Source organism: Salinicola endophyticus (genome assembly GCF_003206575.1).
In the GTDB taxonomy this organism is placed as follows: Bacteria; Pseudomonadota; Gammaproteobacteria; order Pseudomonadales; family Halomonadaceae; genus Salinicola; species Salinicola endophyticus.
The window spans coordinates 226972-284642 of record NZ_PZJO01000005.1 but is presented as its reverse complement, the minus strand read 5'-3'; the positions used below and the strand labels follow the sequence as shown (position 1 = coordinate 284642).

Below are 57671 nucleotides of genomic sequence, written 5' to 3'. Positions count from 1 at the left end.
ACGCAATCAAGACTAATTTATTAATCATTTGCCATGTTTTCCTCAATCTTAGCCTAGCATTTGTAAAACTTAGGAAAACCAATTTGTTATGAATCATTAGCGGGCGAACGCCGGCGGCGATTGGTTAGCCAGCTCGCGACTTCCTCGATATGATCGAGCCAGCAGACCCCACAAGGCGACCACCCCCATGCCCGACGTGATCCCCGCTGCCCTGCAGCCGTTCAGCTCTTCCCGGGTACGCGAGATGCCCGACAATCAGATCGTGACCGTGGCGGACCTGGCGCGGCATGACGACAGCGTGGTCCGCCTCTGGATCGGCGAGGGGGATCTGCCCACGCCGGCTCCCATCCGCGATGCCGCCATCGCAGCGCTCGAGGCGGGCGATACCCGCTATGGCTACTCCCAGGGCACGCCAGACCTGCGCCAGGCGCTGTCGGACTATCACCGGCGCCACTGGGATGTGGAGGTGGCCCCCGAACGCTTCTGCGCCTCGATCGGCGGCATGAACGCGGTGGTCATGGCCATGCAGGCCATACTCGACGAAGGTGATGAGGTGATCATGCCCTCGCCTGCCTGGCCCAACGCCAAGCAGGTGGTCGCGATCTGTGGTGGCGTCAATGTCGCGGTCGCCTTCGACTTCCATGACGATGGCGCCATCACGCTCGACCTCGACGCCCTCTTCGCCGCAGTGACCGAGCGCACCCGGGCGATTTTCATCAACTCGCCCTCCAACCCCACCGGCTGGCGCATGCCGCTGGCAGATATGCGCCGGCTGCGCGACTTCTGCCGCGAGCGCGGGCTCTGGATCATCGCCGACGAGGTCTACAACCACTTCGTCTACGACGGCCAGGGGCCGGCCCCCTCTTTTCTGCAACTATGTGAGGCGACCGACCGCCTGCTGGTGACCAACACCTTCTCGAAGAACTGGTGCATGACCGGCTGGCGTGCCGGCTGGGTCGTCTGCCCCCTGGGCATGGAGACCCTCTTCGCCAGGCTATGTCAGTACAACACCACCGGGGTAGCCCCCTTCGTGCAGCGCGCCTGCCAGGTGGCGCTCGAGACCGGCGATGAGTTCATCGCCCATCAGATCGCCCGCTGCCAGGTATCGCGGGATATCCTGGTGCAAGGGCTGGAGGCCCTGGACAACGTCACCGTGTTCACGCCCCAGGGCACCTTCTATCTCTTCTTCAAGGTGCACGGGCTGCCAGGCACCAGCCTCGAGCGCGCGGTGCAGCTGCTGCGAGAGACCAAGGTCGGCGTAGCCCCCGGCAGCGCCTTCGGCCCCGAAGGAGAGGATTACCTGCGCATCTGCTTCGCCATCGCCCCCACACTGGCCGAGGAGGCGCTGGCGCGTCTGGTGCCTTATCTGCGCACGCTGTCCGCTGTCGCGCCGTCCGCCCCGCGCTGATTTCCCTTCATTCCACCTCAAGGAGCCCGCCCATGCCGGCACTTCGCCCAGACGTCGACCCCGACGGCCTGCTGGAATACTCGGTCGTCTATACCGATCGCTCGCTCAACCACATGTCGCAGAACTTTCAGCAGGTCATGCGCGAACTCTCGCGCCTGCTGAAGCGGACCTACCATGCCCATAGCAGCATCATCGTGCCCGGCAGCGGGACGTTCGGCATGGAGGCCGTGGCCCGTCAGTTCGCCACCGATGCCCGCTGCTTGATCGTGCGCAACGGCTGGTTCAGCTACCGCTGGACCCAGATTCTCGACCAGGGCCGCATCGCCGCCGCCACCCAGGCGCTCAAGGCCCGGCGTCAGGGCAGCGACGCCCACTCGCCGTTCGCCCCGGCACCGATCGACGAAGTGGTCGCCGCCATCCAGGCGGAACGCCCGGCGGTGGTCTTCGCCCCGCACGTCGAGACCTCCGCTGGGGTGCTGCTGCCGGATGACTATCTGCGCCAGCTGGCCGAAGCGGTGCATGCCGTCGACGGCCTGCTGGTGCTCGACTGCATCGCCTCGGGCACCGCTTGGGTCGACATGCAGGCGACCGGCGTGGACGTGCTGATCAGCGCCCCGCAGAAGGGCTGGAGCGCCTCGCCCTGCTGCGCCATGGTGATGCTCAGCGAACGCGCGCGGGCGCATATCGAGCACACCAGCAGCAGCAGCTTTGCAGCGGATCTCAAGCGCTGGCTAGGGATCATGGAAGCCTACGAGAATGGCGGGCACGCCTATCACGCCACGCTGCCGACCGACGGCCTGACACGGCTCTATCACACCATCCAGGAGATGGAGCAGGACGGCTTCGACAAGCTCGAGAAGGCGCAGTGGGAGCTGGGTCAGCGTATTCGCTCGCTGCTGGCCGAACGCGGCTACCCCAGCGTCGCCGCGGCGGGGTTCGAAGCGCCAGGCGTGGTGGTCAGCTATACCCAGGAGCGCGATCTGGTCCAGCGCTTCGCCGCCCAAGGCGTGCAGATCGCCGCCGGCGTGCCGCTGATGTGCGACGAGGGCGATGACTTCCAGACCTTCCGTATCGGCCTTTTCGGGCTGGACAAGCTGGAAGATATCGAGGGCGCGGTGACCCGCTTCGCGCAGGCGCTGGATGCGCTCTGAGTCTACCGGATCGAGTCCAGCGCCATAACGCCAAGGGCGCGGTATCGATGATTCGATGCCGCGCCCTTGTCAGCCTTGCCAGCCTTATAAGGCCATCACGCCCTCAGCAGGCGTCGAGCCGAGTCAGCAGTGCCGCCCGCCGTGCGTCTGGCATGAAGGCGACATCGATGGCGTTGCCCGCCAGTTGCTTGAAGGTCTCGCGGTCCCAGGCGAAAGCCTGTGCGCAGGCGAGATAGTTCTCCAGCACGCCGCCACCGAAATAGGCCGGGTCGTCGGAGTTGAGCGTCACCTTCAGGCCCTGTTCGAGCATCTGCGGCAGCGGATGGTCGGTCATCTCCGCCACTACCTTGAGCCGCACATTGGAGAGCGGGCAGACGGTCAACGGCATCTGCATCTGGCGCAGACGCTCGACCAGTGCCGCGTCCTGCAGACAGGCCACGCCGTGGTCGATGCGGCAGACATCGAGTTCGTCCAGCGCTTCGCTGATATAGGCCGCCGGCCCCTCTTCACCGGCATGCGCCACCCGCGGGATGCCCAGCGCCTTGGCGCGCTCGAACACCGCGCTGAACTTGGTCGGCGGATTGCCCACCTCAGCGCTGTCCAATCCCACCGCATCGATCGTCTCGTAATAGGGAGCTGCCTTCTCCAGTACCGCCATCGCCTCGGCAGCATCGCGATCACGCAGGAAGCTCATGATCAGCGCACTGGTCATGCCCCACTCGCGCTCCGCCTGACGCCGGGCGCGATTGAGCCCCTCGAACGGCACCGCCAGCTCGACGCCGCGGTTCAGGTGCGCCTGTGGATCGAAGGAGAGCTCGACGTGTACTACGCCTTCCGCGTGGGCTTGTTCGAGGTAGGCCATCGCCAGGTCATAGAAGTCCTGTTCGGTGCACAGAACCCGCATGCCCTGATAATAGAGATCGAGAAACGACTGCAGATCGCTGAAGTCGTACGCCTCGCGGACTTCGTCCACCGTGGCGTAGGGCAGGCTCACCCCGTTGCGCGCCGCCAGCGAGAACATCAACTCCGGCTCCAGCGATCCCTCGATATGTAGATGCAGCTCGACCTTGGGTAGATCACGTAGCCAGGTTTTCACGCTTGCTCCTCGCCGTTTCGAAATGAGTGCCCACAGGATGCCGAAAAGCACCGACACTGGGAAGCGCATGCCGCACGGAGCTCGGTGAAAAGCCTCAGACACGGATCAAGCGGGAACGGCAGCGCCCGGCGCCAGCCCAGTCAGGTTCAGCTCGATACCCGCGTCATCAGCACCTTGATGCCCAGCGCGATCATCGCCGCGCCGAGCACACGGTCGATCCAGTGGCTGCCCCGCTGGAAGGCGCGCTGGATGCGCGGGGTCGACAGCAGCAGCGCCACTGCCGAGAACCAGCCCAGCTGCAGCAGCATGATCCAGACGCCGTAGATGGCGATCTGGTACAGCGGCATCGCCGGCGAGAGCACAATGGTGAACAGCGCGACGAAGTAGATCGGCGCCTTGGGATTGAGCGCATTGCACAGGAAACCGGCACCGACGGTGCGCCAGGCCGAACGTGGGAGGGCGGATACCGAGCCGGCAGCCACGCCGGCCTCGCTCAGCGCCGGGCGCGAGCGCAGCCCCTTGATGCCCAGATAGAGCAGATAGGCGCCGCCGAGGAGCTTGATCGCCCACAGCGTCTGGGCCGAATTGGCGATCACCGCGGCCAGCCCGAAGGCGGAATAGACGATATGAATGGAGAGGCCGAGCGCGATACCCAGGCTGCACAGCAGCCCTACCCGCCTGCCATGGCTCAACGTCTGCTGGGTGACGAGCACGAAATCCGGCCCCGGCGAAGCCGCCGCCAGCAGATGGACGAAGGTGATCACGATCAGACCGTGTAGCATTTCCATATCGACTCCAGCGCTACCGCAGCGACAAGCGTAAAGGTTTTCCGCCATGATCGAACACTTTCGTCACCAAGCCTACTGCAACCTTTGGTCCAATCACCGCCTCCTCACTGCCTGTGCCGGTCTGTCGCAGGAGGCGCTGTACGCCGAGCGCAGCGGTTTCTTCCCCTCGATCCATGCCACGCTCAACCATATCCTGATCGTCGACGCCTACTACATCGATGCCCTGGAAGGCGGCACGCTGGGGCTAGGCGCCTTCGACGACGAGCTACCCCACGCCGCGATCGACACCCTGCAACCGGCCCAGGAGAGGCTCGACCGGCATCTGGTCGCCCTGTGCGAGAGCGCCACGCCCGCGTGGCTGACGCGCGAGACCGTCCTGCCACGCGGCACCCACCAGCAGCACGAGCCCACCCATCGCGTGCTGGCGCATCTTTTCGTGCACCAGACCCACCATCGTGGTCAGGTCCACGCCATGCTCTCGTCCACGAAGGTCGCACCGCCCCAGCTCGACGAGTTCTTCCTGCGCGACGAAGCCCCGCTGCGCCAGGCCGAATTCAGTGACCTCGGTATCGACGAAGATCAGGTGTGGCGCTCGAACGACTCAGCCCACTAGGCGCTGTCTGAAAAGTCGACGAGCGAAGGCAAAGCCGGGGCGCGCAGCTAAGGCAAAAATCGACGAAGACGGACCGGGCTGGCGCTCCAGTTTACGCGTTGTAAATGAGCATGTGACTCGCTCCGCTCGCCCTTCGGGCCGTCCTACGGACGTTCTGAACGTTGTTCAGTGAGTCGATTTTTAACGCCGCGTGGGCTAGCGCAGTACTTTTCAGACGGTGACTAGTTTGCGGTGCGCGTCCGCCAGGGCCGCCATGCTGTCGAAGCGGAAGTCGATCCGCGGCATCCCGCCCGGGTCCATGGTCGCGCCGAAACCCTGCTGATCGTGGCGGCGATAGATCCAGCAGTTGGCCAGCCCATGCTGGTTGGCCGGCTGATGATCGTGGAACAGGCTCTCCGCGGTATGCAGGATGCGTGTCTTGTCGATGCCGCGCTCGCCGAGCTTCTCCAGCAGATAGTCGAAATTGCGCGGCGAGGGCTTGTAGGAGCCGATGTCCTCGGCGGTATAGACCGCATCGAACTCGACCTCCAGCTTGCGCTGGCTATAGGCGAAGCTCTCGTTGTCGACGTTGGAGAGTACCACCAGCTTGTAGTGCTGCTTGAGATAGCCGAGTGCCGCCGCGCTATCGGCGAACGCCGGCCACTGCTTGACGAAGTCGCCGTAGGCCAGGCACTCGTCGTGGGTCACCGTCACTCCCCACTCCTCGGCCAGCCGCTTGTAGACCACCGCCAGCAGCCAGCGATACTGCAGGTGCGGGGTATAGCGCTGCTGGCTCGACTCGTGACGCGCATGCGCCTCGAGCACCTGGTCGCGGCTCAGGCTCAGTTCAGTGCGCTTGAGCAGCGGCTGCAGCCCCGCCACCATGCCACTCTCCCAGTCGATCAGGGTGCCGTAGACATCGAAGGTCAGGGTATCGAAATCGGTCAATTGCATCGGTCCGCCTCTTGTCGGTAGCCGTCATGGGGCTCGCCGGGGATGGCGAGCACTCAGTCGTCCTTCAGTGCCCATAGGCGCATCGCCACCTGCAGCTGCAGGCGCACGTCGGTATCGTCCAGATCCATGCCCAGCGCCTCGCGCAGGCGCTCCAGGCGATAGCGCAGGGTGCTGATATGAATCTCCAGCGCACGCGCCGTCTGCGCCAGATGAAAACCGTGGTCGGTCAACGCCGCGAGGGTGAGACGCAGGCTGGTACCCCGTTCGGCCGGATCGAGCGCCTCGATGATGCGCGTCAGAAACAGCCGGCGGGCGTCGTCGTCGCCCTCCAGCACCCGGTTGAACAGCATCGATTCGAAGTCGCGCAGCTCCCCCGGCCGCAGCGCGGCAGCCAGCCGCGCCACGTCGTCGGCGCCCTTGGCGGTCTCCACGGCGCCACGCACCTGCCGGCTGACCGCCATGGCCGACTCACCATCGCCCAGCCGCCGCCACAGTGCCGTGGGGGACACGTCGCTACGCAGCAGAAACAATAGTTGGTTGAGCGAGACCGAGATCAGCGGCGGCTGCTCGATCCCTTGAAGGTAGCGGCTCAGGCGGCGCTCCCAGCGCTCGCGCCGTAAAAGCCCCTCGCGACTGAGCGGCACCGGCTCGTTGAGCAGGATGGCGCAGACCTGATACGCCGCCTGGGGCTCCCAGCCCTGCAGCGTGGCGCGCTCCAGCGCCGCCGGCGTGGCCTCGAAACGCCCCTCCAGCAGCGAGTCGACGAAGGCGTAACCGAGCCGCGACTCCTGGGCCTGGAGCGCACGCTGGTGCGACAGGTGCAGCGCCGAGATCAGCGCCGCCTGCTCCGCCGCCCGGCGCTCCAGTTCGCTCACCCGGGCGCCGGATTCATCGATCCACAGAAGTGCCGCCCGCACCTCCTGGATGTGCACCGGGCAGGCCAACCAGCGCTGGCCGTCGCCTGCCGGATCATCCAGCGAGCACGCCTGGCTACCCGCCACCGCCTCCGCCGCCTGCTGCGCCGCCGGCGTCGGCAGGGGCCGAGCATGACGCTCCCGGCTGCCACCCAGCCACTCGCCATCGAGACCCGTGAATAGCACGGCCCGCCCGAGCAGCTCGCTCAGGGCAGCGGCGATATCCCCCAGGCTGCCGGCGGTCAGCGCCGAGCGGGTGAGATCGCGATGAATGCGCTCGGCGCGAGCGATCAACTGCCCCTGACGAGCGATCAGCCAGGCGTGCACCTCCTCGGTGATCTGGCTGAAGGGCACGTCCCAGGGGATCTCCAGCAGCGGAAAGTCGAGCGACTCGGCGACCTCGCGACTGGTCGCCGGAAAGGCCGACAGAAAACGCGGCACGGCCAGCGCCACGCCGGCCAGCCCCTTCTCCGCCAGCGCCTCGACAAGCGCGCGCTCCGCCGCCGGTTCATCCGGCCAGTGGTAGCCGGTGGTCAGCAGCAGCTGGCCCGGCTGGACCCAGTTGATGATATCGGGGTGGTCGACCATATGGACCCAGCGCAGCGGCCGCGAGAGCGAACGCTCCCCGGCCACCACGCAGGCGTGGCACAACTTGGTCTCGCGCAGCGCCGTGGCCAGATCCAGCTCGGCGGCCGGCGGCGCCTGGGGCGCTTCGTGCATCAACGATCCAGGCGAGTGGAAACGAACTTGCAGTCGAGGTACTCGTCGATGCCGTAGTGACCACCCTCGCGCCCGAGGCCGCTGTCCTTGACCCCGCCGAAGGGCGCATTCGGCACCGAAGGGGCGCCGTCGTTGACACCGACGATGCCGTAGTCGAGCGCCTCGGAAACACGTGCCGCGCGGCCCAGGCTGCGCGTCCACAGATAGGCCGCAAGGCCGAACGGGGTATCGTTGGCAGCGGCGATCGCCTCCGCCTCGTCGTCGAAGACGATCAGCGGCGCCACCGGGCCGAAGGTCTCCTCCTGCATGATGCGCATCTCCGGCGTCACCCCGGTCAGCACCGTCGGCGCGACATAGAGTCCGTCGACGCTCAAGGCAGGCGTCAGCCGCTGCGCGCCCTTGGCCAGGGCATCGTCGATGTGCGCCTGGGCCTTGTCACGACCCGCCTGGCTGACCAGCGGCCCGACCTGGGTCGCCTCGTCTTCGGGATCGCCGATCGCCAGCGCAGCGGCCGCTGCGGCCAGACGCTCGGCAAAGGCGTCGAAGATACCGCGCTGGACATAGATACGGTTGGTGCAGACACAGGTCTGGCCACCGTTGCGGAACTTGCTTGCCATCACCTCGGTCACCGCGGCGTCGATATCCGCATCATCGAAGACCAGGAAGGGCGCGTGTCCGCCCAGCTCCAGCGACATGCGCTTCATGGTGGCGGCGGACTGGGCGTAGAGCCGCTTGCCCACCGGGGTGCTGCCGGTGAAGGTGAGCTTGCGAATGCGCGCATCGGCCATCAGCACCTCGCTGATCGCGGCCGGACGCTCGGCGGTGATCACCTGGAACACCTCGGCCGGGCCACCCACCTGACGCCACAGCTCAGCCAGCATCAGCGCCGTGATCGGGGTCTGCTCTGCGGGCTTGACGATCACCGAGCAGCCGGCCGCCAACCCTGGCGCCACCTTGCGCGTGATCATCGCCGCCGGGAAGTTCCACGGCGTGATCGCGAACACCGGCCCCACCGGCTGGCGCAGCACCGACAGACGCTTCTCCGGATGCGGGCTGGGCAGGATATCGCCATCGATACGCTTGGCCTGCTCGGCGAACCACTCGATGAAGCCGGCCGCGTAGTCGACCTCGCCGCGGGCTTCGCGAATCGGCTTGCCCATCTCCCGGGCCATGGTCAACGCCAGCGTCTCCTTGGCTTCGAGCATGGCGCCGTGCCACGCCTTCAACAGCGCCGCACGCTCGAATGGTGTGGTCTGGCGCCACTGCTCGAAGCCGCGCTGGGCACTGTCCGCTGCCACCTGCGCGACCTCGGCACCACAGTCGGCGACTTCGGCGATGGGCTCGCCGGTGGCCGGCGAGCGCACCGTATAGCGTGCGCCGGCCTCGCTGTCATGGCCGGCAATGGCGGCGGGATAGAAAGGTGCACTGGCGGAGGGAACGGGCAGTGACATGATGCAACTCCTGCAGCAGACAACGGACGGATATCCCGGCGGCACCCCGCGGAACACCGGCCCGAAGACAGTAAAGGGAAACGGTTACCCGGATGGTAAGTGCCCGGCCGGCCGAAATCTTCCTATGAAAAACAGGAATATCTCAAAACCTTGCCATACAAGAGAAAGGAATTCGAGGGTAGGCAAAAGCGTGGCATGCGCACAGCGGACAACGTTCATACCCTGCGTTCACACCCTGCGTTCAGGCGCTTCAGACCACGCTCACCGGTGGCCCATCTGACGCAGCGACCCGCGTCTGCCAGGCATGCCCCGGCGCGCCGCTGGTGATCACCGCATCGAAATCGGACAACTCGGCGAAGAACGCCGGGCGCATCACCTCGAGCTTGCTCTCGTCGGCGACCAGAATGCTGCGTTCGGCATGCTCGATCGCCGCCTGCTTCGGCGCCACCTCATGGAAGTGGAAGCAGCTGGCCCCCTTGTCGATCTGCACGCCGGCCGCCGAGATGAACGCCTTGTTGATGCCCAGGCGCCGGATCGCCGTGGTGACATCCTGCCCCCCGAAGGATTGCGACGCCGGATAGTAGAGCCCGCCCAGCACCACCAGGCGCATGTTGGGCATATCGCGCTGGCAGAAGGCATTGGCTACGTTGAGCGCATAGGTGACCACGGTCACGGTCAACTGACGCGGCAGCTCTGCGCACAGCGCCACCAGCGTGGTGCCGCAGTCGATGAACAGCGTATCGCCCTCCTCGACACGTGCTGCGGCCTCCCGGCACAGCCGCTGCTTGGCCGCCGCGAAGTGATCCTTCTGGGTATCGAGATGGTAGGCGGCGGCGAACTGCGGATTGTCGGCCATCACCAGATGACCGCCGAACGAGGCGATGGTCCCGCTGCTGGCAGCGATATCACGCCGGATGGTCATCTCCGAGACCCCGCACAGCGCCGCCGCCTCGGCGAGCGGCAGGGTACCGGCGCGCTTGAGCGCCTCGCTCAGCCGCTCGAGACGCTGCGCACTACGTCCATTCATAGGTTCGTGCTCCGCCACCCCATCGCCATCATCGCTGATCCCCGCTCGAAGCCAAGCCGCTGCCGCCATTGTTGTGTCATGCCAACCTCCGTGTCATGCCAATCGCCGTGTCATGCCAAAAGCGTCGCGCCAGGCGCCCATTTGGGCGGATGGCGTGTACTGCCTCCGCCCAGACACATCGGGGAGCCTGCTGGCTCCCCGATGACATGACGGATCGACGACTCGACCGATCAGAACTGCCAGCCGACCCCCAGATAATACCCCCAGCCGGTGGAGCGCAGCTCGAAGCTTTCACCACTGGCATTGGGGAAGGGCGCGGTGACGCCATCGTTCCACTGCCCGCCGTTATGGAAGTAGCGCGCCACCGCCATGAAGCGCAGGTGAGTGAACTGGTACAGCAGCACGTTGGTGGCCACCGTCGACTCGTTGGTACGTACCGAGTTGCCATCACCCAGGTCCGAGCCGAAGTCGTGGTTGGTGAAGCCGACGTAGACCAGCGAAGCACCGTTGTCGAAAGTGCCCAGCGGATAGGAGTAGTTGAGCTGGGCGCGATAACCGTCCCAGGAGTTCTCGTTGGCGGCGCCGTAGTTCTCCCACTGGCGACGCTTGTAGAAGTTGAACGAGAGCCCCAGCGGCGAGCCGGTATCGATATCGGTCCCCAGACCTGCATAGAGCGTGTTCTGGCGATTGTCGCTGTTGTGACCCCAGTCGAAGATGTAGTCGAAGGCGACGAACCACTCCTTGAACGGCCCGAAGCTGAGATCCTGCCCGGTCATGTCATCGATCGACAGTCGCGGCTCCAGCTCCATGAAGACCGGCGAGCCCTTGTCGAAGATGCCGCGGTCGGGGCGATTGCCGATGCCGAAGAATTTGGGAAAGTCGATATAGCCGTAGAGATCCAGCGGTCCCTTGCGGCCGAAGAATTCGTACTCGAGATAGATATCGTCGATCTGCTGCGGGCCGAAGCGAATGTTCTTGCTGCCGATGACGGTCAGGTTCTGGTGGTACCAGTCGGACAGATAGGGCCCATCCGCGGTCTCATCCACCGCCTGCGGTCCCTCGGCCGGTGTTTCCTGCTCGATCACCGGCGCACTGCCCTGCTCGCTCGCATCGCCGGCCGCCCATGCCGGCGTGACCGCCAGCCCCCACAGCGCCAGCAGGACGCTGGCCTTGCTCATGCCGTTCCCGTTCATGCCCTCTCCCATGCCTCATTGTTGTCGTGGCGTCATTGGGAACCACTGCATAAATGCCTGCACGTGCGAATGACTGCGTTGCGCGGTGCTGGGGCGCCAGCCCGGTCGAAGGCTCGCCTAACCCCATGTTATGCCTCGCGTGACGCGTTGCTTCGAGTCTGCGCTCCGAGCGCCCTGTCCTTCATCTCGTTCGGCGATTTATTCAGCGCTTCCCTTGTTATCGCGCCAGGATTGTTGTCGCGGCGTCACTGCCGGTGCGCCTCAGCGCCAGTTTCATCCCCGCCCTGCCAGTGCCTAACGCAGGCTGCCCTGCTCGGCGCGCAGCCGGGGCGCGACCCGCAGAAAGGGGGCGGTGACGCCGATCACTCTATGGCGTTGTCAGAATAAAAACAATAAGTGACTAGACAAACATAAAAATGTTAAAAAGCGCACACAGAACCGCAATCCCCCCTCTCCAAGACCAACACCAAGGACAACAACATGACACTCATCATGGGTCTGGTCGGCGTCGTCGTTCTGCTGCTGATCGCGCTCGCCTTCTCGAGCGACCGCAAGGCGATCCGCCTGCGCACCGTGGCCGGCGCCTTTCTCATTCAGGCCGGCATCGGCGCCTTCGTGCTCTACGTGCCGGTGGGCAAGAGCGTGCTGGGCGCCATCTCCGGGGCGGTCAGTCAGGTCATCGGCTACGCCAACGACGGCATCGGCTTTCTCTTCGGCAATCTCGCCGACCCCAGCAACATCGGCTTCGTCTTCGCCATCAAGGTGCTGCCGATCATCATCTTCTTCTCCTCGCTGACCGCCGTGCTCTACTACCTGGGCATCATGCAGTGGGTGGTGCGCATCCTCGGCGGCGCGCTGCAGAAGGTACTCGGCACCTCGCGCACCGAGTCACTCTCGGCCACCGCCAACGTCTTCGTCGGCCAGACCGAAGCGCCGCTGGTGGTGCGGCCGTTCCTCGCCAACATGACCAAGTCCGAGCTGTTCGCGGTGATGTGCGGCGGGCTCGCCTCGGTGGCCGGCTCGGTGCTGGCCGGGTATGCCGAGCTCGGCATCCCGATGGAGTACCTGATCGCGGCGTCGTTCATGGCCGCCCCCGGCGGGCTGCTGTTCGCCAAGATCCTGATGCCCGAGACCGAGACTCCGGACGACCACACCGGCAAGGCCAAGGAAGTCCTCGACGCCGAGGACAAGCCGGCCAACGTACTCGACGCCGCTGCCACCGGGGCCTCCTCGGGGCTGATGCTGGCCGCCAACGTGGGCGCCATGCTGCTCGCATTCATCGGCCTGATCGCGCTGATCGACGGTATTCTCGGCGGTGTCGGCGGCTGGTTCGGCGTCGATTCGCTGAGCCTGTCGATGATCCTCGGCTGGCTCTTCTCGCCGCTCGCCTTTGTGCTCGGCATCCCGTGGCACGAGGCCACCCTGGCCGGTTCCTTCATCGGCCAGAAGCTGGTGGTCAACGAGTTCGTCGCCTATATCAATCTGGCGCCCTACATCAGCGGCGACACTCTGGTGGCGGAGACCGGCAAGGCGATGTCGGCGCACACCGCGGCGATCCTGTCGTTCGCCCTGTGCGGCTTCGCCAACCTCTCCTCGATCGCGATCCTGCTCGGCGGCCTCGGCACGCTGGCGCCCAATCGCCGCCACGAGATCGCCCGCTACGGGCTCAAGGCGGTCCTCGCCGGCACCCTCTCCAACCTGATGTCGGCGACCCTGGCGGGGATCTTCCTGGCCCTGGCCGGTACTGCCTGAGCCCGCGGGCCCGACACGAACCGGGGCGGCAGGGACAGACGCCGCCCCACTCGCCCGGGGCCGCCCTCTTTTCCTCTCTGCGCTTCAAGGAGATAGCCGGATGAAGACGCTCCAACAGGCCGCCAGCCAGGCGCTGGCGATGATGGATCTGACCTCGCTCAATGCCGACGACGATGCCGCGCGCATCGAGGCGCTGTGCCGGCGCACGGCGACCGACTTCGGCTCACCGGCGGCGGTGTGCGTCTATCCCGCCTTCATCGATGCCGCTGATCGCCAGCTGCGCGAACTGGGGCTGCGCGACCGGGTACGTATCGCCACGGTGACCAATTTCCCCGATGGCAGCGTCAACGCCGAGCGCGCCGCGCGCGAGACCCGGGCGGCCGTGGTCGCCGGGGCCGACGAGGTCGATGTGGTTTTCCCCTATAAGGCGCTGATCAATGGCGACACTGCCTCCGGCCGGGCGCTGGTCAGCGCCTGCCGCGAGGCCTGTGGCGACCAGCGGCTCAAGGTGATTCTCGAGACCGGCGAGCTCAAGCGCCCCGAGCTGATCCGTCAGGCTGCCGAGATTGCCCTCGATGCCGGCGCCGACTTCCTCAAGACTTCCACCGGCAAGGTCGCCACCAACGCCACCCTCGAGGCCGCCGAGATCCTGCTCACCGCCATCCGCGACAGCGGCCGCGATGTCGGCTTCAAGGCCGCCGGCGGTATTCGCACCAGCGAAGAGGCCCAGACCTACCTGGCGCTGGCCGAGCGCCTGATGGGCACGGCCTGGCTGACCCCGGAGCACTTCCGTTTCGGCGCCTCCGGGCTGCTCGACGCCCTGCTCGCTACCCTCTCGGGCAAGGCCGCGACGCCGGCGGGCAGCGGCTACTGAGCCGAGCGGAAAGAACGAGCGGAGAACACGAGCGCTGACAACCGCCCACGAGGAGCGAAGATGCTGATTCAGGAGATCATCCGGCGCAAGCGCGACGGCCAGACCCTCGACCGACAAATGCTCGATCTGGTCATGCGCGGGATCGCCGATGACACGGTCGGAGACGCCCAGATCGGCGCCTTCGCCATGGCGGTCTATCTCAACGGCATGCACGAGGCGGAGGCGACCGCGCTGACCGAGGCGATTCGCGACTCCGGCCAGGTGCTGAGTTGGGACGATCTCGACCTCGCAGGGCCGGTGCTCGACAAGCACTCCACCGGCGGCGTCGGCGATCTCGTCTCGCTGGTCCTGGGTCCCTGGATCGCGGCCTGCGGCGGCCACGTGCCAATGATCTCCGGCCGTGGCCTGGGCCATACCGGGGGCACCCTGGACAAGCTGGAGTCGATCCCCGGCTACGATATCACTCCCAGTGAGGCCACCTTCCGTCGTCTGGTGCAGGAGGTCGGGGTCGCCATAATCGGCCAGACCGGCGCGCTCGCCCCTGCCGACAAGCGCCTCTACGGCGTGCGCGACGTCACCGCGACGGTGGAGTCGCTGCCGTTGATCGTGGCCTCGATCCTGGGCAAGAAGCTCGCCTGCGGGCTGGGCAGCCTGGTGATGGACGTCAAGGTGGGCAGCGGCGCCTTCATGCCGACCCCGGAAGCCTCGCGCGAGCTGGCAGAGGCGATCGTCGCCACCGGCTGCGCCGCCGGCACCCGCACCAGCGTACTGCTCACCGACATGAACCAGCCGCTGGCGCGCTGCGCCGGCAACGCCCTGGAGGTAGCGGCAGCGCTCGAGGTGCTGCGCGGCGACGATCGCCACAGCCGTCTCTATCGGGTGACCCAGGCGCTGGCCAGCGAGATGCTGATCCAGTCGGGGCTGGCCAGGGATGCCCAGGACGCCGAGCGGCGCCTGGCACAGACGCTCGACAACGGCGCCGCGCTCGAGCGTTTCGGGCGTATGGTCCACGGTCTCGGCGGGCCTGCCGACTTCACTCAGCGCGCCGCGCACTACCTGCCCACGGCACCGGTCGTGCACGAGGTCGCCGCCCCCCGCGACGGCGTCGTGCACGCCATCGACACCCGCGTGCTGGGGCTCGCGGTGGTCGAGCTGGGCGGCGGGAGGCGCAATGCCGGTGACGCCATCGACCCACGCGTGGGGTTGTCGCATATCGCCGAACTGGGCCAGACGCTCAGCGCCGGCGAGCCGCTGCTGCGGGTTCACGCCGCCGATCGCGAGGCAGCCGAGGCCCTGGGCGCGCGTCTGAGCGACGCCTTTCATCTGGAGGCGGGCGCAGCCGATACCCCCACGCTCGTCCACGCCACCCTGCGCCAGGAGGATCTGCCATGACCACGTCCGTCACGCCCCGCCGCGCCGTGCTGCTGGTGCTCGACTCCTTCGGTATCGGCAATGCCCCCGATGCCGACGCCTTCGGCGATGCCGGTGCCGACACCCTGGGGCATATCGCCCGCTATCGCGCCGACGCCGGACGCCCGCTCGACTTGCCCAACCTGGCGCGGCTCGGTCTCTATCACGCCCATCACCGCGCCACCGGCAGCTGGGCCGCCGGGGTGACGCCCCCAGCCGAGCCGACCGGAGGCTGGGCCTGCGCACGCGAGATCTCCTCCGGCAAGGACACCCCCTCCGGCCACTGGGAGATCGCCGGCGTGCCGGCACTGTTCGAATGGGGCTATTTCCCCGAGCATGAGGAGAGCTTTCCGCCGGAGCTGCTGGCGGCGCTGATCGCGCAGGCCGGGCTGCCCGGCGTGCTCGGCAACTGCCACGCCTCCGGGGTGCCGGTGATCGAGGCCCTCGGCGCGGAACACATCGCCAGCGGCAAGCCGATCGTCTACACCTCGGCGGACTCGGTGTTCCAGATCGCCGCCCACGAGCAGCACTTCGGCCTCGACCGCCTCTATCGGCTGTGCGAGATCGCACGTGAACTGCTGATGCCCTACAACATCGGCCGCGTCATCGCGCGCCCCTTTGTCGGCGAGACACCATCGAGTTTCGAGCGTACCGGCAACCGCCGCGACTACGCCCTCGAACCGCCCACGCCCACAGTGCTGCAAAAGCTCCACGATGGCGGCGGCCAGGTGCTCGGCGTAGGCAAGATCGGCGATATCTACGCCCACTGCGGCATCAGCGAGGTGCGCAAGGCGCACGGCTTCGAGGCCCTGTTCGCGGCGACCCTGACGGCGATCGACGACGCCCGAAAGACCGACGTGGACACGCTGGTGATGACCAATTTCGTCGACTTCGACACCCTCTACGGCCACCGCCGGGACCCGGAGGGATATGCCAGCGCACTGGAAGCCTTCGACCGCCGCCTGCCCGAACTGCTGGCCAGGCTGGCCCCCGAAGACCTGCTGATCCTCACCGCCGACCACGGCAACGACCCGACCTGGCGCGGCACCGACCACACCCGCGAGCAGGTGCCGGTACTGCTCGCCAGCGGTGGCCCCAGCGGCGACCTCGGCGCCCGCGACACCTACGCCGATATCGGCCAGACCCTGGCCGAGTTCTTCGACCTGGACGCCATGGACTACGGCACCTCACTACTGGCCGCGCGATCTTCAGGAGACTGACATGCCAACCCCGCATATCGAAGCCCGCGAGGGCGATTTTGCCGACACCGTGCTGATGCCGGGCGATCCGCTACGCGCCCAGTTCATCGCCGAGACCTTTCTCGACGACGTCGTCTGCGTCAACCGCGTGCGCAACATGCTCGGCTTCACCGGCACCTACCGCGGCCGCCGCATCTCGGTGATGGGCAGCGGCATGGGCATCCCCTCGCTCTCCATCTACGCCAAGGAGCTGATCACCGAGTACGGCGTCCAGCGTCTGGTGCGCGTGGGCTCCTGCGGCGCGGTGCGCGACGATGTCGGCGTCAACGATATCGTCATCGGCATGGGCGCCTGCACCGACTCCGGCGTCAACCGCACCCGCTTCGGCGGCCACGACTTCGCCGCCATCGCCGATTTCGCCCTGACCCGCCACACGGTGGACGCCGCCCGCGAGCGTGGCACCCGAGTCAAGGTGGGCAACCTGTTCTCGGCGGACCTGTTCTACACCCCGGACGACGCCTTCTTCCACACCCTGCAGCGCCACGGCATCCTCGGCGTGGAGATGGAAGCCGCCGGCCTCTACGGCGTCTGCGCCGAGTTCGGCGCCCGCGCGCTGACCGTGTGCACCGTCTCCGACCATATCCTCAAGCACGAAGCGCTCGACGCCCAGACCCGCCAGACCGGGTTCGCCGAGATGATGGCGATCACCCTGGAAGGTCTGCTGCGCGACGACCAGGAACCGAGCCATGACTGAACCCAGCGACATCACGGTCCCCGAGAGCATCCGCCAGGCCGCACTCGCCGTGCGTGCCAACGCCTACGTGCCCTACTCCGCCCACCCGGTGGGGGCGGTCCTGATCGGCGCCAGCGGCCAGACCTACGTCGGCTGCAACGTCGAGAGTGCCAACTACAAGGGGCTGTGTGCCGAGGCCAGCGCCATCGCCGCACTGGTCTCCAACGGCGAGCAGCGTATCCGCGAGATCTACGTGATCGGCCCCGGCGAGCACCTGTGCACGCCCTGTGGCGACTGCCGTCAGCGCATCCGCGAATTCGCCACCCCCGAGACCACGATCGTGGTGCTCGACGGCGACGGCCAGCCGCTCAAGCGCTACACCATGGACACACTGCTGCCCGACTCCTTCGGCCCGGAGAATCTCGCCAAGCGCTCGGGCATGAGCTGAGGCGCAGCGTCGATCGACCGCGGCTTTAGAGGCTGACGTCGGGGTGGTCGATTTGGGTATACTCGGCGACAAACAACAGCTAACCGATGCCCCGCATCGGCTCATGCGGAACGCCCATGGTCGCCACCGGCTTCTCAGCCTTCGAGTCGCTGCTCGTGAAGAGCCCCCATCAGCGTGAGAGCGCCGAGCTCTTGCTGCTGTGCTGGGTCTTTGCCAACAAGCACGTCCCGCTCGATGAAGACCGCCGCTATCTCGAACGTCTGGCCGCGCGCGCGCATCACCGCCGTGATCTGGAGACGCTGCTGGCGGCGGCCAGGCGACAGGATCTGGGCGACGTCCAGCTCGCCGCCGAGGTGCTGACGAAGGAACAGACCGGGCCGATCATCGCCTTTCTGCGCCAGGCGGTGGTTCTCGCCACCAGCGACGGCGCGCTGAGTCTGCGCAATCACCATATCCTGCGTTTCCTGGCCGATCTCTCCGGGGTTTCGCCGGACGCCCTGCGCGCGCTCTACCGTGAGGTCACCGGCCGGACCCTGGCCGCGCCCGAGGATCTCAGCCACCGCAGCCACTGGCAGCCCGTCGAACCGGAGGCCGAGGACACCGCGGAAGTCGAGGAAGGTGATACCGGCTCGACCCAGGCCAACGCCGGCGAGTATCGCGGCTCCTGGCGGGACCGGGTCCGGCGCCTGGCCGAGAACCAGTGGCGCGAACACAAGCAACAGCAGCAGTGGCGCCGCCAGCAGGCCCAGCAGGCCCGCGAACGCGAACAGCAGCGAGAGGCGGCGGCGCAGGCCGAGCGCGAACGCCGTGCCCAGGCCCACGCCAAGCGCCAGGCCGAGGCACAAGCTCAGCAGCGTGAACAGGCGCGGCGCCAGGCCGAGGCGGAAGCCCTGCGCCGCGAACAGGCTCAGCGCCAGCGCGAACAGGCCCAGCGCCAGCGCGAAGAAGCCGCACAGCGTCAACGCCAGGAGCAGCAGCAGCGCCAGTACCAGGAACGCCAGCGCCGAGAGCGACAGCGCCAGGAGCAGGAAAGTCAGCACCAAGAGCAACAGCGCCAGTGGCAGCGCGAGCAGAGCCGGCAGCGCCAGCGCGCCGGTTTCGACGCGCCCTCCTACCCCATCCGCCGCGCGCTGATCGAACTGGAGCTGGACACCAGCGCCTCACCGCGGGAGATCAAACTCGCCTATCGGCGCCTGGCCCAACGCCACCACCCCGACCGTTTCCACGGTCAGAGCGAGTGGCGGATCAACCTCGCCTCGCAGCGCTTCCAGCGCATCAAGAACGCCTACGACCTGTTGATGCAGCATGCGTGATCTCTATCTACGACTCGGCATCCCACCCACCGCCACCGCGGAGGAGATCGAACACGCCATCCGCCACTGTGCCAATCAATCGCTCAAGGCGGATGCCCAGGCCGCACTGGGCTCCCCCGAACGCCGCGCCGAATACGACGACATGCACCAGCTGCTGGGCGATATCGGCCGCCTGCGCGCCGGCCTGGGACTGACCCATGCGCCGCACTGGCACGGCGACGCCGCCAACGACTTCTCGCCGCCCGGCGCGCCCACCACACGCCAGGCGCAGTTGACCCGCAAGCTCGATGTCGCCCTGCAGCACTATCAGCAGCGCAAACCCCGCCGCCTGTGGCTCACTGCCGCGATCACCGTGGGCCTGGTGGTGGCCCATCTACTTGGCCGGCTACTGGCCTAAGGAAACGCTGCATAAATGCCTGCGCCAGCGAATCGCTGCGTTGCGTGGTACTCGAACACTCGCCTAACCCCATGTTATGTCTCGCGTTCTGTGTTCCATGCGCCTTGCGCTTCATCTCGCTCGTCGATTTATGTAGCGTTTCCCTAACCGCGGCGGCGCAGCGGCTCGAGCAGATCGCTGAGGCCGTTGTGGTCGATCTCGTGCATCAGCGCCAGAAGCTGGCCGATCTCCCCACGGGGAAAGCCCTCGCGGGCGAACCAGGCCAGATAGGGGCCAGGCAGATCGGCGATCAGGCGGCCTTCGTACTTGCCGAACGGCATGCGCACACTCACCAGCTTGTTCAGATCCTCGGGTTCCATCGTCGCTCCTGTCGCGCCTCTTGCGTCTCGTCCGGGGCCCATCTTAGCCGATCGTCGCGCCGGGGCCTGCCGCCCGCTTGCCGGCCAGGCATGCGCTGGGCGCATACCCCCATTCCCAGCCGCCGCTTGAAGGATGCCCCGCGGCAGCGGTTAGGGTATATCGCCATGACGACAGCGCATGCTGCGCGCCTGCCGCCACACGATAACGATAACCGGAGATGGGTATGCAAACCTCGCTGCGGCCGCTGGTATTCTGGCCGACCTTCCTGATCCTGCTGGGCGCCGTGGTCGCCAGCTATGTCGATCTCGACGCCTTCCTCGCCACCGCCAGCGCGCTCAACGCCGCGGTGCTCGACAACTTCTCGTGGCTGTTCAGCCTGGGCAGTCTCTATCTGCTGATCATGGCGCTGATCATCTATGTCTCGCCCCTCGGCCGTGTACGCATCGGTGGCGCCGAGGCCACCCCGCTGCTCTCGCCGCTGCGCTGGTTCTCGATCACCCTGTGCACCACCCTGGCCGTGGGGGTGCTGTTCTGGACCACCGCCGAGCCGCTCTACCACTACATGGAGCCGCCGGCCTCCAGTGGACTGGAAGCGGGGTCGAGCGACGCCATGCTGTTCGCCATGTCGACCATGTTCCTGCACTGGTCGTTCACGCCCTACGCGATCTACGCCGTGCCGGCGTTGATCTTTGCCCTGGCCTTCTACAATCTGCGCCTGCGCTTCTCGATCTCGAGCATGCTGGAGCCGCTGTTCGGGCCGCGGGTGAAGCGCTTCGCCGGGCTGATCGATGCGGTATCGCTCTATGCCCTGGTCGCCGGCATGGCGTCGTCGCTGGGCACCGGCGCCCTGACCCTGGCCGGCGGCGTGGGCCAGTATCTGGGCGGCGAGACCAGCCCACTGCGTCTGGGCGTGATCATCGCCATTATCGTGGTCACCTTCGTGCTCTCCGCCGCCAGCGGCCTGCAGAAGGGCATTGCCCGGCTGTCGTCGCTCAACGCACTGCTGCTGCTGATCCTCGGTATCTTCGTGTTCGTGGTCGGCCCCACGGTCTTCTGTCTGGCCCTGGGGGTGGAATCGTTCGGCATCTATCTCGACAACTTCTTCACCAAGAGCCTGTTCACCGGCGCTGCGGGAAGTGATCAGTGGCCGCAGTGGTGGTCGATCTTCTACTGGGCGGTGTGGTTCGCCTGGGCGCCGGTGGCAGCGCTGTTTCTGGGCAAGATCTCGCGCGGCTACACGGTACGCGAATTCCTGCGCGTGAACCTGCTCTATCCGGCGCTGTTCGCCTGTGTCTGGATCCTGATCTTCTCGGGCACCGCACTCTACTTCCAGTCGCATCTGGGAGCCGGCGAGAGCGGCACCGATCTCTACGCCATCCTCGATCAGCGCGGGGTGGAGAACGTGCTCTACGAACTCTTCCGCCACCTGCCGCTCTCCCAGGTGTGGGTGCCGCTGCTGCTGTTCATCGCCTACATCTCCTACGTCACCGCCGCCGACTCGCAGACCGACGCCATCGGCAATCTCTGCACCCGCGGCCTGACCGCCGACTCCGATCTCAACGCCGGCGTCACGATGAAGGTGATCTGGGGCGTGATCGTCGGCCTGGTCTCCTGGGTCATGGTCAGTTTCGTCGGTATCGACGGCATCAAGATGCTCTCCAACCTCGGCGGACTGCCGTCGATGCTGATCGTGCTGCTGGCCTCGGGTTCGCTGTGGGTCTGGCTCAAGCATCCCGAGCGGCTCGACGTCGTACCGACACCGTCGACTCCTTCCCACGCAGCCAAGGACAAGGCATGAAGATCAAACAGGACTTCCCACACCGCGTACGCGAAATCGAGAACCAGTGGATCGTGCTGGCAGACGGCACGCGCCTGGCCGCCCGTATCTGGTTACCCGAAGGAGCCATTGGCACACCGGACGAAAACGCCGAAGCGGCGCCGGTGCCGGCGATCCTCGAGTACCTGCCCTACCGCAAGCGCGATGGCACCGCGGTGCGCGATGAACTCACCCACCCCTGGCTCGCCGGCCACGGCTACGCCTGTGTGCGTGTCGACATGCGCGGCAACGGCGAGTCCGATGGTCTGATGGAGGATGAGTACGCGCCCCAGGAGCAGGCCGACGCGCTGGAAGTGATCGACTGGATCGCCGCGCAGCCGTGGTGCGATGGCAACCTCGGCATGATGGGTATCTCCTGGGGCGGCTTCAACAGCCTGCAGCTGGCCGCGCTCAGACCCGAACCCCTCAAGGCGATCATCACCCTCTGCTCCACCGACGACCGCTACGCCGACGATATCCACTACAAGGGCGGCAACATGCTGCTGGAGAACCTGGGCTGGGCGGCGACCATGCTGAGCTTCTCCGCGGCCGTACCCGACCCGGCACTGGTCGGAGAACGCTGGCGAGAGCTGTGGAAGCAGCGCCTCGACAACATGCCGCTACTGGCCGAGCCCTGGCTGCGTCATCAGCAGCGCGACGCCTATTGGCAGCATGGCTCGATCTGCGAGCGCTACGCCGACATCGAAGCTGCGGTCTACATGATCAGCGGCTGGGCGGACTCCTACGTCAACACCATTCCGCGGATGATGGAGCACCTCTCCTGCCCGAAGAAGGCGCTGCTCGGCCCCTGGATGCACAAGTACCCCCACTTTGCGATTCCCGACCCGGCCATCGGCTTTCTGCAGGAGGCGCTGCGCTGGTGGGACTACTGGCTCAAGGGGATCGACACCGGGATCATGGACGAGCCGCCCTGCACCTTCTATCTGCAGGATGGCGTGCCGCCGGCACCCAAGTATCTTGAGCGTCCGGGCCGATGGGTGCAGACCCGCGCCTGGCCCGCCCCGGCCGAGGAGATCGCGTGGCAACCGCTCACCCTCGGCGATGCCGGCCTGGTGCCGCAAGGACGTCTGAGCGAGGACCGCGCGATCGCTTCGCCGCTGACCGCCGGCGCGCTGCAGGGCGAGTATATCCCGCTGTGGTTCGGCGCCGACTTCCCGCCGGATCAGCGCCGCGACGACGGCCTGGCGCTGACCTTCGACTCCGCGCCCTACGCCGAAGGGCTCGACCTGCTCGGCCAGCCCAGGCTGCGCGCCAGCCTGAGCAGCACCGAGCGCTGTGGCCAGCTGCACGTGCGCCTGTGCGATGTCGCCCCCAGCGGGGAGAGCGCGCTGATCAGCTACGCCACGCTCAATCTGTCCCTCCGCGACGACCCGGCCACGCTCACCCCACCGGTCCCCGGCGAGCGCATGGAGATCGATCTGGCGCTGGACCTGATCGGCTACCGGCTGCCCCCCGGGCATCGTCTGCGCCTGGCGCTCTCCAGCGCCAGCTTTCCGCTGGTGTGGTCGCCGCCGCGACGTGCGGATCTCACCCTCGAGGCCGGCACGCCGACGCTGTCACTGCCGATCTGCCAGGCGCCCTACGTGCCGATGCCGTTCGAACCGCCGGAGAGCGCGCCGCCGTGCCGGATCGAGACGCTGCGCCCGGGCCATCCAAGGCGCACCCTCAGCGAGGATGTCGGCAGCGGCGAAGTGACGGTGACGGTGGAGGACGACATGGGCGATATCCGCTTCGAGGATCACGGCCTGCGCGTCGAGCAGAAGGCCCGCGAGGTCTATGTCAGCCACCCCAGCGACGCGACCCGCACCCGCGCCGACATCGAGTGGACCTACCGCGCCGGGCGCGAGTCGGGCGAGTCGCGCTTCGGCGTCGAGGTGGTCAGCCGCTATCACCTGCACTGCGACGAGACCACCTTCTACCTGAGCGCCGAGCAGATCGCCCATGAGGGCGAGACGCTGGTCAGCGAGAAGCGCTGGGCCCGCGAGATCCCGCGTCGCGCCATCTGAGTGTCCCGCTCCAGGACGTCGCGACCGAAGGTGGCGTGCACCACTCGTGCTATGCTCCGGGGCCGAGAGAACTCGGTTCCGGACGCCCCATGCCCATTCGCGACGTGCTCCCCCCACTGGCCTGCCTGCGCACCTTCGAGGCGGCCGCCCGCCATTCGAGCTTCACCCAGGCCGGCAGTGAGCTGAGCCTGACCCAGAGCGCGGTCAGCCGCCAGATCAAGCGCCTCGAGACGGATCTCGGCCGGCCGCTGTTCGAACGCCAGCATGACGGCCTGCGCCTGACCCCGGCCGGCGCGCACTACTTCCGCGTGGTGCAGCGGCTGCTGCGGGAACTGCGTGACGAGACTGCGCGTCTGCGCCGGCGCGGCGACGACCGCCAGCTGACCCTGGCCTCGAGCCCGACCATCGCCTCGATCTGGCTCGCCCGTCAGCTGCCCGATTTCCAGCAGGCGCATCCCGACATCGAGATTCGAGTCCTCACCGTCGAGGACCCCTATCGGCTCGATCTGGCCGAATTCGATCTCGGCATCTACTACCACATCCCCCACGAGGTCGATCCCCCCGGACTCGAAGCCAGCCCGATCTTCGCCGAGGAGCGCGTCGCCGCGGTGTGCAGCCCGGTCTATCTGGCTCGTCACGGTGCGGTCGCCGACCCCGCCGACCTGCTCGCCCGCCACACCCTGATGGTGGTGGAGGATCACTACCGCGACTGGCTGACCTGGGAGCACTGGTATCGCTCCCTCGGCTTCGACTGGCAGCCGCCGCTGCACACCCTGCGTGCCAACAGCTTCCAGCTGCTGATGAACGCCACCCTCGCGGGCCAGGGGGTCACCCTCGGCTGGATGCGTCTGCTCGCCGCCGAGCTCGATCAGGGCAACCTGGTCCGGGCGCTGCCCGATAGCCTGCCCAGCCGTGGACGGCTGGCGCTGCTGACCCCGACCCATCGCCACCTGACCGAACCGATGCGCGCCTTTCGCGACTGGGTGCTGGAGAGTGCCGGTCCGCCCCGCTAGCGGACGCCCTTGCCAACAGCGTCACGGCCCGAATCCTGTCCTCCCCCACAGACGCCTGCCAACAAACGCACGCCCACAGAGACAACGTCAATGCCCACCCCTGTCGATTCGACCCACGCCGGCCAGGCGGTCTATACCCGCCGCAACCTGGCGCTCTACGATCTGATCGTGCTGCGACTCTCCAATCGCGGCATCTGGCGCTGCCCGACCTCGCGCCTGCTGGAGCACTATGCGCGCCACCTGAGCGCCAATCATCTCGACGTGGGCGTGGGTACCGGATTTTTCCTCGACCGTAGCCGGTTTCCGAGTCACCAGCCGCGGCTGACGCTGTTCGACCTCAACGCCGACTCCCTGGCCCATACCGCAGCGCGGGTGAAGCGCCTGCAGCCGCAAACGCGCCAACTCGACATTCTCGCCCCGATCGAAGACCCGCCGGCACCGTTCGACTCCATCGGCATCAACTACCTGCTGCACTGCCTGCCCGGGCCGATGACGCACAAGGCACACGCCTTCGATCACCTCGCGCCACTGCTGGCGCCGGGGGCAACACTGTTCGGCGCCACCATCCTGGGGGACGGCGTCACACGCTCACCGTTGGCGCGCCGGTTGATGGCGTTCTACAACGCCAAGGGGATCTTCTCCAATACGACGGATACACCGCAGGCGCTGGAGCACGCGCTCGCCGAGCGTTTCGACCATCACCAGATCGAGATCGTCGGCTGCGTGGCGCTGTTCTCCGCCAGGCGCGAGTGATCGCCAGGCAGACGCAGCGCACGCGCGCGTATCGCGATCATGCTGCCAGCGGGCAGATCCTGCCGGGCGTGGGTCGTTAAAGCATCAGGGACAAGAGCGGCAGTTGCCGCAGCAACGTGACCCGTCGAAGCGCGACTGGCCCGAGGGAGGCGCCGGGAGGTGTCACACTATGGGGAAGGGGGGATTGCGCTGGGATCAGGCGCGCTGGCGCGAGGCGCTCGGCGTGTCGTCGTTGGCGCCAACGCGCTCTCTCGCCACCGGCGTGCTCTTGTCGCTGCGACACAGGCGCAGCGCGACAAAGAGCCCGAAGGCACCGAAACCGATGGCGATCGCGAAGATGCTGAGAAGAGTCATGGTGTGCCCTGCCTGTCGGCCCGTTGCCTGGTGGCCACCGGACGCGCTCGCGCCGGCGACGATCGTTACCCTGCGTTATCGCCCGGATACAAAAAACCTTGAATCCTGACGCAGCGTAGCAAGTTGGCAGCGATTATTTACCTTTCACTCCATGACCGCAACACGACTTTGGCCAAACCACATCGCGCCATCCCGGGTCGCGACGGGCCGGCCCGGGTGAGCGCCTCGCCCTGGCCGGCGCTCACGGCGGATCGGGCACGCCAGGGTTGGTGATCGCCTCCGGCTGCCGGGCGTCGGGCTGCGTGTCGTCCCGCGCCGCGCGGCTCTCCTCCATCACCACGCTCATGCGCGGCATGCCGAGGTCGATTCCCTGCTCGTCGAAGCGCTGCTTGAGGCGCAGATTGAACGCCCGCGCCACATCCCACTGCATGACCGGCGCAGTGCGCATGCGTATGCGCAGAATGGCGGCGCCGGCGTCGAAGCTCTCGATCCCCTGCACCTCCAGCGGCGACCAGATGTGGTGGCGCATCATCGGGTCGTTGCGCAGCTCGTCGGCGATGCTGCGCACGGTCTCGATCGCTTCGTCGATCTTCATGTGGTGACCGATACGGATACGCAGCAGCGCAATGCCGAACTCGCGCGAGTAGTTCTGGATGCCCTGGATCTGGCTGAACGGGATGATGTGCACGATCCCGTCCAGGTCGCGCAGCTTCACCGTACGAATGCTCAGCGCCTCGACCGTACCCAGGTGATTGCCGAGGTTGACGAAGTCGTCGATCGCCAGCGAATCCTCGATCAGGATGAACAGCCCGGTGATCAGGTCCTGCACCAGGGTCTGGGCACCGAAGCCCACCGCCAGGCCGATCACCCCGGCCCCCGCCAGCAGGGGGGTCACGTTCACGCCGAGATTGGCCAGGGCAATGATGGCGGCGATCACCGCGATGGTGATGAAGATGGTATTGCGCAGCAGCGGCGTGATGGTCTGCGCCCGGGCGCTGGCGTTGGCGCGGCGGCCGTGGCGCCGGCTGCTCTTGCGCAGGGCGTGCTGGACTGCGGTGTCGGCCAGGATCCAGACCAGCCAGGCAACCAGGAAGGTCAGTCCCAGCCCCAGCAGGCTGCGGGCGATCTGCTGGCCGATACCGGCACTGCCGCCCACCGCCCACAGCGAAGTTCCCCAGACGCGCATCGCCAGCTCGAGGAAGATCATCCAGGCCAGCAGGTGGGCCAGGGTGAAGCCGAAGCGGACCAGCCGCGCGGTATATTCGGAGACCCGCTTCTCCTGGGTCTTCTCACGCTGACGGTGGATCAGCCCGGAGACCACCAACGTGGCGATCATCATGCCCGCGGTCACCAGAGCGCGAAAAAAGGCGCTACGCGAATCCTCCGCCGAGGTCACCATGGCAATCAGCGACACCGCCACCATGACCAGGATGGGAATGTGCCAGACGCGGCTGAACAGGCGCAGCATCTCCGTGGTGGCGCGGCGCTCCTGGCGCTGCGTATAGGGCCGGTTGCGCATCAGATGCCGGAACGGCCGCCGGAACACCAGCACGAAGGCGGCCAGCAGCAGCGCCGCACAGACGTTGGCGAGCAGTGACACGAAGGCCATCAGTCCACGCCCCAACGGCTCCACTACGGCGGCCGAGTTGGAGGCATCGCCCAGCGCCACCAGGGCGCCAAGGGCGAACAGCCAGGGAGCTCCACGCTGGCGCAGGATGCGCAGCGCGGTATGGCGATGCCCACTGCCGAACAGCGAGAAGACGATCTCGCAGACCGCCGCGAAGACCGCGCCGCACAGGGTGACGTAGGCCATCACCATGGCCAGGGTGACACCGATGGTATCCGAGGTCGCCTGATGCACCGCCACCAGCGCCACCCCGAACCCCAGCGCCAGTGGCACCACTCGCCGCGCCAGATGCCGCACCAGCATCCAGGTGGTAGGCTCCTGCGGCAACGCCCAAGGCAGCCCCAACCGCCTGACCAGGGCGCGCCACAACGCCGACACCGCCAGCGTCACACCGACCCACAGCGCCGTGACCCAGAGCAGATCGAGCAGTGCCATGGGGACACGCCTGCCGTCGCCCCACAGGCGGCTCAGATCGTTGCCGGCCTGATCGACCCGATAGCCCCAGTAGTTGATCGGGTTGTTCAGACCGTCACGCTCGAGCACCGAGAAAGACTGTGCCAGCGCCCCCAACAAGCCACCGCTGGCAGGTTCGGTCTGGGCCTCGGCGGCGGTCGCCTGGCGCAGCTGCTTGAGGCTCGCCAGCAGGGCCTGGCGCTGCTCGCTGTTCTCCAGCGTGGCGATGATCTGATCCAGCGAACTCTCCAGCTCCTGGGGACTGGGCGCCTGCGGCGTTGCCGCGCGCTTCTCTTCCGCCCCGACCAGCGAGGCCAGGGATTGCGCCATGACCGGCTGACTCAGCGCCACCAGCAGCGCGATCAGCACACCCAAGCCCCCTCGTATCCATGCTCTCACGGTGACTCCTGTGGTCATCTCTTCCGGCCCACATCATGCTATCCGCGCGCCGCGCGGACAACGCCGCCAGCCCGTCGCGGCGCCACACCGGGGCACCGCGTCATCGGCACGGATGCTCTATCTTCAAATCCAGGCAACACGCCATCACAGCGGCGAGGCGGCGCAGACAGGCTCCGCGCGACATCTCACGCCCCCGCACCACACTCGATCCCCCCAATAGCAGGAGCAGCACATGCGTCTCGCAGGCAAGGTAGCACTGGTCACCGGCAGCACCCAGGGCATCGGCCGCGCCATCGCCGAACGCCTGGCCCAGGAGGGCGCCGACATCGTGGTCAGCGGTAGCAGCCCCTCCGAGCGTGCCGAGGAGACCGCCGAGCGCGTGCGCCGGCACGGCCGCCGCGCTGCCATCGTCACCGGCGATATCTCCCAGGTGGAGACCAACCGCCGACTGATCGACGACAGCGTAGCGGCCCTGGGGCGGCTCGACATTCTGGTCAACAACGCGGGACTGGAGATCGAAGCCCCCTTCTGGGAGGTGACCGAAGCGGACTACGACAAGGTGCTGGACACCAATCTCAAGGGCGTGTTCTTCACTACCCAGGCGTTCGTGCGCTATCTGCGCGGCGTCGACCGTGGCGGGCGGGTGATCAATCTCGGCTCGGTACACGAGGATCTCCCCTTCCCCGGCTTCACCAGCTACTGCCTGGCCAAGGGCGGCATGCGCATGCTCACGCGCAATCTGGCGATCGAGCTGGCGCCGCTGGGGATCACCGTCAACGGCGTCGCTCCCGGGGCGATCAAGACCCCCATCAACAGCGCCCTCGAGGAGGACCCCGACAAGCTCAAGCATCTGCTCGGCAATATCCCCCTCAACCGCCTCGGACGCCCGGAGGATGTCGCCGGCGTGGTCGCATTTCTCGCCTCCGAGGATGCCGATTACATGACCGGTGCCTCCTTGCCGGTAGACGGGGGGCTACTTTGGCAGTATGAAGAGTAGAATCACTTCTACCGTTCAGCGTGCCGCAGAGGACCGATGATGCCGACAAGCCTCCAGGCCACCACCGACAGGGATACGTACCACGATGCCGCTGTCACCCCCCACGACCGCTTCGGCGAGCTGTTCGAAGCGGTCGCGCTGGCGCATCTGTTCGAGGATTCGAAGACCTTCGCCGACAGCGTGCCGCGTGTGCCGCCGCAGCAGATCATGCAGGCCTACGAAGCCGAACGCGACAACCCCGATTTCGATCTGCGCGCCTTCGTCGACGCCCATTTCGAGGAGGACCCGATCGCCTGCAGCGGCTACGAGGCGGATACCAGCGACGACATGGTGACCCATATCGACCGCCTGTGGCCGGTGCTCACGCGTAACTCCCGCGAGCATCCGTTGTGGTCGTCGCTACTGTCGCTCTCCCACGATTACGTGGTACCCGGCGGGCGCTTTCGCGAGTTCTACTACTGGGACTCCTACTTCACCATGCTGGGGCTCGCCGCCAGCGGTGAGGATCACCTGCTGTGCGCGGTGGCCGACAACTGCGCCGACCTGATCGCGCGCTACGGCCACATGCCCAACGGCAATCGCAGCTACTACCTGAGCCGTTCGCAACCGCCGCTGTTCTCGATGATGGTGTCGCTACTCGAGCAGCGCGGCCAGCGCCGCGCCGTGGACTACCTGCCGCAGCTCAAGCGCGAGTATGCCTTCTGGATGCATGGCGAGGCCCAGCTCAAGCCCGGCGAGACCCACCGCCGCTGCGTGCGCCTGGACGACGAGTGCTGGCTCAACCGCCACTGGGACGACCGCGCCACCCCGCGCGAGGAGTCCTATCGTGAGGACTACGAGCTGGCCCAGGCCTCGCCGCGCCCGGCGGAGCAGGTCTACCGTGATCTGCGCGCCGGCGCCGAGAGCGGCTGGGACTTCAGCGGCCGCTGGCTGGACGATACCCGCGAGCTGCACACCATCCGCACCACCGCCTTCCTTCCGGTCGAGCTCAACTCGCTGCTCTACCATCTCGAGTATCTGCTCGGGCAGCTGTGCGCCGATGTCGGCGAGGAGTCCGAGGCCGGCCACTACCGCGAGCGTGCCGAGCACCGGCGCATGGCGATAGACCGCTATCTGTGGTGCGAGGAGCGTGGCGCCTACTACGACTACGACTGGCAGCGCGGCTGCCGCAGCATTCACCTCACCGCGGCCTGCGTAGTGCCGCTCTACCTGCAGCTCGCCTCGCCTGGCCAGGCCGAACGCGTGGTCAACGTGGTGGCCCAGCGCCTGCTCGCCCCTGGCGGACTGGTCACCACCGAGATCAACGACAGCAGCCAGCAGTGGGACCACCCCAACGGCTGGGCGCCGCTGCAGTGGATGGCGATCGAGGGCTTTCGCCACTACGGTTTCCACGAAGTGGCTGAGGATCTGACCGAGCGCTGGCTGTCACTGGTCTACGATCTTTATCAGCGGGAACACAAGCTGGTGGAGAAGTACGTGCTCTACCCCGGGGCGGAGTTCGCCTGCGGCGGCGAGTACCCGCTACAGGATGGCTTCGGCTGGACCAACGGCGTCACCCGGGCGCTGCTGGCGCAGCGCGACGGCATGGTCGTCGGCTAGGCCCTTACGAAAACTACCTGCGCTCGGCAATACGGCGTTAAAAATCGGCTGGATCGCCAGCCCGGTCAAAAATGCTCATTTACACCGCGTAAACTCCGCGTTTTCGCCGATTTTTGCCTTGTCTTGCCTTCGCTCGCTGACTTTTCGTACAAAACCTAGGATCTATGACGAACCGCGGAGCGCGGTAGCGCTCACCCGGGCCGGGGAACGGCCCGGGCCAGCTTCACGCCGGTGGCAGCAGTGCGATCACCGCCAGCGGGGGCAGCGTCAGCACCAGCGACTGCGCCTCACCGTGACAGGCCGTCGCTTCGCTTTCGAGGCCGCCGGCGTTGCCGACATTGCTGCCGCCATAGTGCCCGGCATCGGAATTGAAGCGCTCGGTCCAGTGCCCCGCCGTGGGTACGCCGATGCGGTAGCCGGTCAGCGTCCGTGGGGTCATGTTGGCCACCGCCAGCACCCGCCGCCCTTCGCCGTCCAGACGCCACCAGGCGAACACGCTGTTGACGTTATCGTCGCCTATCACCCAGCGAAACCCCGACGCCTCGGTATCACGGGCGTGCAGCGCCGGGCGCTCGCGGTAGAGGGTGTTGAGATCGCGCACCAGACGCTGAATACCGGCATGGCTGGGGTACCGCAGCAGCCACCAGTCCAGTTCGCGGTCATGGCTCCACTCCCGCCCCTGGGCGAACTCGCAGCCCATGAACAGTAGCTTCTTGCCGGGATGCAGCCACATGAAGCCGAGGTAGGCGCGCAGGTTGGCGAAGCGCTGCCAATCGTCGCCGGGCATCTTGTCGATCAGCGAGCCCTTGCCGTGCACCACCTCGTCATGCGAGATCGGCAGCACGAAGCGCTCGTTGAAGGCGTAGACCAGACCGAAGGTGAGCTGGTCGTGATGGTAGCGGCGATAGAGCGGGTCGTGGCTCATGTAGCTCAGGGTGTCGTGCATCCAGCCCATGTTCCACTTGTAGCTGAAGCCCAGCCCTTCCTGCGCCACCGATGTGGTGACCCCGGGCCAGGCGGTCGACTCCTCGGCGATCACCACGCCACCGGGCACCTCCTCGGCAACCACCTGATTGAGATGCTGCAGGAAGCCCATCGCCTCCAGATTCTCCGCACCGCCGTGGTGATTGGGAATCCACTCGCCCTCGCGCCGTGAGTAGTTGCGATAGAGCATCGAAGCGACCGCATCCACGCGCAGCCCGTCGAGATGGAAATGCCGCAGCCAGTGCAGGGCCGAGGCGAGCATGAAGCCATGCACCTCGCGCCGGCCCAGGTTGTAGATATAGGTGTTCCAGTCCTGGTGATAGCCCTCGAACGGATGGGCATACTCGTACAGCGCGGTACCGTCGAAGCGCGCAAGCCCATGCGGGTCGGAGGGGAAGTGACCGGGCACCCAGTCGAGCAGCACGCCAATGCCGGCGCGGTGACAGGCATCGATGAAGGCGGCGAACTCGGCCGGCGTGCCGAACCGCCCGCTGGGCGCGAACAGCGACAGCGGCTGGTAGCCCCAGGAGCCGCCGAACGGATACTCCATGATCGGCATCAGCTCGATATGGGTGAAGCCCATCTCCACAACGTAGGGGATCAGGGTGTCGATCAGATCGGGCCAGCGGTAGATCTCGCCCTCTTCACCGCCGTGCTTGCGCCACGAGCTAACATGCAGCTCGTAGATCGAGATCGGGGCGTCGGCCGCCTGGCGCTCGCCGCGGCTTGCCAGCCAGGCGTCGTCACCCCAGTCGAAGGGCGTGGCGTCCGCCACCACCGAAGCGGTCAGCGGCGGCGCCTCGGTGGAGAGCGCCACCGGGTCGGCCTTGAGCAGTGGCTCGCCATTGACGTCGATCAGCGCGAACTTGTAGCGCTCGCCGGCACCGATGGCAGGAATGAAGATCTCCCACACCCCCGCTGGGTAGCGGCAGCGCATGCCATGACGGCGCGTATCCCAGCCGTTGAAATCGCCCACCACCGCCACGCGCTGGGCGTTGGGTGCCCATACCGCGAAACGTACCCCGAGGACGCCGTCGCAGGTCATCACCTGGGCCCCCAGACACTCGCCCAGGCGCCGATGATTCCCCTCGCCGAGCAGGTGCAGATCAATATCGCCCAGCAGCAGCGGGAAGGCGTAGGGGTCAGCGGTGACCTGCTCACCGTCGGGCCAGCGAATGCGCAGGCGGTAGTCGCTCGGCGCCGCCAGCTCGCCCACGAACAGCCCCTCGATGGGGCCCTCTCGGCACGCCCCCAGTGAGTGATCACTGTCACTGCAGACCAGTGTGACCGACTCGGCGCCGGGCAAGTAAGCACGCACGTCGACCTGGCCATCGTCCCGCGCGTGCGGCCCCAGCAGCGCAAACGGATTGGCCAGGGTGCCACGCGCCAGCGCCTCCAGGTCGGCGGCAGCGAGGCCCGCAGCATGCGCTGCCCGGGCATGACTCTCTTCGCGACGGCTCATGCAGACTCCTCGTCGATTCGCGCCCTAGAGCACCTTAGCGGATCAGGTCGCAGCATCGTCGCTCTCCTGCAGCTCGAACAGCGACAGGCTGCGCGTGGCGACCCGATATTCGCTACCGACATCACAACGCACGTCCGCCGCCGCCGGGTCGAAGGTATCGATGCGCCGCACCCAGGCACTGCCACCCGGCACCGCCGGCAGCACGAAATCACAGTCTTCGTCGCCGGCATTGAGCGCCAGCAGCACCGTGATGTCGTTGCCGAGCCGGCAGATCCCGGTGGGCTGGGCGTGACCGTTGAGGATCACCCCGATCGCCTTGGCGTCGGCGTCGTGCCAGTTATCGACCGTCATCTCCTCCGCCGCCGGGGTGAGCCAGGTGACGTCCTTGATGTCGAGCGACTCGTTGCGCTTGCCGTTCATGAAACGGCCTCGCTGCAGGATCGGATACTGCCGGCGCAGGCGGATCAACTGACGGGTGAAGTCGAGCAGTTCGCGCCCCTCGTCCGAGAGATTCCAGTCGACCCAGCCGATCTCGCTATCCTGGCAGTAGGCGTTGTTGTTACCGCCCTGGGTCCGCGCGAACTCGTCGCCGGCCAGCAGCATCGGGGTACCCTGGGAGAGAATCAGCGTCGCCAGCAGGTTGCGCATTTGACGCATGCGCAGCGCGCGGATCTCAGGGTCATCGGTCTCGCCCTCGACGCCGTGGTTCCACGACACATTGTCGTCGTGGCCGTCGCGATTCTCCTCGCCGTTGGCTTCGTTGTGCTTGTCGTTGTAGCTGACCAGATCGCGCAGGGTGAAACCGTCGTGGGCGGTGATGAAGTTGATCGACGAAAACGCCTTGCGCCCGCGGTGATCGAACAGATCGGCCGACGCGGTGAGACGGTTGGCGAAGGCCGCCAGACGTCCTTCGTCGCCGCGCCAGAAGGCCCGCATGTCATCGCGGAAGCGGTCGTTCCACTCCGCCCAGCCCGGCGGGAACTTGCCCACCTGATAGCCGCCGGGGCCGCAATCCCAGGGCTCGGCGATCAGCTTGCACTGCGACAACACTGGGTCCTGGCGGCAGGCGTCGAGGAAGCCGCCACCCTCGTCGAAACCGTGGGTTTCGCGCCCCAGAATGGTCGCCAGATCGAAGCGGAAGCCGTCGACCCGCATCTCCTGGGCCCAGTAGCGCAGCGAGTCGGTGACCAGTTGCAGCACCCGCGGGTGGGACAGATTGAGGGTGTTGCCGGTCCCGGTATCGTTGATGTAGTGGCGCAGCTCGTCGGGCATCAGGCGGTAGTAGGAGGCGTTGTCGATGCCGCGCAGCGAGAGCGTCGGCCCCATCTCGTTGCCCTCGGCGGTGTGGTTGTAGACCACGTCGAGCAGCACCTCGATATCGGCGGCGTGGTAACGCGCCACCATCTGCTTGAACTCGCTGATGCGATGGGTCGCCATGTAGCGCGGGTGCGGCACGAAGAAAGCCAGGCTGTTGTAGCCCCAGTAGTTGTGCAGCCCGTTCTCCTGCAGGTGGCGATCATCGGCGAAGGCGTGGATCGGCATCAGTTCCAGCGACGAGATGCCCAGCGACTTCAGATAGTCGATCACCTCCGGCACCGCCAGCCCCGAGAAAGTCCCACGCAGCTCCTCGGGCACCGCCGGGTGGCGCATGGTATAGCCGCGCACGTGGGTCTCGTAGATCAGGGTATCGCTCCACGGCACCAGGATCTCGGTCGAGCGGCCCCAGGTGAAGGCGGGATCGATCACTCGACAGCGAGGCATGAAGGGTGCGCTGTCACGCTCGTCGAAACTCAGATCGCCCTCCTCGTGCCCGATGGTGTAGCCGTAGAGGGCATCGTCCCACACCAGCTCGCCCACCAGCTGCTTGGCGTAGGGGTCGATCAGCAGCTTGTTCGGGTTGAAACGATGCCCGGCCTGCGGGTCATACGGGCCATGCACGCGATAGCCGTAGAGCTGGCCCGGCCGCGCGTCGGGCAGATAGCCGTGCCACACCTCGTCGGTGTACTCGGGCAGCGAGATGCGCTCCACCTCGTGCTCGCCGCGCTCGTCGAACAAGCACAGTTCGACCCGGGTCGCGTGGGCCGAGAACAGGGCAAAGTTGACGCCCAGCCCATCCCAGTTCGCCCCCAGCGGATACGGTAGCCCCTCCTGAATACGCGAACTCTGCACCACACCGCCCTGGATCGCGATGCCACTGCTCTCTGCCTCTCCGCCGCGCAGGTCGACCTCGAACCGGGCGCCATTCTCGTACTCATCCTGTCTCATGCATGACTCTCCGGGAGAACCGTGGGCGTTGTCTTGATACTGTCTGCGCTCGTCGATTCGACTGCCAGCGTTGTCGCGATCGGATGTGCCTCGATCTCAGCGTACGTGTCGCCGGCCTCAAGCGCCGTCGCCGGGCTTGCGCGGCTTGCGTGAGCGCGGCGTCTTGGGTTTGGCCGCCGCATCGGCGTCGGCCGCCGGCTTGGTGGCGGGCTTCTTGGCGCTACGCTTGCGCGGCGCGGGCTTCGCCGGCGGCTCGGCCGGGTGTACCTCGACGCCGGTATCCTCCTCCTTCAGCGCTTCGGTCTCGGGGTCGTCCAACGGCAGTCGCTGCTCGTCGATGCCCTGCTCGTCAGCCTCCAGCGGCAGCTCCTCACCCTCGAAGATGGGCGACTCATCGTGCGCCGGCTCCCACTCCTGCTCCTCTTCACGCGCATTCTCGGCCTCGACGATACGCTCTGCCATGGCCCAGTGGCGCTCCCCCTGCCCCTCCGGTCGTCCTTCCGACTCCCAGATCCGGTAGGCCAGCATTCTGACTCTCTGCTCCCGATTGCTCATGACGATGTCTCCTTAGAGGGTGCTCACAAAATGCCTTCCTCGTCGACTTTCTGAACACCCTCTATATGCGGATTGACGAAAAATGAGGCGATCCCTGCCTCGCGGTGAACATGGGTCGGTGGCCTGGCGCGGCCATCCGCTTTATCAGCTTAGCGGGTCTGGCGCGGGAGGCCGCCCTCATGGCGTTCCGGATGTCGGCGCGTCACGCCACAGCCAGGCACCACAGGGAAAGTCGGTCAGGTGGGTCGCCAGCGTCAGGCCATCGGCCGGCGCGGATGTCGCGGTCAGACACGCCGTGCCGGGCCCATCGAGCCCCAGCGCGGCGAGCTCGACCCGAGTATCGTCCCAGGCCAGTTCCATGCCATCGGCCGCAGCCAGCAGCGCTCGCGGCAGGCGCGGCACCACCAGCACCAGGGTGGCGTCAGCGTTACGGCGGGCCAGTGCGATGACATGATCGGCACGCCGGCCAGTGACCCCGAGGGGCACATAGTCGCCGTCGAGGAACAGCGCCGGCCACTCGGCGCGCAGCGCCAGCAGGCGCCGAATCAGCGCCTGCTTGACCGCACCATCACGCCACTGTGCCCAGGCCACCACCGGCGTGGCGTCGGCGCTCAGCGCCGTGCGCCGTGCGGGCATGTCCACCGGGCGACGATTGTCTGGATCGACCAGCGACTGGTCCCAGAACTCGGTGCCCTGATAGAGATCCGGCACCCCCGGGGCACACAGCTTGAGCGCGGTCTGGGCCAGGCCGTTGATCGCGCCGGGCAGGTCGAGCGCCGCCGCCAGCGCCGCCACATCCCGCGTCAGTTGCCCGCCATCCAGGGCACGTTGCACCGCTGCTGCCGCGGCTTCCTCGTAGGCGGCGTCAGGGGCCAACCAGTGGCTATGCAGCTTGGCTTCGCGTAGCGCCTTCTGCTGCCACGCCGCCACCCGCTCGGCAAACGCCGCCAGACCGTCATCGTCATCGGCAGCCAGGCCAAGGGGCCAGGCCGCAAGCAGAATCTGCAACAGCATCAGACGATCACCGCCGCTGACACCCGCAGCGCCCGCGCCCAGACGCGGATCATCGGCGAGTTCACGCAGCCGAGGGATCAGATCCTGGCACTCGCTCAGCGCGGCCAGGCGCGCGCGCACGTCCTCGCCGCGCTTGTGATCGTGGGTCGCGGTCGCCAGCAGGCTGTGCGGGAAGCGTGCCAATCGCACGCGGTTGGCCGCATGCAGCTGTGATACCGGGTAAGCAAAGTGGGCTCCCTCGCAGCCGACGTCGTTACGCGACAAGAGCACCGCACTGCGATAGCCGGCGGTGTCCTCCACCGCCTTGGCCGCCAGCGGCGAGGTGAGCTGCTGGAAGGTGGCGATAGCGCGCAGGCGCAGCGCCTGGCTGGGCGCCTCGAGCGTCGCCGGTGCCACCCCGCCGAGCCAGTCGTCGAACGTCGGCAGCCAGGCGGCATCGGCCGCGTCGAGCCGGGCGCGGGCTCCCTCGAGAGCGTGGGCGAAGTCGGCAGCGTCGGCCTGCGGGCGGCCATGGCGATCGGCGTAGCTGCGATAGACCGGATAACAGATCGCCAGCGCCTGGAGGACGCGGCGCAGTGCCGGTGTGCTCAGCTCGCGGGTCGCCGGCTGCTGGCGCGCGAGGATGTCGAGGGCGGCGACACAGCGCTCGAACTCGGCGCACAGGGGGCCGGCGAGCATCTCGCCGCGGGCCGCGGCGACCTCGGCGGCGAAATCACCGCTGCGTCCGCTCACCTCGCGCCACAGGGCGCCGAACGGCGCCGCGCCCGCAGGGTCGTGCTGCACCCCGGAGACCGTGTCGAGAAACTCATAGCCGGTGGTGCCGTCGACGCCCCAGTCGGCGTGCAGCGCCTCGTGGCCGGCGAGGATCTTCTCCACATAAAGCGGAATGCGCGCCTCACCGCGCTGAGTGGCGATGGCATCCAGACACTCGCGCAGGCGCAGTCCATAGCCGCGGGGATCGACCAGACCATCGATATGATCGACACGCAGGCCATCGATCCAGCCCCGCGCCACCAGCCCCAGCACAGTGTCGTGGCACAGTGCGAAGACCCGTGAATCCTCGACCCGCACCCCGGCCAGCTCGGTGATATCGAAAAAGCGCCGCCAGTTGAGCGCATCGTTACCGCTGCGCCAGTAGGCCAGCCGATAGGCTTGGCGTTCGAGCAGCGCATGCAGCCGCGCGCGGCCGCTCTCGTGACGACTGTCGAACGCCGCCAGCGCCGCCTGGATCGCTTCGGGTTCGAACACATCCGCCGCGCTGAGATCGGGATCGGGCGCCTCGGCCCCGCCCAGTGCGATCAGCGCCGCGCTGTGGGCCGGATCGATGGGAAAGCGGTGCTCGTGATAGCGCACCTCGAAGCGCTGCGCCGCCTCCGCCCAGCCGAGCGTCAGCTCCCCCGCGGCGAGCACGTCCACATAGCGCTCGCCCAGCAGCGGCAGCAGCAGCTTGCCGTCGAGATCCGCGCGGCCCCAGTCGACGTCGAAGCAGTGCGCGAACTCACTGGCGCGGCCGCGGGCGAGCATATCCTGCCACCAGGGGTTGTCCACGCCGATCGCCAGATGGTTGGGCACGATGTCGGCGACGATGCCCATGCCGCGGGCGTGCAGCGCCTCGACCAGTGTCGCTAGCCCCGCCTCGCCGCCCAGCTCGGGATCGATGCGGGTCGGGTCGACGCCATCGTAGCCGTGGGTCGAGCCGGGCCGTGAGGCGAGAATCGGCGACAGGTAATAGTGGCTGACGCCGAGCGCGGCATAATAGTCGACCTGGGCGCGCGCGGCGGCGAAGTCGAACCCGGCGTGCAGCTGTAGCCGCACCGTGGCCCGGATCGGTCTCATGATGACACTCCTTGTCGGGACCCGGCGTGACCGCGCAGGTCGTGGATCTGCGCCAGGCGGCGCCGCAGCGCCTCCTGCGTCACCAGTTGCGCCACCGGCAGCGGTAGCCGGCGGCGCCAGTTGGGGTGTTCATCGAGGGTCCCGGGCAGATTGGGCTGCTCGGTCAGTGCCAGCAGGTCCTCCAGCGGCAGCAGTGTCAGCGGGGTCGGGGTGGCGGCGATGTGACCGAGCGCGGCATCCACCACCGTCGCCGGCGCGGAAGTGTCGGCGACGCCACAGACCGCGGCCAGCCGCGCCCGGTCACGTGCGCGCTCGGCGTCGAGTGCCGCCCGGGTTTCGCCATCAGCGAACAGCCCCAGTCGCTCGCGCCAGTCGAGATCGCGCCCCTGCCACCACCCCGCCACCGTCGGCAGGTCGTGGGTGGTGGTGGTGGCCAGCACGCCCTGGCGCCAGGCCGAGGCGGGCGGGAAGTCGCCGCCATCGCGCTCGAACCAGAGCACGCCGATACCCAGCACCCCGCGGCTGGCAAGCTTGTCGCGCAGACCCGCCTCCACCGTGCCCAGATCCTCACCGATCACGATCGCCTGGTGGCGCCAGGATTCGAGGGCCACCAGACGCAGCAGGTCGTCGAGGGGAAAACGCAGATAGGCGCCGTGGTCGGCGGACTCGCCCTGGGGGATCAGCCACAGCCGCGACAGTCCCAGGATATGGTCGATACGCAACCCGCCGGCGTGGGCGAAACCGGCCCGCAGCATGGCGATGAAGCCTTGGTAGCCGGAGCTCGCCAGTCCCGCCGGCGAAAAAGCCGCCACACCCCAATCCTGGCCGCGGGCATTGAACGCATCCGGCGGCGCGCCGACACTGAACTCGGTCAGCAGCTCGCCGGGAAAGCTCCACGCCTGACTGCCGCAGGGATCGACCCCCACCGCCAGATCGGCGATCAGCCCGATTCCCATGCCGGCATCGCGTGCGCGCTGCTGCACCCGCTCGAGCCCGGCCGCCATCAACCACTGCAGAAAGGCGGCAAAGCGCACCGCCTCAACATGGCGATCGGCGAAGGCCTCCACCTCGGCGCTAAGCGGATCACGCCACGCCGGCGGCCAGCGGCGCCAGTCACGCTCCTTGGCTTCGGCCTGCAGCACCTCGAAACGACAGTGGCGCTCCAGCGCCTCCCCGCCACGCTCGCAGAAAGCCTCGAACTGCGCATGCCAGTGTTGGGCTTCCTCCGCTACCATCACGTGATGGTAGAGGCGCTCGAGCTGGGCCTGCTTGAGCGCGACGCTGGCCGGCCAGTCGATCAGCGCGGCCTGCGAGCGCTGGGCCAAAGACTCGCGCTCGGGCGCCGCCGCCCAGGCCACGGTGGCGGCATCGAAGACGCACTCGGGGGCGGCGTGCCAGACGTTGTAGAACAACCGGCTGGAGGGGGCATAGGGGCTGTAACGCTGGGGATCGGCGGCGAACAGCGCATGGATCGGACTCACCGCCACCGCATCCGCGCCCTGTCCGGCGAGACCGATGCACAACTCGTCGAGCGCCTTTAGATCGCCGATCCCGGTATCGCCTTCACGTCTGAGCGAGTAGAGCTGCACCGCCACCCCCCAGAGCCGGGCCGCAGCCCCCTCGGCGCGCACGTCGGCGGGCGTGAAACAGCGCGCGGGCGCCACCGCCAGGGTCCGTGTCAGCCGCTCCCCGTCGCGGCCGAACAGGGTCAGGCGGTGATAGCCGCAGGCATCGATGGGCGGCAGACAGCCTGTCGCATCGAGTTCGCCGCTGAGCGTCTCGCCACTCTCCAGGCGCAGGCTGAAGCCGAACCCCGCGGCCTGCGTGAGCGGCATCGGGAAAGCCACATCGGCATCGGCGATCAGCAGCGGCGGCAGCGCGGGCCAGGCGTAGGGCGCACTCTGCGCGCGCCAGCGGGCGAGGCTTGCGTTCACCTCGACCGCATCTGCCGCCGGCCAACCCAGCCGTGCCAGCATCTGGCGTTGACGCTCGGCATCGAGCGTGCAGTGGCTGCCGTCGCTGGCCTCCCACGCGAGGATCAATCCGACCGCCTCGGCCAACGTCTCGAGCGCCGCCGCTTCCGCGCCGTGCGCGCTCATGCCGTGGTCTCCCGAGCATCCAACCACACCGCGCAGCGCCGGGACGGCAGTTGCTCCGCACGAAGCGCCGCGGCCACGTCGGCGTGCGAAGCGACCAGCAGCGGCACCGGCGCGGCGAGGTTCACCGCGGCCGGCCCCAGGTTGATGGCGATACGCAGGGTACTGCCATCCCCCAGCTGCCAGCAGGCATCCACCGCGGCGTCACCGATCACCTCGCTGCGCAGCGCCCGGGCACCGGCCAGACGCGGCACCACCCAGGCGTGGCGCAGCGCCAGCCAGGCTGTGAGGCGCTCACACTGGTCGCGATGCTCGGGGCGCTCGGCCTCGGCCGTGTCGAGACAGGCGTCGGCGAAGGTGGTCTGAGCATTGGGGTCGGGAATACGCTCGCGCTGGGCCGGGTCCTCGAAGGCACCGAACTCGGCGAACTCCCGCCGCCGCCCCTCACGCACCGCATCGGCCAGCGTATCGTGATAGTCGGTGAAGAACAGAAAAGGGCGCCGCGACCCCCACTCCTCACCCATGAACAGCAACGGAATCTTGGGCGACAGCAGCAGCAGCAGCGTGGCGGCGGCGAGCGCATCGGCATCGGCCAGCTGGCTCAGGCGCTCACCGAGGGCGCGGTTGCCGATCTGGTCATGATTCTGCAGAAAGTCGATGAAGGCCGTCGGCGGCAACCAGGCGCTGGGCTCACCGCGCGCTTCACCCTTGCGCGTGGCCTGTCCCTGGAAGACGAAACCCTCGCCCATCGCAGTGGCGAGCTTGGCCGTGGCGTCGGTGACGAAATCGGCATAGTAGCCCTCCGCCTCGCCAGTCAGCAGCACATGCATCACGTTGTGCCAGTCATCGGCCCACTGGGCGCTGTAGCCCTCCCCACCGAGCAGGCTCGCCTGGTTGTGCTCGTTCTCCAGCATCAGATGAACATGGCGCTCACCGCCGACCCGGGTGCGCAGGGTCGTGGCCATCTCGAGCAGGAAGTCGCGATCGCCGATGGCGTGCACCGCATCGAAGCGCAGGCCGTCGACGCGATAGTCGAGCAGCCACATCAGCGCATTATCGATGAAGAAACGGCGCACCTGAGGGCGACGGAAATCGATCGCCGCGCCCCAGGGCGTGGCCACATCGTCACGGAAGAATGCCTTGGCATAGTGGGGTAGAAAGTTGCCATCGGGCCCGAAGTGGTTGTAGACCACATCGACGAACACCATCAGGCCGTGATCGTGAATGGCGTCCACCAGCGCCTGGAATGCCTGCGGGGTGCCGTAGTAGGAGGCCACGGCGTAGGGCTGCACGCCGTCGTAGCCCCAGTTGCGGGTACCCGGACACTCGGCCAGCGGCATCAGCTCGATCGCCGTGACCCCGAGTTCGACCAGCTGCGGCAGTCGCCGTACCAGCCCGGCCATGCCGCCGATGGCGCCGAGGTGCACCTCGTAGATCACACACGCTTCCCAGGGCCGGCCGCGCCACGCCGGGTGCTGCCAGGTGTAGGCGCTGGGGTCGGTCACCAGCGACCAGCCGTCGACCCCATCGCGCAGCGCCCGCGAGGCGGGATCGGGCACCGCCAGCCCGGTGTCGTCGTCACCGACGAAGACCCGGTAGCGGTAGGCGCTGCCCACCGGGCAGTCGAGCCGGGCGACGAACTCCCCCGCCTCGGCCGACGTCATCGCGACCGGCACCTGTCCCTCGCACTCCAGCAGCACCCGATCGGCGCTCGGCGCCCAGAGCCGGAAAGAGACGCCGCCCGCGGCATCGGGGTGGGCGCCGTAGCGCGGCACGAAGGTATCGACACGGGCGTCCGGCGGAGGCACGGCGGAGGGCGTACTCATGGGGTGTCTCCATGCCAGACTTCATGGCGCAGAAAGAGCGTGGCCATCGGCGGCACCGTCAGCGTGAGCGACTGCGCCTGACCATGGCTGGGCTCGGGAAGGGCCTTGAGGCTGCGCCCGTTGCCCACGTTGCTGCCGGCGTAGAAGACGCTGTCGCTGTTGAAGATCTCGCGCCAGCGCCCGCCGGCCGGGACACCGAAGCGATAGGTCTGGTGCACGCAGGCCTGAAAGTTGCTGACGCAGATCAGCGTCGCATGGCCGCTGTCGGCCTGCCGCGCGAACACCACCACGCTGTTGTGGCCATCGTCGGGCACCAGCCACTCGAAACCGTTGTCGCCGTCGTCGCGGATCTGCAACGCCGGCTCGTTGACGTAGAGGCGGTTGAGGTCGGCCACCAGCCGCAGCATGCCGGCGTGCCGGCTCTCGAACAGCAGCGGCCAGTGGATCGCCTCGGGGAAGCGCTCGGCCAGCACCTGACCCAGCTCGACGCCCATCCCCAGCCACTTCTCGCCGGGCAGCGCCCACATCATGCCGAGCGCCGCCCGCAGGTTGGCGAAACGCTGCCAGGCGTCACCGTGCACGCGCTGGCGCCACGCCCCCAGGGGCACCTCCGGGGCGGGCATTTGTGCCAGCAGGCCACGCCCCCTGGAAGAAGGCGTCAGCGCCGCGATCCACTCAGCGTGATGGCGGCAGCGCGCCAGTGGCGGACGCGCCAGATAGTCGCTCAGTGCCGCCTGCCAGGCGGGCTGGAAAACGAGAGTGACATCCGCCCGACCGTCATCGACGAATAGCCGGCAGTGGCCGGCCTCCGTGCCATCCGTCGGGGTATGCACGCCATCGACGTGCAGCCGACGGCAGCGCTCGAGGCTCTGAGACGTGGTGACAGGCTGGCTCACCACCACCCCGACACCCGCGATATGACAGGTTTCGACCACTCTGCGAATGACCGCATCACGCTCGGCCAATAGCGCCGCGTCGAAGGCGACATGGGTAAAGCCGAGATCCGCCACGTAGGGCACCAGTTCCTGGATCAGCGCGTCCCAGCGCAGCGGCGGCGAGAAACGCGAGGCGTACCACTCGGCGGCATCGAGACAGTAGAAAGCGAGCGGCAGATCCCCATGGTGTCGCGCTCCGCGCACCCGCATCCAGTCGCCGTCGTCCCAGCGCCAGTCGGTGTCGTCGGGCACCCCCGGCGGCGGCGCCATCGACGCCATCAGCCACCAGCGCAGGGCGCCGAAGTCGTAGGCCGCGGCGGTGGACGCCGCACCGCTCCCGACGCCGCTCATCGGGCGCTGCCGTGGTCGCTGCTGCTGGCGGGAGAGGTCTCCGCCAGCAGCTCGGCGTAGAGCCGGCGATAAGGCACCACGGCCTGGCGCCAGTGCAGGCGCCCGGCCATGGCCGCGCGGCGCATGGCGTAGAACAGATCGGTGGCGTGGAACAGATCGAAGGCGCGGCGCAGTGTGGCGCGATAGGCCTCCAGCGTCATCTCGTCGAACAGCAGCCCGTTGATGCCATCCTGGATGGTGTCGGCAAGGCCGCCGGTGCGGTGGGCGATCGGCAGCGACCCGAAGCGCTGGGCATAGAGCTGGCTCAAGCCGCAGGGTTCGAAGCGCGACGGCATCAGCAGGAAGTCGCTGCCGGCGTAGATCTGGCGCGCCTCGCCCTCGTCGAAACCGATATTGACCCCGATCTGGCCGGGGTGGCGCCCCGCCAGCGCCACCAGTGACTGCTCGATGGCATATTCGCCGCGCCCGATCACTACCAGCTGGCCGCCGGCAGCGACCAGGGTATCGGCGATCTCGCAGGTGAGGTCGAGCCCCTTCTGCGACACCAGCCGGGAGACCACCGCGAACAGCGGGCCGCCGCTCGGGTCGAGCCCGAACATGCGCCGCACGCGTTGGGTGTTGGCGCGCTTGCCGTGCCAGTCGTTGATGCCGAAGTTAGGTGCCAGGTGAGTATCGTGGCGCGGGTCCCAGCGATCATCGATCCCGTTGAGCAGGCCGCTGAGCCGCCCCTCCAGCGCGCGCTTGGCGAGCAGCCCCTCCAGCCCGCAGCCGAACTCGGGGGTGGTGATCTCCCGGGCATAGTTGTTGCTGACGGTGGTGACATGGGATGCGTAGGAGAGCCCCGTCTTCATGAACGAGAGCTGGCCGTAGTACTCGACGCCATCGATATGGAAGGCGCTCGGCGGGATGCCCAGCGGCTCCAGGCGATCGGCCCCGAACACACCCTGGTAGGCAAGGTTGTGGATGGTGTAGACCGAAGGTACGTAGCGCCGCCCCAGCCAGCGCACATAGCCGGCGGTGAGCCCGGTGGCCCAATCGTTGAGATGCAGAAGATCCACCTGCCACTCGAGCAGTGCCGGATCATTGACGATCGCGGCGGCGGCCAGCGCCAGACGCGCGAAGCGGATGTCGTTGTCGGCCCAGCCGACGCCGAAGTCGTCGCCATAGGCGTTGCCGTCACGATCGTAGAGCGATGGGCAAAGCACCAGATAGATGATCAGCCCGTCGTCGCACACCAGACGCCCGATATCGCAGGCCGGCAGTGCGTGGCTGGCGGGCAGCTGGGCCACCCGCACGATGGGCTTGCCGGCGCTCAGAATCTGCCGGTAGCCGGGCATCAGCACGCGCACGTCGTACCCCGGCTTGAGCGCACGCGGCAGCGCGGCGGAGACGTCGCCGAGTCCGCCGGCCTTGATGAAATCGGCAATCTCGGTGGTGACGAACAGAACACGCCGGTCGCGTCCGGGGGCGACCGGCCGCAATCGCGGCAAGGGGGTCTGCGTACCTGGCCCGCGCGGCACTAGATCGCGGGGGTGTGGCCGCTCGCTCGGCTCATCGTTTTGGGCTCTCCTTCCCTGAACCGCGGCCTTTACCATGTAAAGCCTCCCGAACACCTGCGTCAGCCTGCATTGACGACCTGGGCCGCACCTTGATCCTGCGGGCCCGCGCACGGCTGTCGCGATAACCGACGTTAGCCCACCCACCGCGACGTGCTAGCCAGACCAATAGCGCATTGACGTGACACCCTGACGATGTCCGCGTGACGGCGGTCCCTACTAGGTATAAGGCAGCACCGGGGGGAGCGTCAAAACGTCTTTTTTGCCTGCGTCATCGGCGCCCGTGGCACGCGCAAGAAAAAAGGCAACCTCCATGGGAGGTTGCCTCTATTTCAGCGTAGCCGATTTGGCGTTCGGCGCAGGTACGGATACGTCATCGAGTGCACCGGGCGCGTCAGCGACCCCGCCCGGCGCTGTCTCACGAGCGCTGTCCGTCGGCGTCAGCGCCCTCGTGCCGGCGCTTGAGCTTGGCACTGAGCCACAGCGTCACGCGCATGATCAGCACATAGGCCGCCGGCACGAACACGGTCGCCAGCACGGTGATCGAGATCATCCCGCCGACCACCGGTGTGCCGATCTGCTGCCGGCTCGCCGCGCTGGCCCCGGAGGCGAGCGCCAGCGGCAGGGTACCGCCGATGAACGCCAGCGAGGTCATCACGATGGGCCGGAAACGCTGGCGTGCCGCCACCTTGGCCGCCTCGATCACCGAGAGCCCGGCGTGCTTGCGCTGCTGCTCGGCGAACTCGACGATCAGGATGGCGTTCTTGGCCGCCAGCCCCACCACCACGAGTAGCCCCACCTGCAGGTAGACGCTGGTGCTGAGCCCCGCGAGCTGCACCGCCAGGATGGCGCCGATGAAGGCGAACGGCACCGCCGAGACCACCGCCAGCGGCAGCGTCCAGCTCTCGTACTGGGCGGCCAGGATCAAGAACATCATGACCACGCCGAAGGAGAGCGCCAGGGTCGCCGCGGTGCCCACGTTGGCCTGCTGATAGGCCTCCCCGGACCAGCCCATGGCGTAGTCGGAGCCCAGTGTCTGTTCCACCACCTCCTGCATCGCCTGGACCGCCTGGCCCGAGCTGTAGCCCGGCGCCGGCCCGCCGGCGAACTGCGCCGCAGGGTAGACGTTGTAGCGCTGGAGCACCGTGGGCGCATTCTCACGGGTCAGCGTGACCAGCTCGGAGAGCGGGATCCGCTGGCCGTCGCCGCCGCGCACATAGACCTTGCTAATGTCTTCCGGGTTGCGCCGGAAGTCGTCTTCCGACTGCAGATAGACCTGGAAGTTACGGCTGGATCGCGTGAAGTAGTTGACGAAGGCGCTACCGAAGGTGCTCGCCAGGGTGGTGTTGAGATCGGAGATATCCACACCCAGACTGCGCACCTTGTCGGTATCCACGGTGGCGCGATAGACCGGCACGTTGACATCCAGGGTCGAGAACGCCTGGCCGATCTCGGGGCGCTGATTGGCCGCCTGCATGATCTTGCCGGCCGCCGCCGCCAGCTGCTGCGGCGAGTCGCCGCCGTAGGACTGCAGGTAACCGGTGAAGCCACCGGTGGGCGACAGCCCCTGGATCGGCGGCATGTTGAAGGCCATCGTCTGGCCGCCCTGGATCTGGGCCCCGATCTGCATGATCTTGCCGATCAGTTGGTCCGCGGTCACGCTGCGCTGCGACCACGGCTTCATGGTCACGAAGACCGTACCCTTGGCGGTGTTGGCCGAGCTCGACAGGATGTCGAAACCGGGGATGCCGACCACGTAGTTGATCCCCGGCACCTCCTCACGCAGGCGAGTGCTCAGCTCCTGGATGTAGGCGTCGGTGCGCGACACCGAGGCGCCCGCCGGCAGCGACACCGAGGCCAGCGCCACCCCCTGGTCTTCGGTGGGCAGCAGGCCGCTGGGCAACTGGGCGTAGATCATCCATGACAGCACGCCGACCCCGACCAGCCCCACCACCACCAGCCACAGCTGATGAATGAGGAAGTTGGTGATCGCCATGAACAGGTCAGTGACCTTCTCGAAGCCCTTGTTGAACCACGCGAAGGGCTTCTTGATCGCACGGATGAGCTTGGATTCACGGATACGCTGATGGTTCTGCAGGAAGATCGCACTGATCGCCGGCGTGAACGACAGTGCCACCAGCGCCGAGATCGCCACCGAGATGGCGATGGTGATCGCGAACTGCTGATACATCTGTCCGGTGAGACCGCCCATGAAGCCGACCGGCACGAACACCGCGGTCATGATGAACGAGGTCGCGATGACGGCGCCCGAGACCTCTTTCATCGCCTCCAACGCGGCGCTGAAGGGCGTGGCCTCCTCGTCCTCCTGCATGATGCGCTCGACGTTCTCGATCACCACGATGGCATCGTCGACCACGATCCCGATCGCCAGGATCATCCCGAACAGCGACAGCAGGTTGATCGAGAAGTCGAGCAGATACATCCCGGCGAAGGTGCCCACCACCGAGATCGGCACCACCGACATCGCCACCAGCGTCGAACGCCAGCTCTGCAGGAACACGAACACGATCACCGCAACCAGCAGCAGCGCCTCGATGAAGGTGTGCTCCACCGACTGCACCGAGGCGTCGATGAACAGCGTGGTGTCGTAGGGGATCTCGTAGTCCAGCCCCGGCGGGAACCGCTTCTTGAGCGTCGCCATCTCGCTCTTGACCTCACGCGCCACGTCGAGGGCATTGGCCCCGGGCTGGAGGTAGATGGCGATGGGCGCGATCGGCTTGTTGTTGACGTAGCCCTGGATGCCGTAGGTGTTCTTGCCCAGCTCGACCCGGGCGACGTCACTCAGGCGCAGCGAAGAGCCGTCGGGATTGGTGCGCAGCAGAATGTTGCGGAACTGAGCGGCGCTGCTGAAGCGCCCTTCCGTGGTGATGGTGTAGGTGTAGGGCGAGGGGTCGCTCTGCGGCTCGGCGCCGATCTTGCCCGCGGCCACCACCGCGTTCTGGGCGCGGATCGCCGCCGACACCTCGGCCGGCGTCAGGTCGTACTGCGCCAGCTTGTCCGGATCGAGCCAGATGCGCATGGCGAACTCTTGGCTGCCCAGCACCTCAGCCTGCCCCACCCCCGGCAGCTGCTTGAGCGCATCGGTGATGTTGATGTTGGCGTAGTTGGTCAGATAGAGCGAGTCATAGGCGTCGCTGGACGACGTCACGGCGACGAACATCAGCACGCTGGAAGCGCGCTGCTCCACCGTCACGCCCTGGGCCTGCACCTCGCTGGGCAGCTTGGAGAGCGCCTGCTGCACCCGGTTGTTGACGTTGATCTGCGCCGTCTGCGGGTTGGTCCCGATCTTGAAGTAGACGCTCATCGACATCTGACCGCTGTCGGAACTCGACGAGGTCAGATAGATCATGTTCTCGGTACCGTTGATCTCCTGTGCCAGGGTCGACGCCACCGTATCGGAGACCGTTTGCGCGCTGGCCCCGGGATAGGTCGCCGAGACGCTGATCGTCGGCGGCACCACCTGCGGGTACTGCTCGATCGGCAGGGTCCGCATCGCCATCAGACCGATCAGGATGATGATGACCGAGATGACCGTGGCGAAGATCGGCCGCCTGATGAATACGCTGGAGAAATTCATCAGTTGGCTCCGTTCTGGCCGCCATCGGTCTGGGCCTTGTCCTGACTCCCTTCGGCCCCCTCGCCACCCTTGGCATCAGCCTTCTGCGAGGGGTTCTCGCCGGCCTTGTCCTGGGGGTCCTCGGCGCTGCCGGAGAACGGCTGCGGGTCGATCTTGTCACCCGGCGAGATGCTGCCGATGCCCGACACCACCACCCGGTCGCCGCTGTCGAGCCCCTGGGTGATGATCTGCCAGTCGCCAGCGACCTCGCCCAGCGAGACGAAGCGCGCCTCGGCCTTGCCGTCGGCATTGACGATGTACACCTGTGGCCCCTTGAGCCCCTCGGTCACCGCCACCGCAGGCACCGCGAAGACGCCGTAGCGCTTGACGTTGGGCAGGGTGACGCGCACGAACTGTCCGGGCAGGAACAGGCCATCCTGATTGCGGAAGGTGGCTTCGGCCTGGACCGTGCTGGTGTTCTCGTCGACCCGCGAGCCGAGGAAGTCGAGCTCGCCCGAGAGCTTGAGCGGCTCGCGCGTGGCCGAGCCGGTGGACGGCGCGGTGAGCACCGCGGCGTCAGCCTCCTTGGCGCCGCGCTGACGCTGGCGGCGCAGGGCGAAGGCGTCGTCGGCGGGCAGCGAGAAGCGAACCTCGATGGGGTTGAGCGGGGTGATCGTGGCCAGTTGCTGGGGCGGTCGCACCAGATTGCCCACGTTGACCTCGCTCAAGCTGATCATGCCGCTGACCGGAGCATTGACCTGGGTATAGCTCAGATTGATCTGGGCGCTGTCCAGCGCCGCCTTGGCCTGAGCCACCGACGCCTGGGCCGTGCGCAGATCGGCCTGGGACTGATCCCGCTGCTGCTGGCTGACCGAGTTCTGCTTGTAGAGGCGCGCGTAGCGCTCGGCATCACGCTGCGCCCGGTAGAGCTCGGCCTGGGCACTCTGCACATCGGCCTGGCGCTGCTCGACGGTCGCCTCGTAGGGCGCGGGCTCGATGGTGAAGAGCTTGTCGCCCTTCTCGACCAGACTGCCCTCGCGGTAGTGACGCGCCTCGAGAATGCCCTCGACCCGCCCCATCACCGTGACCTCCTGGTCGCTGCGAATCATGCCCGGATAGGTCTTGGACAGCCCGATGTCGCGCGCCTTGACATCCAGCACCTGGGCCTGGGTCGGCGGCTTCTGCTGCCCCTGCTGCTTGTCGCTGGCACTGGATGACTCGTCGCCGCCGCAGGCGGACAGTACGAGCGAGAGCAATATCGCGCCACCGATACCGATGGGGCGATTCATGAGTGTAGGGCGCATGAGTCTCCGTCCTGGAAAGAGTGCCTAAGGGAATGTGGCGAGCTTACAGGCATACATACATGAATGTAAACTTGCCAATGAATGGGGTATTCTCGCGCCAGGGACTCGACACCACCGAGAAAGATCGAGCCACACGCCGCCTTTATCAACGCTCATGACGACACCACCATGCCGAAACGCACCAAGGCCGAGGCCGAAGCCACCCGCGAGGCGCTGCTCGACGCCGCCGAGATCGTTTTTCTGGAGCGCGGTGTTTCGCGCGCATCGCTCGAGCAGATCGCGCGCCAGGCCGGCATGACCCGCGGCGCCGTCTACTGGCACTTCAAGAACAAGTCCGACCTGTTCCACGCCATGCTCGACCGGGTCAAGATGCCGCTGCGCCAGCTGCTCGACGATGTCGAGGACCCCGAGCGCCCCCACGCGCCGCTGACCAGCCTGCGCCTGGCCTGCCTGCACGCCCTCGAGCGCCTGCAGCGCCCGCGCTCCCAGCGGGTACACACCATTCTCTTCCACCGCTGCGAATCCTCCGGCGACATCGACATGCTGGGGCTGCAGAGCCACTTGGCCCAGGAGTGCTACGACACCATGGTCGAACGCCTCGAACAGGCCCAGCGCGACGGGGCTCTGGGCAAGGACGTCGACCCCGAGATCGCCTGCCGCATGCTGATGTCGATGTTCGGCGGCCTGATGCACGACTGGCTGCGCGACCCGACCCAGTACGCGCTGGACGAGACCGGGCCGCGCATGATCGAGACCTTCTTTACGCGTATCGCCCATCTGCCCGGCGAACGCTGAGCATACTGCGGTGTGGGGCCAGGTGACTCGACTCCCCTGACTGGGCGCCACTCATAGGTTAATAGCTACTGATGTAATTCTGGCTACTTTAGCCGACTCCGACACCATGCGCTGGTCCGCGAGCCTGATTCGACCGCGCATGGCACGCCTCTCGCTCCTGCCGGCTCAGGCCGCCAGCACCCGGTCGACGGCCCGCGACACCCCGCCGCGATAGCCGGCGCCGAAGAGATAGAGGTGATTGAGCAGCGGATAGAGCTGAAACAGCGCCTCACGGCGTGACCAGTCGGCCGGGCGCCGGCCATCCCAATAGGCCTCGTGGAAGGCCGCGCCCGGGTCGCCGAACAGACTCAGCATGGCCACGTCCACGTCGGGATAGTGACGATAGACTGCCGGATCGATGATCGCCGGCCCGCGCGGCGTGAACAGCACGTTGCCCGACCACAGATCGCCATGCACCAGTGACGGCGGCTGGTCCGCAAGCCAGCTCTCCAGCGTCGCGGCGACCCGCTCGATCCTTGCCGCCAGTGGCGCGTCCAGCAGGCCTCGGTCGCAGCAGGCGCGCACCAGCGGCAACAGCCGGCGCTCGCGCTGGAAGGCGCGGCCATCGGCCAGCATGGCATTGGGCTGCGGGGTGAGCCCGCAGGCATTGTCGCGCCCCCAGCCATGCTCGGCTACGGGGTCACGGGTGACGGCGTGCAGCTGCCTTAGCCCCTCGCCGAGCCGAGCGCCATCGCGCGGACCGCTGGCGTCCAGCACTTCCATCACCAGCAGATCCCCGGCCAGTGCCACCACCCGCGGCACCACCAGGGTATCGGTCGTCGCCAGCGCGGCCAGCCCGTCGGCTTCACCGGCGAGGCGTTCGGGCTGGTCACACTTGACGATCAGCGGCGTCGCCGCCTCCAAGCGCCAAACGCCAGCGCCGCTGTCGCCACCGGAAAGCGGCGTCAGGCTGCCGCGGAAGGTGTCATCGAGTTCAGCGAGACGTTGCGCCAGCCTCTGCATCATCGGTGCTCTCCTCACTCTCGTCGTCGGCTTGATCGGACTCGCCGCCCTTGCCGCGGCCGCGGTCGAGCTCCTGCTGGAACAGCGACTTGAACTCCTCCATGGCGGCCTTCTCGGTCGCCATCAGTTGCTCGGTGTCGTTGCGATGGGTGTAGGTATCCTTGAGCAGCTGATTGTCGAAATCGCGGAAGGTACGCACCGCATTGATCGCGTTGGAGCTGGGGTAGCCCATGCCCTTGAGCACCTCGACGCTCATTTCCATGCTCGAGGCGAAGGTCTCACGCACCACCCCATCCACCCCCTGCTCCATCAGCTTCCAGGCGTGATGGCGATTGCGCGCACGGGCATACACCTTGAGCTGAGGAAAGTGCGTCTTGGCCAGACGTGCGATGGTCAGCGCCGCGTTCTCGCCGTCGACCGCGATCACCAGCAGCTGCGCCTTGTCGATACCCGCCGCGCGCAGCAGATCGAGCCGCGTGGCATCGGCATAGAAGATCCGCGACCCGAAACGACGGATGAACTCAACCTGGGTGATGTTGGGGTCGAGGGCGGTGAAGGCGATGCCCTGCATCTTGAGCATACGCCCCACCATCTGGCCAAAGCGTCCAAGGCCGGCGATCACCACCGGCGGGGTCTCGTCACCGAAGTCGGTGTCGTAGGGGCGCGTCTCCTTGAGCCGGTTGCCCAGCGTCTCGCCCAGCTGATAGAGAAATGGCGTCGCCGCCATACTCAGCGTGACCGCAGCGATGCACAGGCTGGCAATGCGCTGATCGATCACCCCGGCGGCGACGGCGGCAGTGAGCAGCACGAAGTCGAACTCGCCGCCCTGGGCGATCACCGTGGCCAGCCGCGGGATCTCGGTGCGCGGCAGCTTTGCCAGCCACCCGATCGCGGCCAGCACCAGCATCTTGGCCAGGGTCATCGCCAGCGCCAGGCCGATCACCAGCAGCACGTTGTCGAGCACCAGGGCGAGATTCACCGACATCCCCACGGCGATGAAGAACAGCCCCAGCAGCAGCCCCTTGAACGGCTCGATGTTGGCCTCGAGCTCATGGCGATAGGGCGTATCCGCCAGCATCACGCCGCCGAGAAAGGCCCCCAACGCCATCGACAGCCCTGCCCACTCCATCGCCAGCGCCATGCCGAGGACCAGAAAGAGCGCGGCGGCGGTGAAGATCTCATGGATATCGCTGCGCGCGATCAGGGCCAGCACCCGCGGGAACACCAGCCGTCCGAACACGATCGCGGCGACCACGATGGCGACGCTTCGCGCCATGATCCAGATATCATCAGGGGCGGCATCCGCACGCCCGGCGAGAAACGGCAGCAACGCCAGCAGCGGAATCACCGCCAGATCCTGGAACAGCAGCATGGCGAAGGCGCTCTGGCCGTGGGGCGTGGCCAACCGGCGCCGCTCGTTGAGCACCTGCAGTGCGAAGGCGGTCGACGACAATGCCAGCGTCAGACCGAGAAAGATCGCGATGCTCGGCGCCAGTCCCAGCAGCAGACCGATCGGTGTCAGCAGCGCCGCACAGCCGGCGAGCTGCAGCGACCCCAGCCCGAACAGGCGCTTGCGCATCGACCACAAGCGTTTGGGCTCCAGCTCTAGACCGATGATGAACAGGAGCATCACCACGCCGAACTCGGAGAAGTGCAGCACCGTCTCGGGCTCGGAGATGAAACCGCTCACCGAAGGGCCAGCGATCAGCCCGATGCACAGATAGCCCAGAATCGAGCCCAGCCCCAGGCGCTTGAACAGCGGTACCGCGATGATCGCGGCGCCCAGCAGCACGGCGGCTTCAGTGAGAAAATCCATCGCTTGTCGGTCCTCGTCACGGCGTGCGCGCCGTCAATCATCGTTATCCGCCGCGGCCCCATGGCCCGCCGGTGTCTGGCGGAACGGCAGTCGCCCGCGGCACTGCTTGAGATATCTCTCGACATAGGCGCGCTCCTCGCGGCAGAACTGCGCCACAGCCTCGCGGAAGCCATCGTGTTCCAGATAGTGCAGCGACCGGCTCAGTACCGGGGCGAAGCCGCGGGTGAGCTTGTGCTCGCCCTGGGTGCCCGGATCGAAGCGCGACAGCCCGCGCGCCAGACAGTGCTCGATGCCCTGGTAGTAGCAGGTCTCGAAGTGCAGGAAATCCGCTGCCACTTCGCTGCCCCAGTAGCGTCCGTAGAGGGTGTCGTCGCCCTCGAAGCAGAGCGCGGCGGCCACCGCACGGCCATCGATGCTGGCCCTGACCAGCATCATCGCATCGCCCAGGGCGTCACGCAGCCGGGTGAAGAAGTCGAGGTTGAGATAGGGGTGCTGGCCGCGCTCGAGATAGGTCATGCAGTAGCAGCGGTAGAACTGCTCCAGCGCGGCATCGTCGATCGCCGCCCCGGTGAGGCGCTCGAACACGAAGCCCTGCTCGGCCAGCCGCCGGCGCTCACGCCGGATCTCCTTGCGCTTGCGCGAGCTCATGTCGGCGAGAAAGCCCTCGAAGTCGCCATAGCTGGCGTCGCACCAGGCGAACTGCACCGCGCAGCGTTCGAGCAGCGGGGCGCCGAAGTCCGCCTGCCATGCCGCCACCTCGTCATCACTGGCGAACAGCAGATGCCAGCTCTGCATGCCGCTGGCGCGCAGTACCGGGCCCAGCGCCGAGATCACCGCAGCGCGCGACTCGTCGGCGACCACGCCCAGCCGCGGACCGCTCGCCGGGGTGAACGGGATCGCGGACAGCGACTTGGGGTAGTAATCGCCGCCGGCGCGCTCCCAGGCATCCGCCCAGGCCCAGTCGAACACGTACTCGCCGCGCGAGTGACCCTTGGCATAGCGCGGCAGCACCGCCACCAGCCGCGCGCCGCGATAGACCAGTAGATGATCCGGCGCCCAGCCGGTCTCGGCGCAGGCGCAGCCGCACGCCTCGAGGGCGGCGAGAAACTCGTGGCGTAGAAACGGATAGCCCGTGCCCACCACCGCGTTCCAGCTGGCCGCATCCAGCGCCGCCAGGCTATCGATCCGCGCAACCCGCAGCGCGCCCTGCGGCGCTCCCTGACGCTCTTCCTGCTGTGCCATGCCGCTTCTCTCCTCCCGGTTGAACGCGTCCCTGTTGAGCGCGCGTGCCGCTCATGCCGCCGGGCCGCGCTGACAGCCTAGTCGATAGCCCGCAGGGCGCGGCACCGAAAACGTCGAGAGCGTCCGGCAAGCGTGCGATACTCTGGGGCATCGCCAGCGACATCACGACGACCGATACCATGAACGACCTTCACCCCACCCCGCCGCCGTCACCGCCAGGTCCCACCAACGTGATGGCGCTGGTCGCCTTCGCGCTCAGTGTGCTCGGCACCCTGGTGCCGCCGGCCGCGCTGGGCGGTGTGGTGTGCGGTCATCTCGCCCGCCACCAGATCCGCGCGAGCCGGGAGTCCGGCGACAGCTGGGCGCTGGCGGGTCTGATCCTGGGCTACCTGCTGATTCTGCTGTCGCTGGCCGGGCTTTTGCTGTTCGGCGGCTTCGTCGCGACAATGTTCGGTATCATGGCCTTCATGTAATCGCCTCCGGGCACCCCGGAGAGCCCCGGCTCAGCGACTCGACCACGCCGTAGACGAGACTTCATGCTAACTTCGCTTCTGGACAACGACTTCTACAAGATCACGATGCAGAACGCCGTGATCAAGCGCTTCCCCTACGCGCAGGCGCGCTACGCCTTCATCAACCGCGGCGAGCACGCCTTCCCGGAGGGCTTCGGCGATGCCCTGCGTGGCGCGGTCGACGCCATGGCCGATCTCACCCTCGGCGAGGACGAGAAGCGCTACCTCGAGCAGACCTGTCCCTACCTCGACCCCACCTATCTCGATTTTCTCGCCGGCTTCCGCTACAACCCCGACGAGGTCACCATCGTGCAGCGCGGCAGCGAGCTGTCGGTGACCATGGAGGGGCTGTGGTATCGCACCATCCTGTGGGAAGTGCCGCTGATGGCGCTGATCAGCGAGCTCTGGTATCGCCTGCGCCAGGTGCCCCGCGACGATGACACCACGGTCGAGACGCGTACCCGGGACAAGATCGAGCAGTACCAGCGCCTGGGGCTCAAGATCGCCGAGTTCGGTACCCGACGGCGCTTCTCCTTCGACGTCCAGGATCGCGTGGTGGGTGCCCTGCGCCACCATGGCGGCAGCGCCTTCAGCGGCACCAGCAACGTGATGCTGGCGATGCGCCACGGGGTCAAGCCGATCGGCACCCATGCCCACGAGTGGTTCATGTTCCACGGCGCCCGTTTCGGCTTCAAGATGGCCAACAGTCTGGCGCTGGAGCACTGGGTCGACGTCTATCGCGGCGATCTGGGCATCGCGCTGACCGACACCTTCACCTCGAAGGCGTTCTTCGAGAGTTTCGACAAGAAGTTCGCCAAGCTCTTCGACGGCGTGCGCCATGACAGCGCCGACCCGATCGATTTCGCCTCCCAGACCATCGCCCACTACGAGCGCCTGGGCATCGACCCGCGCAGCAAGACCATCATCTTCTCCGACGCCTTGACGCCGGAACGGGTCGAACGGATCCACACCTTCTGCAAGGACCGCATCGGCATGGCCTTCGGGATCGGCACCAACTTCACCAACGACGTCGGCGCGACGCCGATGAACATGGTGATCAAGATGGTCGAGGCGCGCCCGGAGGGGCAGCACTGGCTGCCGGTGGTCAAGCTCTCGGACGTGCCCGACAAGCACACCGGCGACCCGGAGATGATCGCCCTGGCCCAGCGCGTGCTGGCGCTCAACCATCGCGACTGAGCGCGCGGCGCCGGCGCATGGCTGACACCGCCCGCGGTCACTGACCGCGGGCGGTGGCGGTTACTGGTTGAGCGCCTTGTCCAGTGTCAGCAGCGCAGCCTGCCAGGAGGCCGCGTCCGCCGCGGCGTTGTAGCCCAGCGGCAGGTCGAACTCCTTGGCCAGGGCGTCGGCGTCGGGATTGGTGAAGGCGTGCGTCGCCCCCGGGTACTCCACCACGCGCACCTTGGCACCGTCCTTCTCCAGGGTCGCGGCCATGTCGGCCAGCGCCTGCTTGTCGACCAGCGGATCGTCCTGACCGTTGTAGATCCGCACCAGGCCGTCGAACGGCTGTGGCTGGCTCACCGCCTGGGTGGGGCTGCCGTGAAAGCTGATCGCGGCGTCGATCGGCATGCCTGCCAGGGCCATGTTCATCACCACGCCGCCGCCGAAGCAGTAGCCCATGGCGGCGATATGATCGCCATCCACCGCCGGATGCTGACGCAGCGCCGCCAGCGCCGCATCGAGCCGCGCCCGCGCCGCCGGCCAGTC

At 67.1% G+C, this 57671-nt stretch carries 44 protein-coding genes (1 of these 44 running past the window's edge); 20 read left to right on the top strand and 24 right to left on the bottom strand.

All coding sequences use genetic code 11. From position 1 onward, the window contains the following. Positions 1–187 precede the first annotated feature (187 nt). Entirely contained in the window at positions 188–1408 is a 1221-nt protein-coding gene (locus tag DOM66_RS13520; RefSeq protein ID WP_110690547.1) for a pyridoxal phosphate-dependent aminotransferase, read from the top strand. A 32-nt stretch (positions 1409–1440) separates the two neighbouring features. Then, complete coding sequence (locus DOM66_RS13515; RefSeq protein ID WP_110690546.1) at positions 1441–2559, top strand: aminotransferase class V-fold PLP-dependent enzyme; 1119 nt, start codon at positions 1441–1443, stop codon at positions 2557–2559. A 103-nt stretch (positions 2560–2662) separates the two neighbouring features. Here the strand turns inward: DOM66_RS13515 and DOM66_RS13510 are convergent, their stop codons facing one another. Both DOM66_RS13510 and DOM66_RS13505 read right to left on the bottom strand, forming a co-directional pair. Then, a complete protein-coding gene (locus DOM66_RS13510; protein ID WP_110690545.1) occupies positions 2663–3655 on the bottom strand; it encodes an adenosine deaminase in 993 nt (330 codons plus the stop codon). Positions 3656–3801: 146 nt separating this feature from the next. Further along, complete coding sequence (locus DOM66_RS13505) at positions 3802–4443, bottom strand: LysE family translocator (protein WP_110690544.1); 642 nt, start codon at positions 4441–4443, stop codon at positions 3802–3804. A gap of 46 nt (positions 4444–4489) precedes the next feature. On the opposite strand from DOM66_RS13505, the gene DOM66_RS13500 reads away from it, so the two are divergent. Then, on the top strand, positions 4490–5056 hold the full coding sequence (locus DOM66_RS13500; RefSeq protein WP_110690543.1) for a DinB family protein: 567 nt from the start codon (positions 4490–4492) through the stop codon (positions 5054–5056). 210 nt (positions 5057–5266) lie between these two features. Here DOM66_RS13500 and DOM66_RS13495 read toward each other — a convergent pair whose 3' ends face one another. The 5 genes from DOM66_RS13495 to DOM66_RS13475 all read right to left on the bottom strand — a co-directional run bounded on the left by DOM66_RS13495 (position 5267) and on the right by DOM66_RS13475 (position 11294). Then, positions 5267–5989: a haloacid dehalogenase type II gene (locus tag DOM66_RS13495; protein WP_110674545.1), complete on the bottom strand. Its 723-nt coding sequence runs from the start codon at positions 5987–5989 to the stop codon at positions 5267–5269. A gap of 53 nt (positions 5990–6042) precedes the next feature. Next, the gene (locus DOM66_RS13490) at positions 6043–7623 is read right to left on the bottom strand and encodes a PucR family transcriptional regulator (protein ID WP_110674546.1); all 1581 of its coding nucleotides are present in this window, start codon (positions 7621–7623) and stop codon (positions 6043–6045) included. Beyond that, positions 7623–9074 (bottom strand): NAD-dependent succinate-semialdehyde dehydrogenase, encoded by a 1452-nt coding sequence (locus DOM66_RS13485; protein WP_110690542.1) that lies wholly within the window; start codon positions 9072–9074, stop codon positions 7623–7625. Before DOM66_RS13485 ends, DOM66_RS13490 begins: the two co-directional genes overlap by 1 nt. Positions 9075–9324: 250 nt before the next feature. Further along, entirely contained in the window at positions 9325–10101 is a 777-nt protein-coding gene (locus DOM66_RS13480) for a DeoR/GlpR family DNA-binding transcription regulator (protein WP_110674548.1), read from the bottom strand. A 230-nt stretch (positions 10102–10331) separates the two neighbouring features. Continuing rightward, positions 10332–11294, bottom strand: coding sequence for a nucleoside-specific channel-forming protein Tsx (locus tag DOM66_RS13475; protein ID WP_232825140.1), 963 nt, complete (start codon positions 11292–11294; stop codon positions 10332–10334). A gap of 480 nt (positions 11295–11774) precedes the next feature. Between DOM66_RS13475 and DOM66_RS13470 the strand changes: the two genes are divergently transcribed. From DOM66_RS13470 to DOM66_RS19600, 8 genes are all read left to right on the top strand, one after another. Further along, positions 11775–13046, top strand: coding sequence for a NupC/NupG family nucleoside CNT transporter (locus tag DOM66_RS13470; RefSeq protein ID WP_110674549.1), 1272 nt, complete (start codon positions 11775–11777; stop codon positions 13044–13046). A gap of 100 nt (positions 13047–13146) precedes the next feature. Beyond that, entirely contained in the window at positions 13147–13920 is a 774-nt protein-coding gene (gene deoC / locus DOM66_RS13465) for a deoxyribose-phosphate aldolase (RefSeq protein WP_110690541.1), read from the top strand. A 60-nt stretch (positions 13921–13980) separates the two neighbouring features. Next, positions 13981–15312 (top strand): thymidine phosphorylase, encoded by a 1332-nt coding sequence (deoA, locus tag DOM66_RS13460; RefSeq protein WP_110690540.1) that lies wholly within the window; start codon positions 13981–13983, stop codon positions 15310–15312. Beyond that, positions 15309–16550: a phosphopentomutase gene (locus tag DOM66_RS13455; RefSeq protein WP_110690539.1), complete on the top strand. Its 1242-nt coding sequence runs from the start codon at positions 15309–15311 to the stop codon at positions 16548–16550. Before deoA ends, DOM66_RS13455 begins: the two co-directional genes overlap by 4 nt. Position 16551: 1 nt before the next feature. After that, positions 16552–17283: a purine-nucleoside phosphorylase gene (gene deoD, locus DOM66_RS13450; RefSeq protein ID WP_110690538.1), complete on the top strand. Its 732-nt coding sequence runs from the start codon at positions 16552–16554 to the stop codon at positions 17281–17283. Next, a complete protein-coding gene (locus DOM66_RS13445) occupies positions 17276–17710 on the top strand; it encodes a cytidine deaminase (protein ID WP_110674554.1) in 435 nt (144 codons plus the stop codon). Before deoD ends, DOM66_RS13445 begins: the two co-directional genes overlap by 8 nt. 116 nt (positions 17711–17826) lie before the next feature. Further along, the gene (locus DOM66_RS13440) at positions 17827–19023 is read left to right on the top strand and encodes a J domain-containing protein (RefSeq protein WP_157959047.1); all 1197 of its coding nucleotides are present in this window, start codon (positions 17827–17829) and stop codon (positions 19021–19023) included. Continuing rightward, on the top strand, positions 19016–19420 hold the full coding sequence (locus DOM66_RS19600) for a hypothetical protein (RefSeq protein WP_157959046.1): 405 nt from the start codon (positions 19016–19018) through the stop codon (positions 19418–19420). The genes DOM66_RS13440 and DOM66_RS19600 overlap by 8 nt, the downstream gene beginning before the upstream one ends. A gap of 143 nt (positions 19421–19563) precedes the next feature. Here DOM66_RS19600 and DOM66_RS13430 read toward each other — a convergent pair whose 3' ends face one another. After that, positions 19564–19779: a DUF3820 family protein gene (locus DOM66_RS13430; RefSeq protein WP_110690536.1), complete on the bottom strand. Its 216-nt coding sequence runs from the start codon at positions 19777–19779 to the stop codon at positions 19564–19566. A gap of 224 nt (positions 19780–20003) precedes the next feature. On the opposite strand from DOM66_RS13430, the gene DOM66_RS13425 reads away from it, so the two are divergent. From DOM66_RS13425 to DOM66_RS13410, 4 genes are all read left to right on the top strand, one after another. Next, a complete protein-coding gene (locus DOM66_RS13425; RefSeq protein ID WP_110690554.1) occupies positions 20004–21578 on the top strand; it encodes a BCCT family transporter in 1575 nt (524 codons plus the stop codon). Continuing rightward, entirely contained in the window at positions 21575–23623 is a 2049-nt protein-coding gene (locus DOM66_RS13420; protein ID WP_110690535.1) for a CocE/NonD family hydrolase, read from the top strand. The genes DOM66_RS13425 and DOM66_RS13420 overlap by 4 nt, the downstream gene beginning before the upstream one ends. Before the next feature lie 89 nt (positions 23624–23712). Then, a complete protein-coding gene (locus DOM66_RS13415; protein ID WP_110674560.1) occupies positions 23713–24636 on the top strand; it encodes a LysR substrate-binding domain-containing protein in 924 nt (307 codons plus the stop codon). 90 nt (positions 24637–24726) lie between these two features. Further along, positions 24727–25389 carry a class I SAM-dependent methyltransferase gene (locus tag DOM66_RS13410; RefSeq protein WP_110690534.1) on the top strand — a complete coding sequence of 221 codons (663 nt, stop codon included), beginning with the start codon at positions 24727–24729 and terminating at the stop codon, positions 25387–25389. A 195-nt stretch (positions 25390–25584) separates the two neighbouring features. Here DOM66_RS13410 and DOM66_RS19595 read toward each other — a convergent pair whose 3' ends face one another. Next, positions 25585–25743 carry a hypothetical protein gene (locus tag DOM66_RS19595; protein WP_157959045.1) on the bottom strand — a complete coding sequence of 53 codons (159 nt, stop codon included), beginning with the start codon at positions 25741–25743 and terminating at the stop codon, positions 25585–25587. A 241-nt stretch (positions 25744–25984) separates the two neighbouring features. After that, positions 25985–28192 (bottom strand): mechanosensitive ion channel domain-containing protein, encoded by a 2208-nt coding sequence (locus DOM66_RS13405; protein ID WP_245392440.1) that lies wholly within the window; start codon positions 28190–28192, stop codon positions 25985–25987. A gap of 262 nt (positions 28193–28454) precedes the next feature. Between DOM66_RS13405 and DOM66_RS13400 the strand changes: the two genes are divergently transcribed. Together DOM66_RS13400 and treF are read left to right on the top strand one after the other, a co-directional pair. Continuing rightward, positions 28455–29219, top strand: a complete 765-nt coding sequence (locus DOM66_RS13400) for an SDR family NAD(P)-dependent oxidoreductase (RefSeq protein ID WP_110674563.1) — start codon at positions 28455–28457, stop codon at positions 29217–29219. A 39-nt stretch (positions 29220–29258) separates the two neighbouring features. Further along, positions 29259–30818 (top strand): alpha,alpha-trehalase TreF, encoded by a 1560-nt coding sequence (treF, locus tag DOM66_RS13395; RefSeq protein ID WP_110690532.1) that lies wholly within the window; start codon positions 29259–29261, stop codon positions 30816–30818. A gap of 223 nt (positions 30819–31041) precedes the next feature. Here treF and glgB read toward each other — a convergent pair whose 3' ends face one another. From glgB to DOM66_RS13345, 10 genes are all read right to left on the bottom strand, one after another. Next, positions 31042–33264 (bottom strand): 1,4-alpha-glucan branching protein GlgB, encoded by a 2223-nt coding sequence (gene glgB, locus DOM66_RS13390; RefSeq protein WP_110690531.1) that lies wholly within the window; start codon positions 33262–33264, stop codon positions 31042–31044. A gap of 42 nt (positions 33265–33306) precedes the next feature. Continuing rightward, entirely contained in the window at positions 33307–35529 is a 2223-nt protein-coding gene (gene glgX / locus DOM66_RS13385) for a glycogen debranching protein GlgX (protein WP_110674567.1), read from the bottom strand. 117 nt (positions 35530–35646) lie between these two features. Beyond that, entirely contained in the window at positions 35647–36084 is a 438-nt protein-coding gene (locus DOM66_RS13380) for a DUF2934 domain-containing protein (protein ID WP_110674568.1), read from the bottom strand. A 177-nt stretch (positions 36085–36261) separates the two neighbouring features. After that, positions 36262–38934, bottom strand: a complete 2673-nt coding sequence (gene treY, locus DOM66_RS13375; RefSeq protein ID WP_110690530.1) for a malto-oligosyltrehalose synthase — start codon at positions 38932–38934, stop codon at positions 36262–36264. Next, positions 38931–41033: a 4-alpha-glucanotransferase gene (gene malQ / locus DOM66_RS13370; protein WP_110690529.1), complete on the bottom strand. Its 2103-nt coding sequence runs from the start codon at positions 41031–41033 to the stop codon at positions 38931–38933. The genes treY and malQ overlap by 4 nt, the downstream gene beginning before the upstream one ends. Next, a complete protein-coding gene (gene treZ, locus DOM66_RS13365; protein ID WP_110690528.1) occupies positions 41030–42856 on the bottom strand; it encodes a malto-oligosyltrehalose trehalohydrolase in 1827 nt (608 codons plus the stop codon). The genes malQ and treZ overlap by 4 nt, the downstream gene beginning before the upstream one ends. Continuing rightward, positions 42853–44142 carry an alpha amylase C-terminal domain-containing protein gene (locus tag DOM66_RS13360; protein ID WP_110674572.1) on the bottom strand — a complete coding sequence of 430 codons (1290 nt, stop codon included), beginning with the start codon at positions 44140–44142 and terminating at the stop codon, positions 42853–42855. Before DOM66_RS13360 ends, treZ begins: the two co-directional genes overlap by 4 nt. Then, positions 44139–45632 carry a glycogen synthase GlgA gene (gene glgA, locus DOM66_RS13355; protein ID WP_245392439.1) on the bottom strand — a complete coding sequence of 498 codons (1494 nt, stop codon included), beginning with the start codon at positions 45630–45632 and terminating at the stop codon, positions 44139–44141. Before glgA ends, DOM66_RS13360 begins: the two co-directional genes overlap by 4 nt. A gap of 484 nt (positions 45633–46116) precedes the next feature. Then, positions 46117–49296, bottom strand: coding sequence for an efflux RND transporter permease subunit (locus DOM66_RS13350; RefSeq protein WP_110674574.1), 3180 nt, complete (start codon positions 49294–49296; stop codon positions 46117–46119). Then, a complete protein-coding gene (locus DOM66_RS13345) occupies positions 49296–50579 on the bottom strand; it encodes an efflux RND transporter periplasmic adaptor subunit (RefSeq protein WP_232825142.1) in 1284 nt (427 codons plus the stop codon). The genes DOM66_RS13350 and DOM66_RS13345 overlap by 1 nt, the downstream gene beginning before the upstream one ends. 168 nt (positions 50580–50747) lie before the next feature. On the opposite strand from DOM66_RS13345, the gene DOM66_RS13340 reads away from it, so the two are divergent. Beyond that, a complete protein-coding gene (locus DOM66_RS13340; RefSeq protein ID WP_110674576.1) occupies positions 50748–51374 on the top strand; it encodes a TetR family transcriptional regulator in 627 nt (208 codons plus the stop codon). 165 nt (positions 51375–51539) lie between these two features. Here the strand turns inward: DOM66_RS13340 and DOM66_RS13335 are convergent, their stop codons facing one another. From DOM66_RS13335 to DOM66_RS13325, 3 genes are read right to left on the bottom strand one after another with little or no spacing between them, the layout of a single operon-like run. Next, on the bottom strand, positions 51540–52379 hold the full coding sequence (locus DOM66_RS13335) for a fructosamine kinase family protein (protein WP_110690526.1): 840 nt from the start codon (positions 52377–52379) through the stop codon (positions 51540–51542). Further along, entirely contained in the window at positions 52348–54192 is a 1845-nt protein-coding gene (locus DOM66_RS13330; RefSeq protein ID WP_110674578.1) for a monovalent cation:proton antiporter-2 (CPA2) family protein, read from the bottom strand. Before DOM66_RS13330 ends, DOM66_RS13335 begins: the two co-directional genes overlap by 32 nt. A 33-nt stretch (positions 54193–54225) precedes the next feature. Beyond that, positions 54226–55434, bottom strand: coding sequence for a GNAT family N-acetyltransferase (locus DOM66_RS13325; protein ID WP_110690525.1), 1209 nt, complete (start codon positions 55432–55434; stop codon positions 54226–54228). Positions 55435–55613: 179 nt separating this feature from the next. Here DOM66_RS13325 and DOM66_RS13320 point away from each other — a divergent pair, with 179 nt between their 5' ends. Both DOM66_RS13320 and pncB read left to right on the top strand, forming a co-directional pair. Beyond that, on the top strand, positions 55614–55907 hold the full coding sequence (locus DOM66_RS13320) for a DUF4190 domain-containing protein (protein WP_232825143.1): 294 nt from the start codon (positions 55614–55616) through the stop codon (positions 55905–55907). Positions 55908–55970: 63 nt separating this feature from the next. Beyond that, a complete protein-coding gene (pncB, locus tag DOM66_RS13315) occupies positions 55971–57143 on the top strand; it encodes a nicotinate phosphoribosyltransferase (RefSeq protein ID WP_110690524.1) in 1173 nt (390 codons plus the stop codon). Positions 57144–57203: 60 nt separating this feature from the next. Here the strand turns inward: pncB and DOM66_RS13310 are convergent, their stop codons facing one another. Beyond that, positions 57204–57671, bottom strand: the 3' portion of a protein-coding gene (locus DOM66_RS13310) for a dienelactone hydrolase family protein (protein WP_245392438.1). Its footprint extends 336 nt past the window's final position; 468 of the gene's 804 nt are visible here — the last part of the coding sequence; its start codon lies off the right edge, out of view; it ends in the stop codon at positions 57204–57206.

What these genes read in the sequence shown, in the direction of transcription:
- treF (WP_110690532.1), top strand. Translation starts at nt 29,259, where the DNA reads ATGCCGACAAGCCTCCAGGCCACCACCGACAGGGATACGTACCACGAT.
- glgB (WP_110690531.1), bottom strand. Translation starts at nt 33,264, where the DNA reads ATGAGCCGTCGCGAAGAGAGTCATGCCCGGGCAGCGCATGCTGCGGGC.
- DOM66_RS13470 (WP_110674549.1), top strand. Translation starts at nt 11,775, where the DNA reads ATGACACTCATCATGGGTCTGGTCGGCGTCGTCGTTCTGCTGCTGATC.
- DOM66_RS13380 (WP_110674568.1), bottom strand. Translation starts at nt 36,084, where the DNA reads ATGAGCAATCGGGAGCAGAGAGTCAGAATGCTGGCCTACCGGATCTGG.
- DOM66_RS13490 (WP_110674546.1), bottom strand. Translation starts at nt 7,623, where the DNA reads ATGCACGAAGCGCCCCAGGCGCCGCCGGCCGCCGAGCTGGATCTGGCC.
- DOM66_RS13410 (WP_110690534.1), top strand. Translation starts at nt 24,727, where the DNA reads ATGCCCACCCCTGTCGATTCGACCCACGCCGGCCAGGCGGTCTATACC.
- deoD (WP_110690538.1), top strand. Translation starts at nt 16,552, where the DNA reads ATGCCAACCCCGCATATCGAAGCCCGCGAGGGCGATTTTGCCGACACC.
- treZ (WP_110690528.1), bottom strand. Translation starts at nt 42,856, where the DNA reads ATGAGTACGCCCTCCGCCGTGCCTCCGCCGGACGCCCGTGTCGATACC.
- DOM66_RS13340 (WP_110674576.1), top strand. Translation starts at nt 50,748, where the DNA reads ATGCCGAAACGCACCAAGGCCGAGGCCGAAGCCACCCGCGAGGCGCTG.
- glgX (WP_110674567.1), bottom strand. Translation starts at nt 35,529, where the DNA reads ATGAGACAGGATGAGTACGAGAATGGCGCCCGGTTCGAGGTCGACCTG.
- malQ (WP_110690529.1), bottom strand. Translation starts at nt 41,033, where the DNA reads ATGAGCGCGCACGGCGCGGAAGCGGCGGCGCTCGAGACGTTGGCCGAG.
- DOM66_RS13440 (WP_157959047.1), top strand. Translation starts at nt 17,827, where the DNA reads ATGGTCGCCACCGGCTTCTCAGCCTTCGAGTCGCTGCTCGTGAAGAGC.
- DOM66_RS19600 (WP_157959046.1), top strand. Translation starts at nt 19,016, where the DNA reads ATGCGTGATCTCTATCTACGACTCGGCATCCCACCCACCGCCACCGCG.
- DOM66_RS13455 (WP_110690539.1), top strand. Translation starts at nt 15,309, where the DNA reads ATGACCACGTCCGTCACGCCCCGCCGCGCCGTGCTGCTGGTGCTCGAC.
- DOM66_RS13430 (WP_110690536.1), bottom strand. Translation starts at nt 19,779, where the DNA reads ATGGAACCCGAGGATCTGAACAAGCTGGTGAGTGTGCGCATGCCGTTC.
- DOM66_RS19595 (WP_157959045.1), bottom strand. Translation starts at nt 25,743, where the DNA reads ATGACTCTTCTCAGCATCTTCGCGATCGCCATCGGTTTCGGTGCCTTC.
- DOM66_RS13320 (WP_232825143.1), top strand. Translation starts at nt 55,614, where the DNA reads ATGAACGACCTTCACCCCACCCCGCCGCCGTCACCGCCAGGTCCCACC.
- deoC (WP_110690541.1), top strand. Translation starts at nt 13,147, where the DNA reads ATGAAGACGCTCCAACAGGCCGCCAGCCAGGCGCTGGCGATGATGGAT.
- DOM66_RS13400 (WP_110674563.1), top strand. Translation starts at nt 28,455, where the DNA reads ATGCGTCTCGCAGGCAAGGTAGCACTGGTCACCGGCAGCACCCAGGGC.
- DOM66_RS13485 (WP_110690542.1), bottom strand. Translation starts at nt 9,074, where the DNA reads ATGTCACTGCCCGTTCCCTCCGCCAGTGCACCTTTCTATCCCGCCGCC.
- DOM66_RS13420 (WP_110690535.1), top strand. Translation starts at nt 21,575, where the DNA reads ATGAAGATCAAACAGGACTTCCCACACCGCGTACGCGAAATCGAGAAC.
- pncB (WP_110690524.1), top strand. Translation starts at nt 55,971, where the DNA reads ATGCTAACTTCGCTTCTGGACAACGACTTCTACAAGATCACGATGCAG.
- DOM66_RS13330 (WP_110674578.1), bottom strand. Translation starts at nt 54,192, where the DNA reads ATGGATTTTCTCACTGAAGCCGCCGTGCTGCTGGGCGCCGCGATCATC.
- DOM66_RS13360 (WP_110674572.1), bottom strand. Translation starts at nt 44,142, where the DNA reads ATGAGCGGCGTCGGGAGCGGTGCGGCGTCCACCGCCGCGGCCTACGAC.
- DOM66_RS13520 (WP_110690547.1), top strand. Translation starts at nt 188, where the DNA reads ATGCCCGACGTGATCCCCGCTGCCCTGCAGCCGTTCAGCTCTTCCCGG.
- DOM66_RS13425 (WP_110690554.1), top strand. Translation starts at nt 20,004, where the DNA reads ATGCAAACCTCGCTGCGGCCGCTGGTATTCTGGCCGACCTTCCTGATC.
- DOM66_RS13515 (WP_110690546.1), top strand. Translation starts at nt 1,441, where the DNA reads ATGCCGGCACTTCGCCCAGACGTCGACCCCGACGGCCTGCTGGAATAC.
- treY (WP_110690530.1), bottom strand. Translation starts at nt 38,934, where the DNA reads ATGAGACCGATCCGGGCCACGGTGCGGCTACAGCTGCACGCCGGGTTC.
- DOM66_RS13335 (WP_110690526.1), bottom strand. Translation starts at nt 52,379, where the DNA reads ATGATGCAGAGGCTGGCGCAACGTCTCGCTGAACTCGATGACACCTTC.
- DOM66_RS13500 (WP_110690543.1), top strand. Translation starts at nt 4,490, where the DNA reads ATGATCGAACACTTTCGTCACCAAGCCTACTGCAACCTTTGGTCCAAT.
- DOM66_RS13415 (WP_110674560.1), top strand. Translation starts at nt 23,713, where the DNA reads ATGCCCATTCGCGACGTGCTCCCCCCACTGGCCTGCCTGCGCACCTTC.
- DOM66_RS13495 (WP_110674545.1), bottom strand. Translation starts at nt 5,989, where the DNA reads ATGCAATTGACCGATTTCGATACCCTGACCTTCGATGTCTACGGCACC.
- DOM66_RS13350 (WP_110674574.1), bottom strand. Translation starts at nt 49,296, where the DNA reads ATGAATTTCTCCAGCGTATTCATCAGGCGGCCGATCTTCGCCACGGTC.
- DOM66_RS13505 (WP_110690544.1), bottom strand. Translation starts at nt 4,443, where the DNA reads ATGGAAATGCTACACGGTCTGATCGTGATCACCTTCGTCCATCTGCTG.
- DOM66_RS13480 (WP_110674548.1), bottom strand. Translation starts at nt 10,101, where the DNA reads ATGAATGGACGTAGTGCGCAGCGTCTCGAGCGGCTGAGCGAGGCGCTC.
- DOM66_RS13345 (WP_232825142.1), bottom strand. Translation starts at nt 50,579, where the DNA reads ATGCGCCCTACACTCATGAATCGCCCCATCGGTATCGGTGGCGCGATA.
- DOM66_RS13445 (WP_110674554.1), top strand. Translation starts at nt 17,276, where the DNA reads ATGACTGAACCCAGCGACATCACGGTCCCCGAGAGCATCCGCCAGGCC.
- DOM66_RS13475 (WP_232825140.1), bottom strand. Translation starts at nt 11,294, where the DNA reads ATGAACGGGAACGGCATGAGCAAGGCCAGCGTCCTGCTGGCGCTGTGG.
- DOM66_RS13325 (WP_110690525.1), bottom strand. Translation starts at nt 55,434, where the DNA reads ATGGCACAGCAGGAAGAGCGTCAGGGAGCGCCGCAGGGCGCGCTGCGG.
- deoA (WP_110690540.1), top strand. Translation starts at nt 13,981, where the DNA reads ATGCTGATTCAGGAGATCATCCGGCGCAAGCGCGACGGCCAGACCCTC.